The 56,679-nt window shown below is 65.9% G+C and carries 54 protein-coding genes (1 of these 54 only partly in view); 45 read left to right on the forward strand and 9 right to left on the reverse strand.

Annotated elements, in window-relative coordinates; all coding sequences use genetic code 11:
• The coding region (locus tag C1878_RS16765; RefSeq protein ID WP_206749706.1) for a hypothetical protein at positions 1-210 on the forward strand (210 nt) is incomplete at its 5' end.
• A gap of 478 nt (positions 211-688) precedes the next feature.
• On the opposite strand, the gene C1878_RS10590 is transcribed toward C1878_RS16765, so the two are convergent.
• A complete protein-coding gene (locus C1878_RS10590; protein WP_114601598.1) occupies positions 689-1,612 on the reverse strand; it encodes a CorA family divalent cation transporter in 924 nt (307 codons plus the stop codon).
• A gap of 210 nt (positions 1,613-1,822) precedes the next feature.
• Here C1878_RS10590 and C1878_RS10595 point away from each other — a divergent pair, with 210 nt between their 5' ends.
• The 3 genes from C1878_RS10595 (at position 1,823) to C1878_RS10605 (ending at position 5,778) form a co-directional block, all read left to right on the forward strand.
• Entirely contained in the window at positions 1,823-2,704 is an 882-nt protein-coding gene (locus C1878_RS10595; protein ID WP_114601599.1) for a sulfide/dihydroorotate dehydrogenase-like FAD/NAD-binding protein, read from the forward strand.
• Position 2,705: 1 nt separating this feature from the next.
• On the forward strand, positions 2,706-4,217 hold the full coding sequence (gltA, locus tag C1878_RS10600) for an NADPH-dependent glutamate synthase (RefSeq protein WP_114601600.1): 1,512 nt from the start codon (positions 2,706-2,708) through the stop codon (positions 4,215-4,217).
• Between the two features lie 232 nt (positions 4,218-4,449).
• Positions 4,450-5,778, forward strand: coding sequence for a folylpolyglutamate synthase/dihydrofolate synthase family protein (locus tag C1878_RS10605; protein ID WP_114601601.1), 1,329 nt, complete (start codon positions 4,450-4,452; stop codon positions 5,776-5,778).
• Positions 5,779-5,926: 148 nt separating this feature from the next.
• On the opposite strand, the gene C1878_RS10610 is transcribed toward C1878_RS10605, so the two are convergent.
• Positions 5,927-6,145 (reverse strand): acyl carrier protein, encoded by a 219-nt coding sequence (locus tag C1878_RS10610; protein ID WP_114601602.1) that lies wholly within the window; start codon positions 6,143-6,145, stop codon positions 5,927-5,929.
• A 112-nt stretch (positions 6,146-6,257) separates the two neighbouring features.
• Between C1878_RS10610 and C1878_RS10615 the strand changes: the two genes are divergently transcribed.
• Positions 6,258-6,950 (forward strand): SOS response-associated peptidase family protein, encoded by a 693-nt coding sequence (locus tag C1878_RS10615; RefSeq protein ID WP_114601603.1) that lies wholly within the window; start codon positions 6,258-6,260, stop codon positions 6,948-6,950.
• 72 nt (positions 6,951-7,022) lie between these two features.
• Here C1878_RS10615 and hpf read toward each other — a convergent pair whose 3' ends face one another.
• Positions 7,023-7,595, reverse strand: a complete 573-nt coding sequence (gene hpf / locus C1878_RS10620) for a ribosome hibernation-promoting factor, HPF/YfiA family (RefSeq protein WP_114601604.1) — start codon at positions 7,593-7,595, stop codon at positions 7,023-7,025.
• Positions 7,596-7,936: 341 nt separating this feature from the next.
• Between hpf and nhaA the strand changes: the two genes are divergently transcribed.
• The 5 genes from nhaA (at position 7,937) to pth (ending at position 15,421) form a co-directional block, all read left to right on the forward strand.
• Positions 7,937-9,736: a Na+/H+ antiporter NhaA gene (gene nhaA / locus C1878_RS10625; RefSeq protein WP_114601605.1), complete on the forward strand. Its 1,800-nt coding sequence runs from the start codon at positions 7,937-7,939 to the stop codon at positions 9,734-9,736.
• Positions 9,737-9,937: 201 nt separating this feature from the next.
• Positions 9,938-11,320 carry a bifunctional UDP-N-acetylglucosamine diphosphorylase/glucosamine-1-phosphate N-acetyltransferase GlmU gene (gene glmU / locus C1878_RS10630; protein ID WP_114601606.1) on the forward strand — a complete coding sequence of 461 codons (1,383 nt, stop codon included), beginning with the start codon at positions 9,938-9,940 and terminating at the stop codon, positions 11,318-11,320.
• Between the two features lie 108 nt (positions 11,321-11,428).
• Positions 11,429-13,378, forward strand: a complete 1,950-nt coding sequence (locus C1878_RS10635) for an NAD(P)/FAD-dependent oxidoreductase (protein WP_114601607.1) — start codon at positions 11,429-11,431, stop codon at positions 13,376-13,378.
• A gap of 200 nt (positions 13,379-13,578) precedes the next feature.
• Positions 13,579-14,544 carry a ribose-phosphate pyrophosphokinase gene (locus C1878_RS10640; RefSeq protein WP_114601742.1) on the forward strand — a complete coding sequence of 322 codons (966 nt, stop codon included), beginning with the start codon at positions 13,579-13,581 and terminating at the stop codon, positions 14,542-14,544.
• 319 nt (positions 14,545-14,863) lie between these two features.
• A complete protein-coding gene (pth, locus tag C1878_RS10645; protein WP_114601608.1) occupies positions 14,864-15,421 on the forward strand; it encodes an aminoacyl-tRNA hydrolase in 558 nt (185 codons plus the stop codon).
• A 288-nt stretch (positions 15,422-15,709) separates the two neighbouring features.
• Here pth and C1878_RS10650 read toward each other — a convergent pair whose 3' ends face one another.
• Together C1878_RS10650 and C1878_RS10655 are read right to left on the reverse strand one after the other, a co-directional pair.
• Positions 15,710-16,249 (reverse strand): hypothetical protein, encoded by a 540-nt coding sequence (locus C1878_RS10650; RefSeq protein WP_147272933.1) that lies wholly within the window; start codon positions 16,247-16,249, stop codon positions 15,710-15,712.
• A 34-nt stretch (positions 16,250-16,283) separates the two neighbouring features.
• Positions 16,284-16,589 carry a hypothetical protein gene (locus tag C1878_RS10655; protein ID WP_147272934.1) on the reverse strand — a complete coding sequence of 102 codons (306 nt, stop codon included), beginning with the start codon at positions 16,587-16,589 and terminating at the stop codon, positions 16,284-16,286.
• Positions 16,590-16,799: 210 nt separating this feature from the next.
• On the opposite strand from C1878_RS10655, the gene C1878_RS10660 reads away from it, so the two are divergent.
• From C1878_RS10660 to C1878_RS10675, 4 genes are all read left to right on the forward strand, one after another.
• Positions 16,800-18,179, forward strand: a complete 1,380-nt coding sequence (locus tag C1878_RS10660) for a DHA2 family efflux MFS transporter permease subunit (protein WP_114601611.1) — start codon at positions 16,800-16,802, stop codon at positions 18,177-18,179.
• Between the two features lie 168 nt (positions 18,180-18,347).
• The gene (locus C1878_RS10665; protein WP_114601612.1) at positions 18,348-18,776 is read left to right on the forward strand and encodes a PadR family transcriptional regulator; all 429 of its coding nucleotides are present in this window, start codon (positions 18,348-18,350) and stop codon (positions 18,774-18,776) included.
• 72 nt (positions 18,777-18,848) lie between these two features.
• Positions 18,849-19,229: a NifB/NifX family molybdenum-iron cluster-binding protein gene (locus tag C1878_RS10670; protein ID WP_114601613.1), complete on the forward strand. Its 381-nt coding sequence runs from the start codon at positions 18,849-18,851 to the stop codon at positions 19,227-19,229.
• Between the two features lie 254 nt (positions 19,230-19,483).
• Complete coding sequence (locus C1878_RS10675; protein ID WP_114601614.1) at positions 19,484-22,270, forward strand: tetratricopeptide repeat protein; 2,787 nt, start codon at positions 19,484-19,486, stop codon at positions 22,268-22,270.
• 62 nt (positions 22,271-22,332) lie between these two features.
• Here C1878_RS10675 and C1878_RS10680 read toward each other — a convergent pair whose 3' ends face one another.
• Positions 22,333-23,265, reverse strand: a complete 933-nt coding sequence (locus C1878_RS10680; protein WP_114601615.1) for a LysR family transcriptional regulator — start codon at positions 23,263-23,265, stop codon at positions 22,333-22,335.
• 422 nt (positions 23,266-23,687) lie between these two features.
• Between C1878_RS10680 and C1878_RS10690 the strand changes: the two genes are divergently transcribed.
• From C1878_RS10690 to C1878_RS10755, 14 genes are all read left to right on the forward strand, one after another.
• On the forward strand, positions 23,688-24,551 hold the full coding sequence (locus C1878_RS10690) for a respiratory nitrate reductase subunit gamma (protein ID WP_114601617.1): 864 nt from the start codon (positions 23,688-23,690) through the stop codon (positions 24,549-24,551).
• Between the two features lie 5 nt (positions 24,552-24,556).
• Entirely contained in the window at positions 24,557-26,176 is a 1,620-nt protein-coding gene (locus C1878_RS10695) for a (Fe-S)-binding protein (RefSeq protein WP_114601618.1), read from the forward strand.
• Positions 26,177-26,284: 108 nt separating this feature from the next.
• Positions 26,285-27,622, forward strand: a complete 1,338-nt coding sequence (gene hemA, locus C1878_RS10700; protein ID WP_114601619.1) for a glutamyl-tRNA reductase — start codon at positions 26,285-26,287, stop codon at positions 27,620-27,622.
• Entirely contained in the window at positions 27,619-28,548 is a 930-nt protein-coding gene (hemC, locus tag C1878_RS10705) for a hydroxymethylbilane synthase (protein WP_114601620.1), read from the forward strand. Before hemA ends, hemC begins: the two co-directional genes overlap by 4 nt.
• 1 nt (position 28,549) lies before the next feature.
• Entirely contained in the window at positions 28,550-30,082 is a 1,533-nt protein-coding gene (gene cobA / locus C1878_RS10710) for a uroporphyrinogen-III C-methyltransferase (RefSeq protein WP_114601621.1), read from the forward strand.
• Positions 30,079-31,050 (forward strand): porphobilinogen synthase, encoded by a 972-nt coding sequence (gene hemB / locus C1878_RS10715; RefSeq protein ID WP_114601622.1) that lies wholly within the window; start codon positions 30,079-30,081, stop codon positions 31,048-31,050. Before cobA ends, hemB begins: the two co-directional genes overlap by 4 nt.
• Before the next feature lie 57 nt (positions 31,051-31,107).
• On the forward strand, positions 31,108-32,394 hold the full coding sequence (hemL, locus tag C1878_RS10720; protein ID WP_114601623.1) for a glutamate-1-semialdehyde 2,1-aminomutase: 1,287 nt from the start codon (positions 31,108-31,110) through the stop codon (positions 32,392-32,394).
• 52 nt (positions 32,395-32,446) lie between these two features.
• Positions 32,447-32,635, forward strand: a complete 189-nt coding sequence (locus C1878_RS10725) for a 4Fe-4S binding protein (RefSeq protein WP_114601624.1) — start codon at positions 32,447-32,449, stop codon at positions 32,633-32,635.
• A gap of 34 nt (positions 32,636-32,669) precedes the next feature.
• Positions 32,670-33,860 carry a dissimilatory-type sulfite reductase subunit alpha gene (gene dsrA, locus C1878_RS10730; RefSeq protein WP_114601625.1) on the forward strand — a complete coding sequence of 397 codons (1,191 nt, stop codon included), beginning with the start codon at positions 32,670-32,672 and terminating at the stop codon, positions 33,858-33,860.
• Positions 33,861-33,983: 123 nt separating this feature from the next.
• On the forward strand, positions 33,984-35,039 hold the full coding sequence (gene dsrB / locus C1878_RS10735; protein WP_114601626.1) for a dissimilatory-type sulfite reductase subunit beta: 1,056 nt from the start codon (positions 33,984-33,986) through the stop codon (positions 35,037-35,039).
• 150 nt (positions 35,040-35,189) lie between these two features.
• Positions 35,190-36,551 carry a YeiH family protein gene (locus C1878_RS10740; RefSeq protein WP_114601627.1) on the forward strand — a complete coding sequence of 454 codons (1,362 nt, stop codon included), beginning with the start codon at positions 35,190-35,192 and terminating at the stop codon, positions 36,549-36,551.
• A 3-nt stretch (positions 36,552-36,554) separates the two neighbouring features.
• The gene (locus C1878_RS10745) at positions 36,555-36,929 is read left to right on the forward strand and encodes a hypothetical protein (protein ID WP_114601628.1); all 375 of its coding nucleotides are present in this window, start codon (positions 36,555-36,557) and stop codon (positions 36,927-36,929) included.
• A 180-nt stretch (positions 36,930-37,109) separates the two neighbouring features.
• A complete protein-coding gene (locus tag C1878_RS10750; protein WP_114601629.1) occupies positions 37,110-37,991 on the forward strand; it encodes a hypothetical protein in 882 nt (293 codons plus the stop codon).
• 96 nt (positions 37,992-38,087) lie between these two features.
• Positions 38,088-38,561, forward strand: coding sequence for a hypothetical protein (locus C1878_RS10755; RefSeq protein ID WP_114601630.1), 474 nt, complete (start codon positions 38,088-38,090; stop codon positions 38,559-38,561).
• Here C1878_RS10755 and C1878_RS10760 read toward each other — a convergent pair.
• Positions 38,558-39,214, reverse strand: coding sequence for a bifunctional precorrin-2 dehydrogenase/sirohydrochlorin ferrochelatase (locus C1878_RS10760; protein ID WP_158539789.1), 657 nt, complete (start codon positions 39,212-39,214; stop codon positions 38,558-38,560). The genes C1878_RS10755 and C1878_RS10760 overlap by 4 nt on opposite strands.
• Before the next feature lie 278 nt (positions 39,215-39,492).
• Here C1878_RS10760 and C1878_RS10765 point away from each other — a divergent pair, with 278 nt between their 5' ends.
• The 13 genes from C1878_RS10765 (at position 39,493) to aspS (ending at position 51,990) form a co-directional block, all read left to right on the forward strand.
• Positions 39,493-39,714, forward strand: a complete 222-nt coding sequence (locus C1878_RS10765; protein WP_114601632.1) for a hypothetical protein — start codon at positions 39,493-39,495, stop codon at positions 39,712-39,714.
• A gap of 62 nt (positions 39,715-39,776) precedes the next feature.
• Positions 39,777-40,298 carry an RsbRD N-terminal domain-containing protein gene (locus C1878_RS10770; protein ID WP_158539790.1) on the forward strand — a complete coding sequence of 174 codons (522 nt, stop codon included), beginning with the start codon at positions 39,777-39,779 and terminating at the stop codon, positions 40,296-40,298.
• On the forward strand, positions 40,295-41,284 hold the full coding sequence (dsrM, locus tag C1878_RS10775; RefSeq protein ID WP_114601634.1) for a sulfate reduction electron transfer complex DsrMKJOP subunit DsrM: 990 nt from the start codon (positions 40,295-40,297) through the stop codon (positions 41,282-41,284). The genes C1878_RS10770 and dsrM overlap by 4 nt, the downstream gene beginning before the upstream one ends.
• A gap of 5 nt (positions 41,285-41,289) precedes the next feature.
• The gene (dsrK, locus tag C1878_RS10780; protein WP_114601635.1) at positions 41,290-42,948 is read left to right on the forward strand and encodes a sulfate reduction electron transfer complex DsrMKJOP subunit DsrK; all 1,659 of its coding nucleotides are present in this window, start codon (positions 41,290-41,292) and stop codon (positions 42,946-42,948) included.
• The gene (dsrJ, locus tag C1878_RS10785; RefSeq protein ID WP_114601636.1) at positions 42,935-43,330 is read left to right on the forward strand and encodes a sulfate reduction electron transfer complex DsrMKJOP subunit DsrJ; all 396 of its coding nucleotides are present in this window, start codon (positions 42,935-42,937) and stop codon (positions 43,328-43,330) included. The genes dsrK and dsrJ overlap by 14 nt, the downstream gene beginning before the upstream one ends.
• A gap of 56 nt (positions 43,331-43,386) precedes the next feature.
• Positions 43,387-44,163, forward strand: a complete 777-nt coding sequence (dsrO, locus tag C1878_RS10790; protein ID WP_114601743.1) for a sulfate reduction electron transfer complex DsrMKJOP subunit DsrO — start codon at positions 43,387-43,389, stop codon at positions 44,161-44,163.
• Complete coding sequence (dsrP, locus tag C1878_RS10795) at positions 44,156-45,379, forward strand: sulfate reduction electron transfer complex DsrMKJOP subunit DsrP (protein ID WP_114601637.1); 1,224 nt, start codon at positions 44,156-44,158, stop codon at positions 45,377-45,379. Before dsrO ends, dsrP begins: the two co-directional genes overlap by 8 nt.
• 75 nt (positions 45,380-45,454) lie before the next feature.
• Complete coding sequence (locus C1878_RS10800; protein WP_080143727.1) at positions 45,455-45,769, forward strand: TusE/DsrC/DsvC family sulfur relay protein; 315 nt, start codon at positions 45,455-45,457, stop codon at positions 45,767-45,769.
• Positions 45,770-45,819: 50 nt separating this feature from the next.
• The gene (locus C1878_RS10805; protein WP_114601638.1) at positions 45,820-47,271 is read left to right on the forward strand and encodes a cobyrinate a,c-diamide synthase; all 1,452 of its coding nucleotides are present in this window, start codon (positions 45,820-45,822) and stop codon (positions 47,269-47,271) included.
• Between the two features lie 167 nt (positions 47,272-47,438).
• Positions 47,439-48,812 (forward strand): histidine--tRNA ligase, encoded by a 1,374-nt coding sequence (gene hisS / locus C1878_RS10810; protein WP_114601639.1) that lies wholly within the window; start codon positions 47,439-47,441, stop codon positions 48,810-48,812.
• Between the two features lie 427 nt (positions 48,813-49,239).
• On the forward strand, positions 49,240-49,629 hold the full coding sequence (locus C1878_RS10815; RefSeq protein WP_114601640.1) for an argininosuccinate lyase: 390 nt from the start codon (positions 49,240-49,242) through the stop codon (positions 49,627-49,629).
• A complete protein-coding gene (locus C1878_RS10820; RefSeq protein ID WP_114601641.1) occupies positions 49,626-50,036 on the forward strand; it encodes a type II toxin-antitoxin system VapC family toxin in 411 nt (136 codons plus the stop codon). The genes C1878_RS10815 and C1878_RS10820 overlap by 4 nt, the downstream gene beginning before the upstream one ends.
• A 175-nt stretch (positions 50,037-50,211) precedes the next feature.
• Complete coding sequence (aspS, locus tag C1878_RS10825; protein ID WP_114601642.1) at positions 50,212-51,990, forward strand: aspartate--tRNA ligase; 1,779 nt, start codon at positions 50,212-50,214, stop codon at positions 51,988-51,990.
• Positions 51,991-52,060: 70 nt separating this feature from the next.
• Here the strand turns inward: aspS and C1878_RS10830 are convergent, their stop codons facing one another.
• Positions 52,061-52,969, reverse strand: a complete 909-nt coding sequence (locus C1878_RS10830; RefSeq protein WP_158539791.1) for a LysR family transcriptional regulator — start codon at positions 52,967-52,969, stop codon at positions 52,061-52,063.
• Positions 52,970-53,097: 128 nt separating this feature from the next.
• On the opposite strand from C1878_RS10830, the gene C1878_RS17100 reads away from it, so the two are divergent.
• The 3 genes from C1878_RS17100 to C1878_RS10840 all read left to right on the forward strand — a co-directional run bounded on the left by C1878_RS17100 (position 53,098) and on the right by C1878_RS10840 (position 55,990).
• On the forward strand, positions 53,098-53,160 hold the full coding sequence (locus C1878_RS17100) for a hypothetical protein (RefSeq protein WP_369833776.1): 63 nt from the start codon (positions 53,098-53,100) through the stop codon (positions 53,158-53,160).
• 41 nt (positions 53,161-53,201) lie between these two features.
• A complete protein-coding gene (locus tag C1878_RS10835) occupies positions 53,202-54,761 on the forward strand; it encodes an amino acid permease (RefSeq protein ID WP_199519333.1) in 1,560 nt (519 codons plus the stop codon).
• A gap of 83 nt (positions 54,762-54,844) precedes the next feature.
• Positions 54,845-55,990 carry a M20 family metallopeptidase gene (locus C1878_RS10840; protein ID WP_114601645.1) on the forward strand — a complete coding sequence of 382 codons (1,146 nt, stop codon included), beginning with the start codon at positions 54,845-54,847 and terminating at the stop codon, positions 55,988-55,990.
• On the opposite strand, the gene C1878_RS16900 is transcribed toward C1878_RS10840, so the two are convergent.
• Positions 55,941-56,495: a hypothetical protein gene (locus tag C1878_RS16900; RefSeq protein WP_241963704.1), complete on the reverse strand. Its 555-nt coding sequence runs from the start codon at positions 56,493-56,495 to the stop codon at positions 55,941-55,943. The two genes, C1878_RS10840 and C1878_RS16900, sit on opposite strands and share 50 nt — an antisense overlap.
• Before the next feature lie 159 nt (positions 56,496-56,654).
• Here C1878_RS16900 and C1878_RS10850 point away from each other — a divergent pair, with 159 nt between their 5' ends.
• Positions 56,655-56,679, forward strand: partial view of an ABC transporter ATP-binding protein gene (locus C1878_RS10850; RefSeq protein ID WP_199519334.1) — the start only. The gene runs 866 nt beyond the window's last position; the window shows 25 of its 891 coding nt (coding positions 1-25); it begins with the start codon at positions 56,655-56,657; its stop codon lies off the right edge, out of view.

Below are 56,679 nucleotides of genomic sequence, written 5' to 3' on the forward strand. Positions count from 1 at the left end.
CCGATTCCCGACGATCTCGCGAGCAGGGAAAACGCGGATCAAGGCGTCGCCGAGCGTCCTCGCGAGGCCGCGCGGCGACGAACAACCGTCAAAAACGGCCGCGAAAGCCGGAATCCGCTGTCAAACCGGAATCGACACATGCCTGCTCGCCTCTGCGGAGCGCCAGGTCGCCATCAGGCGCCATGCAGGGGCGTGTCGATGGTGGTTTAACAGCGGAGAGCGGGCTTGGTACACGGAAATCACCGATCTCCCCCTGCGAGTGCCGTCGATCTCCGCCTTCCAGCAGCGAGCGCGGTGCTCGACCTGGGGAAACGTCGGCTTAGATTCTGGCCCGCGGGCCTTTCGGGCCGCTCTCGGGTTCTGGGAGGGGGACAACGGTGATTTTCGTGCAGGGTCGGGCACGGGTTTTGGGTTCGCCTGACTGTGCGTGGGCCTGCGCGTCTTCTCTGACATCCGTCTCTGAGATAAAGGCGAGGCAAAGTGACGGGGCCGATGTCTCATTCGCCCTCCCGGTTTTCGCGGCATCCTATGTGTTTCGCAGGGTCCCGCTAACGAAAGGTTTCTTTCGTTAGCGGGGCATTATTGCATGCTAATGAAAGAAATGGGAGGTTTTCTTTCGTTAGCATGCTACATCGAAAGAAAATAGACGATTTCTTTCGTTAGCTGATTCGCTTGCGGCGGCGCGCTCCTACAGCCACTTCTTGCGTTTGAAGATGACCAGTTCCACCGCCACGATGACCACGCAAAGCACGATCATGGCAGGGTAGCCCCATTCCCAATCCAGTCCGGGCATGTTCGCGAAGTTCATGCCGAACCAGCTGGTGATGAGCGTGAGCGGCGCGAAGAGCGTGGTGATGACTGTGAACCATTGCATGGTTTCGTTCTGCTGGATGTCGATCTGCGTCTGGTAGAGCTCGCGCAGCTGCAAACTGTACTCTTTGAGCGTTTGCGAGCGCTTGAGCAGGCGTTCCACGGTTTTCTCCAACGACTGAAACAGACGGCCCTCTTCGTGGCTGAGCAGCTTGTTCTCGTTGTCGCCCAGTGTTCCCGCCATGTCGACGAGCTGCTGGTAGAACGTGTCGATGCGCAGAAGCCTGCGACGGAAGCCCAGCATTTTGCGGTTCGCCACGTTGCCGCAGCGGTCGAGGATCTGCTCTTCCACGTCTTCCATGCGGTCTTCGACGTCGGCGAGAAACACCAGATCGTCCTTCACGAGGAGCCTCATGAACTCGAACAGGCAGTGTGCCACGGTGGGCCGCTTCACCACCTGCTGTTTCGCTATGACGTCGAGCAGCTTGACGCACGTGTCGCGTTCGTCGATGAAGATGAGGTGCCGCTTGTCCAGATAAAAGGCGAAGCAGAGCGGATCGCTGAGCACGTGGTGCTTGTCGGGCACGGCGAAGGATCCGATAAGGCTTTCGGGATACACGTCGAGGTACGTGTTCTCCACGGTGGAAAGGGTGCGTAGGGCGTCTTGCAGCTCGGCATCGCCCAGCCCGAGCGAGGCGAATTCTTGCGAGGAGATCACCTCGACCACCTGTTCGCCCGCCTCGACGGGCTCGTCCAGCGGGACAGCCGTCAAATGCGGGCGAAACAGGTACTTTTCCGCCATGCTCGCTCCCGTCCTTTGCGCTTCGCCTGTCCTTCGATTATAGACGTGCTCCGCAAGCAGGTGTTTTTCCTGCCCTTAACCGCTTGGAAACACGTTCGAAACATGGTGCGGGACGGCGTGTTGCTATAATGGCGGCCATACTTCCAGGAAGCGGCACCGTGCATCGTCCGGTGCTGCTTTCATCTCTCAGACGAGAAGGGCAGGAACGCCGTGTATCCCATAGAACGAGTGGAACCCCTCAATGCGGAAGTGACCCGCATGGTGGTGAGCGCGCCGGAGATCGCGCGCAAGATCAGGCCGGGCCAGTTCATCATGCTGCGCATCGACGAGGTGGGGGAGCGCATCCCGCTGACCATGAACGACTGCGATCCGGAGGCGGGCACCGTCACCATCGTGTTCCAGGCGGTGGGCGCCACCACCATGCGCTTGGCGCAGATGAAGCCGGGCGAGGCGTTGCTGGACTTCGCCGGCCCGCTGGGCAACCCCACCGAGCTGGAAGGGGCCAAGCGCGCATGCGTCATCGGCGGCGGCCTGGGCACGGCCATCGCGTACCCGCAGGCCAAATGGCTGTACGAGCACGGTGTCGAAGTCGACGTCATCACCGGCTTCCGCAACGTGGACCTGGTGCTGCTGGAAGACGAGATCGACGCGTGCTCCACGCGCCAGATCATCATGACCGACGACGGCTCGAACGGCAACAAGGGCCTGGTCACGCAAGCGCTGCAGCAGCGCATCGACGAGGGCGCGGACTACGACCTGGTGCTGGCCGTGGGCCCCGTCATCATGATGAAGTTCGTGGCGGCCACCACGAAGCCCTACGGCATCAAGACGCTCGTGAGCATGAACCCGCTCATGATAGACGGCACCGGCATGTGCGGCGGCTGCCGCGTGAAGGTGGGCGACGAGTACCTGCACGCGTGCGTGGACGGCCCCGACTTCGATGGCCATCTGGTGGACTACGACGACGCCATGCGGCGCGGCGTCATGTACCGCAGCTTCGAGAGCGCGGCGCGCGACGCGGCCGAAGGGCGCGACTGCAACGGCGGGGCGGACGGAACCGCGCCGGCCGACGGCGAGCGGAAGGGGGCGTAGCATGGCGACCAGCTACGAGGTGAACCGGCAAAAGGAAAAGACGCCCATGCCCGAGCTCGACCCGGTCGAGCGCGCGCGGACGTTCGAGGAGGTGGCTCTGGGATATGCGGCCGAGGACGCCGTCAACGAGGCGCGTCGCTGCATCCAGTGCCCGAAGGCACCCTGCGTGCATGGCTGCCCCGTGGGCGTGCCCATCCCCCAGTTCGTCGCGCAAGTGGCCGAGGGCGACTTCGGTGCGGCGTACGCGCTGGTGAAGGAGGCGAACGCGCTGCCCGCCATCTGCGGCCGCGTGTGCCCGCAGGAGTCGCAGTGCGAGGGCGTGTGCACGCGCGGCAAGAACGGCGAGCCGGTTGGCATCGGGCGCCTGGAGCGTTTCGTGGCCGACTGGGCGTTCGCGCATCCTGAAGAGGCCGCAGGGGCCGCGGCGGCGCTCGCGGGCCGTCGCGCCGACGAGGCGTCGGCTGCGGGCGAGACGCCGGCCGAAGCCGTCGCCGCCGACGAGCCCGACGAGATCGTGGTTCCCGACGTCGATTTGTCCGGCAAACGCGTGGCCGTGGTGGGGTCGGGCCCGGCGTCGCTCACGTGCGCGGGCGAGCTGGCGAAGCGCGGCTGCGACGTGACGGTGTTCGAGGCGCTTCACAAAGTGGGCGGCGTGCTGACCTACGGCATCCCCGAGTTCCGCCTGCCGAAGGACCTCGTGGCCCGCGAAGTGGCCGCGCTCGGCGAGAGCGGCGTTTCGTTCGAGGTGAACGCCCTGGTGGGCAAGCTGTACGACATCGACGAGCTTCTGGGCGAGCGCGGCTTCGACGCCGTGTTCGTGGGCACGGGCGCGGGCCTGCCCGGCTACCTGGGCATCGAAGGCGAGGGCCTGAACGGCGTCATGGTGGCCAGCGAGCTTCTGACCCGCGTGAACCTGATGAAAGCCTACCGGTTCCCCGAATACGATACGCCGGTGTACGCGGGCAAGCACTGCGTGGTGGTGGGCGGCGGCAACGTGGCCATGGACGCGGCGCGCACCGCCAAGCGCCTGGGCGCCGACGTGACCGTGGTGTACCGCCGCAGCCGCGACGAGATGCCCGCGCGCGCCGAGGAGATCCACCATGCCGAGCAGGAGGGCGTCAGGTTCCAGATGCTCACGAACCCGGTGCGCATCCTGGGCGACGACAACGGATGGGTGAGCGGCGTCGAGTGCGTGCGCATGGAGCTGGGCGAGCCCGACGCCAGCGGACGCCGGCGCCCCGTCGTCGTGGACGGCAGCGAGTTCGTCATCGACATCGACATGATGGTGATCGCCGTGGGCTCGAAGACGAACCCGCTCATCGCGCAGACCACGCCGGGGCTGGAAACGACGTCGCGCAACCTCATCGTGGCCGACGAGCGCACGTGCGCCACGTCGAAGCCGGGCGTGTTCGCCGGCGGCGACGCCGTCATCGGCGCGGCCACGGTCATTCTGGCGATGGGCGCCGGCAAACGTGCGGCATCGGGTATCGCGGAATACCTGTCGGTGGAATAAGGTCTGCCTGCGAGGCGCGCCGGGCGTTCGCGGGGTTCGGGAATTCGGCGCTCGGGCAGTCCTGGGGTCGCGCAAAAAACAGCCCGCTGGGCTGTTTGGCTCCTGCGGAATCTCGCGGCGAACCCCCGAACCCCGCGAACGCCCGGCGCTAGCCGTACTTGAATTCTCTACCGGCTTCCGATCGGGGGTAGGGCGGCACGTTTCACTTCTTGGAAGAGAGAAGGTGGGCTGTATGGCATTCGATCCTATCGCGTACATCAACGAGCCCCGGTGGCAGGAGTCTCGGCTGGGGCTCGACCGTATCCGCGAGTTGCTCGAGCGGATGGGACGGCCGCAGGATCGATTGAAATTCGTGCATGTGGCGGGCACGAACGGCAAGGGGTCGACGTGCGCGTTCCTCGCGTCCATCCTGCAGGCGGCCGGCTACCGCACGGGGCTTTTCACCAGCCCTTTCATCGAAGCGTTCGAGGAGCGCATCCGCGTGGACGGGTGCAACATCTCGACCGACGAGCTTATGGCCGCGACGCTGGCCGTGCGGGAGCATGCCGAGGCCATGGCGGCGCAAACCGGCGACCATCCCACCGAGTTCGAACTCATGACCGCCGTGGCGTTGGAGCATTTCGCGCGCTGCGCCTGCGACGTCGTCGTGCTGGAGGTGGGGCTGGGCGGGCGCCTGGATTCCACGAACGTCATCGATGCGCCCGAGGCGGCCGTCATCGCGCGCATCGGGCTGGACCACACGGCTTTGCTGGGCAACACGCTCGCCGCCATCGCGGGGGAGAAGGCCGGCATCGTGAAGGACGGCGCGCCCGTGGTGTCTTGGCCGCAGGACCCTCAGGCCATGGCCGTGGTCGAGGAGGCCGTGCAAGCCCACGGCGCGACGCTCGTCGTGCCGGACTTCTCCCAGTTGGAAGTGGACTCGGTGGAGACGGTCGACCGCGCCGGCGAATCCGCCACGCTCGTGCGCCCGTTCTCCTATCGGGGCCGCGCGTATCGCACGCGGCTGCTGGGCAGCTACCAGCCGGCGAACGCGGCGCTCGCCCTCGAGACGGCGGGCGTGCTGCGCGAGCGCGGATGGCGCATTTCCGAAGAGGCCGCGCGGGTCGGGATCGAACGGGCGCAGTGGCCCGGGAGGTTCGAGATCGTCGATGCCGGGGAGGGCCGTCCCACCGTCGTGGTGGACGGCGGGCATAACCCGCAGGGGGCCCGCGCGCTCGCGGACTCGCTCGACGACGTGTTCCCCGGCGTGAAGCCGGTGTTCATCGTGGGCGTGCTGGAGGACAAGGACTATCCGGCCATGCTCGAGGCCATCCTGCCGCACGGCAGCGGCTTCGTCGCCGTGGAGCCGGACAATCCGCGCGCGCTGTCGGCCGACAGGCTGGCGCGGGCGGTTCGCTGGACGGGGCAGGACATGATGGGCTGCTCGGCGCACATGCGCCCCCGCATCGCCCGCGACATGGCCGACGCCGTGGCGACCGCCCGGGAACTCGCCGGACCCGACGGGCTCGTGTGCGCCTTCGGCAGCCTGTACTCGGTGGCCGCGCTCAAGGCCGCGCTGTAGGAGGCTCGTGATAAAAGCCGCCGAGCCCGTGCCCTTGGCGACCGCCTCGTAGAGCAAGGGCGGATCCCTTGCCCTACGCAATCAATGAAGCGGCGCTTTTGGCGCAGCGCCTTTTCGCCGCCGTTGCCGGCGTGCTACGATGGCGGGGCTACAGGGAGTCGATGTAGGAGACGAGGTCGCCCACGGTGTTCAGGCCCTCGGGCTCGCCGAAGTCCACTTCGCAGGCCTCTTCGAGGTCGCAGATGAGCTCCACCATGTCGAGCGAGTCGATGCCGAGGGATTCGAACGTGGCCGCCTCGGTGACGGTGGCGGGATCGATGTCGAGATTCTCCTGCAGGATGTTCGTGATGGTGTCGATGGTGGCCATGGGCCTTCCTTTCTTCGGAAAACGTCGGCATCCATGGTAGCAGACGCGGGGGCGGGGCGCAGCCCCCGCAAAAGAAACGCGAGGCGCTCGGCGCGGGCGACGAGGAGGCGGTATGTGCGGACGGTTCACGATGATTCCGCGCGAGGTGGTGGAGCGCATCGTGCGCGAGGTGGAGGCCGGTCTGCCCATCGGCGAGGTGGCGGTGCCGGCGCAGCCCGAAAAGCCCGCTTCGCTGTTCCAGGCGAGCCTGTTCGACGCGCGGGAATGCGGATCGTCTCTCGCGCCCGCTCCGCACCCCGCTGCGGGCGTCGACGCGTTCCCCGGATCCCGCGTGTCCGTGGTGGTGCCCGGCGGCGAGCCGGGGCATCTTGCCGTTGTCGATTTGAACTGGGGGTACCCGGTTGCCTGGTCGAAGCGCCCGGTATTCAACACGCGCGTCGACACCGCCACCGGCCCGCGCGGCGACATGTGGCGCGAGTCGCTTGCGCATCGTCGCTGCGCAGTTCCGACGCTGGGCTTCTACGAGCCCCACAGGACCGTCCGCGCCGTAAGCCCCAAAACGGGCCGCGAGATAAAGGTCCAGTGCGCGTTCACCCTGCCGGAGGGCCCGGTCACGTTCCTCGGCGGCATCTACGAGGACGACCACTTCTCGATCATGACCTGCGATCCGAACCGCTGGGTGGTCGACGTGCACGACCGCATGCCCCTCGTGCTGCGTCCCGCGGAACTGGGTGCTTGGCTGGGGCCTTGCTACGCGGAGATGTTCGACCGTCGCGACGTGGAGCTCGCCTGTCGCCTGACGTGAAGCGTGAAGCGCGAAACAGGGAAGCGGCCCCGAGAGGCCGCTTCCTGGAACGTGCGGGTTTTTGCGGGGCGCTTACTCTTCGCGCTGCTTGAGCAGGCCGTAGCCGCCGTCGTCGCGGCGGTACAGCACGTTCACCATGCTGGTGTCGCGATCGGTGTAGGCGAAGAAGTCGTGGCCCAGGAGGTCGATCTTCACCAGGGCCTCTTCCTCGGTCAGGGGCTCGAACTCGATCTCCTTCACGCGCACGACCTCGTCGTCGGCCGTGAGCTCCTCCATGAGCTGGTCCAGGTCCTTGGCCGGCACGGGCTCCGTGCGAATGGTCTCGTCCACGGCGCGCAGCTTGCGGTCGATGACCTTCGTCTTGTACTTGCGCAGCTGGCGCACCACCTTGGCGGCGGCCACGTCGATGGCGGCGTACATGTCCTCTTCGCATTCCTCCACGCGGATGATGTGGCCCTTCGTGCGCAACGTTACCTCGCAGCAGGCGGGGCGGGGGTTCGCGGGGTTCTTCTCAACGTACAGAACGACCTCGGCAACCAGCGGGTCGATGTCCATGACCTTCATGGAGTTGCCGATCTTCTCCTCGGCGTATTGACGCAGTGCATCGGTTACGGGCATTTTGCGTCCGGCTACGGTAATGCTCATAGCACTCACCTCTTACCTCGTGGCGAATAAAAAACAGCCTGGCTTTAGAATCCCGTACCTGGTCATGCGGGCGGAAACCGATATGCCGCTCATGCAAGACCCAAGCCGACTCCTAACGCCTAAGCTGATGGGTACAGCATAGCGCAAAACGCCCCGTTTCGGCAGGGTATTTTCAAGGCGTTGGGAAAACGCCGCCCAGAGGAAGGGCTGGACGGGACCCCGACGAGAGGGGGATGCGACATGTTGTGAAATCGGGTTGTAGACAGGTAACGATTGGTCGGACGACGAGGGGGTATAGGGGATAATACGACTCTCAAGCATCTAAGACAGATAGGGCGACCATGTCATCCACACCGGCCAAAGAGCAAAAGCTGTTCATCAACGAGGTGCAGGGCCACCAGGCCCGGTACCGCAAGCTCATCCAGTTCACGCACTCCTCGACGAAGGCCGCAGGCGCCATGCTCGTGGCGGCCGTCGTGGCGCTCATCGTGGCGAACACGGGGGCGTACGAGGCGTTTTTGGAGTTCTGGCACACGGAGGTGGGCGTGTTCTTCGGCGACGGGTTCGCCGGCATGTCGCTCGGGCACGTCATCAACGACATCTTCATGGCCATCTTCTTCCTGCTGGTGGGCCTGGAAGTGAAGTACGAGCTCACGGTGGGCGAGCTCACGAACATCCGCCAAGCGCTGCTGCCCATCGTGGCGGCTGTGGGCGGCGTGCTGGCGCCCATCGGCATCTACCTGGTGTTCAACGCCGCGAACCCGGAGACGGCGCACGGTTGGGGCGTGCCCACGGCCACCGACATCGCGTTCGCCCTGGGTATCTTGGCGCTGCTGGGCAACCGCGTGCCCAACGGCGTGCGCGTGTTCCTGAGCACGCTCGCCGTGGCCGACGACATCATCGCCATCCTGGTCATCGCCATCTTCTACGGGCACAGCCCGTCGGTGCCGTGGCTGGCCGCCGCGGCCGTGGTGTTGCTCGTTCTCGTGCTCATGAACCGCAACCACATCTACTCGCTCATCCCGTATCTGCTGGTGGGAGCCGTGCTGTGGTACTGCGTGTACATGTCGGGCGTGCACGCCACCATTGCCGGCGTGCTGCTGGCGTTCACCATCCCATCGGGATCGCGCGTGAACATCAAGAGCTTCCTCACCTGGTCGGGCGACAAGGTGCGCGAGGCGCGCGCCGCATTCGAGCCGGAAATGCCCGTCATCGCGCAGGGCAACTACATCGAGACGGTGCAGGACCTGAGCCGCGTGGCGCGCCAGGTGGTGCCGCCGGCCACGCGCCTGGAGCACCGCCTGTACCCGTGGGTGTACTTCGGCATTCTGCCGCTGTTCGCGCTCACGAACGCCGACGTGAGCTTCTTGGGCGCTGACGTGGGCGCCATGCTTTCCAGCCCGGTGCTCTACGGCGTGCTGCTGGGCCTTTTGGTGGGCAAGCCGCTGGGCATCGTGCTGTTCAGCTTCGCCGTGGTGAAGACGAAGCTGGCATCGCTGCCCGAGAACGTGAACTGGGGCCATATGCTGGGCGCGAGCATCCTGGGCGGCGTGGGCTTCACCATGGCCATCTTCGTGGCGAACCTGGCGTTCCCCGACGAGGGCCTGGTCGCAACGGCGAAGCTGGGCATTCTGGCGGCGTCGCTCCTGGCCGGCGTGCTGGGCTTCCTGCTGCTGTTCTTGCAGGCGAAGGCCGCGCACAAGCGCGGTGTGGCGTACCTGTCGGCCAGCGGCGACGACATCGCGCGCCAGACGGCGGGCGACGAGGCGGCGCGGGAGTCCGAGGAGCTGTTGCGCGGCATAGAAGACCCGGTCGTCAAGGAGGAGCTCGAAGCTGCGAAGAAGCGCGGCGGCGTGTTCGAGATCGCCGTGGACCTGGGTCCCACCGGCCTTCTGGGCGGCGGATCGATAGGGGACGTGCGCGAGGCCGTGCGCAACGAGGTGGTGCGCGTCCTGCGCGAAGAGGGCAACGAAGAGCTTCTTGAAAAGGTGCAGGAGGACTTCGCCGGGGACTCCGACCGCACGCCGCTTGCGAGCGTGGAGGAAACGCTGCTGCGCGAGCGCGGGGAGGACGCGCTTAAAGACGCGCTCGCGCGCGAGGACGAGGACGTCACGGGTATGAGCGGCGAGGATAAGAAGTAGCTGCGTGCACGGCGGATGACGGCCTCGGGCAGGCGAGTTTCCGCACTGTCCGAGGCTGTTGGCGAAGAGCTTGATTCGCCGACCGCGCTTCACGCGGCCCCGCGTCGCGTCCGCATGGCTTCTGCGTGAGATTCGACCGCGGTTCGCAAGGCGTGCGCTATACTTCATGATCGGAAATCGTCGAGCGATCGAAGGGGAACCATGGAAGCTGCCGCCATCGTCCTTGCCGCGGGTGCCGGAACCCGCATGAAGTCGAAGAAGCCCAAAGTGGTGCACGAGGTGCTGGGCAAGCCGCTCGTACGCTGGGTGGTGGACGCGGCGCATGCCGCCGGCATCGAGCGCATCGCGACCGTCGTGGGGCACGAGCGCGAACAGGTGGAGCCGCTCGTGGAGGCCGACACCGACGTGGTGGTGCAGCCCGAGCGGCGCGGCACGGCCGACGCCGTGGCCGTGTGCGCGGACACGCTGGCCGACTTCGACGGCTCGCTCGTGGTGCTGTCGGGCGACTGCCCGCTCATCACGCCCGACACCGTCCGCCGCTTGGTGGACATGCGCGAGCAGGCCGACGCGGCCGTGGTCGTGCTCACCATGGAGTTGGAGAACCCTTACGGTTACGGGCGCATCGTGCGCGACCGGGTGGGTGCTGTGGAGCGCATCGTCGAGCAGAAGGACGCCAACAGCGCCGAGGCATCCATCTGCGAGTGCAACTCCGGCTTCTACTGCTTCGACGCCCGCGCGCTGTTCGACGCGCTGGGGCAGGTGGACGACGACAACGCCCAAGGCGAGTTCTACCTCACCGACGTGCTGGCCATCTGTCGCGCGGCCGGTCGCCCCGTGCTGGCGCTGCCCACCGACGACCCCACGGAGTGCCTGGGCGTGAACTCGCGCATGCAGCTGGCCGAGGCCACGAAGTTCGCGCAGCGCCGCATCAACCGGGCGCACATGGCCGCCGGCGTGACCATGACCGATCCCGACCAGGTGTGGATCGGCCCCGACGTGGTGCTCGAGCAGGATGTGGAGCTGCTGCCGCAGACGTTCCTCATGGGCTCGACGCGCGTGGGCGAGGACAGCGTGGTGGGCCCGAACTCGCGTTTGACCGACACCGTGGTGGGGCGCGGCTGCACGGTGGACGAGACCGTGGCCGTGGAGGCGCAAATAGACGACGGGGCCACGGCCGGCCCGCGCGCCTACCTGCGTCCCGCCGCGCACCTGTGCGAGGGTGCGAAGGCCGGCACGCATGTGGAGATCAAGAAGTCCACGGTGGGCAAGGGCTCGAAGGTGCCGCACCTCTCCTACATCGGCGACGCGACCATCGGCGAGGACGTGAACATAGGCGCCGGCTCCATCACCTGCAACTACGACGGCAAGAAGAAGCATCCCACCACCATCGGCGACGGCGCGTTCGTGGGCAGCGACACCATGATGGTGGCTCCGGTGAACATAGGCGCGGGCGCTATCATCGGCGCGGGATCGTGCATCGCGAAGGACGTGGCGCCCGACGCGCTGGCCCTCACGCGCCCCGAGCAGTGCGAGATTCCCGGCTGGGCCGCCAAGAAGCGCGAACAGCAGGGACGGTTGTCCTAATTGGGGACAGTCCCCAATTAGGACATTTCGAGGATGGCGAGGGGGCAGGCGGGAAAAAGACAGGTCGGGTGCGGCCGGGGCCGCGCCCTGCGAGAAGGGGCAAGGGCCATGAAGCGAGACTATCCGCATCTGTGCGAACCGCTGACGGTGGGAAGGGTGACGCTGCGCAACCGCATGTGCTCGGCGCCCCTGGGGGCCACCGACATCACGGCCGAGGGCAGCCCCGGCCCGCGCACGCAGGGCTTCTACGAGCTGCGCGCGAAGGGCGGCGCGGCGGTGGTCACCGTGAGCGAGCTGGTGGTGCATCCCGAGACGGACGGGTCGCAGATGCTGCGCCTGAGCCTGAAGACCCCGGGCCAGCTGGCGGCGTTCTCCTTCCTGGCCGACGCCATCAAACGCCACGGATCGGTGCCCAGCATCGAACTGTCCCACTCGGGCCAGTACGCGGGCACGTACATGGTGGACAAGAAGGGCAAGCAAGGGCTCTGCCAATACGGCCCGAGCGACGCGGTGCGCCCCGACGGCCTGCCCGTCAAGGCCCTCTCGCAGGAGCAGATAGCCGATATCGTGGCGGCCTACGCGCAGGCGGCGGCGCTTGCGAAGCGGGCCGGCTTCGAGATGGTCATGGTGCACGCCGGCCACGGTTGGCTCGTCAACCAGTTCCTCTCGCCCTACTTCAACAAGCGCGACGACGAGTACGGCGGCCCGCTCGAGAACCGCGTGCGGTTCGCGCGCGAGGTGCTGACGGCCGTGCGCGAGGCCGTGGGCCCGGGTTTCCCCATCGAGCTGCGCATGAGCGGCGCCGAGCTGTTCGACGGCGGTTACGACGTGGACGAGGGCGGCCGCATCGCACACGCGCTCGAGGACCTGGTGGACATAATCCACGTTTCGGCGGGCTCGTACCAGTTCGGGTTCTCCGTCACGCACCCTTCCATGTTCCGCGAGCACGGCTGCAACGTCTACCTGGCCGAGCAGATCAAGAAGCACGTGGGCGTGCCGGTGGCGACGATCGGCGGCCTTTCCGACCCGCGGCAGATGGAGGACATCCTGGCTTCGGGCAAGGCCGACCTGGTGGTGATGGGCCGCGCGCTGCTGGCCGACCCCGACATCCCCAACAAGGTGATGGCGAACCGCGGCCAGGACGTGGTCAAGTGCCTGCGCTGCTTCGTGTGCATGGCGGAGCGCGCGGTCACGCAGACGCGCCGATGCGCCATAAACCCCCGCATCGGCCGCGAGATCGAGGGCATGGACGTCGTCCCCGCGGCGAAGCCCAAAAACGTGCTCGTGGTGGGCGGCGGCATCGCGGGCATGACGGCCGCGGCGACGGCCGCCGAGCGCGGGCACAACGTGGTGCTGTGCGAGAAGGAGGCCGAGTTGGGCGGCATCCTGCGCACCGAGCAGGCGCTGCCGTTCAAGCGCGATATGTACGAGCTGGGGCGGAGCTACGCCCGGCGTTGCGAGCAACTGGGCGTCGAGGTGCGCTTGAACACGCCCGTCGACGCGGCGCTGGCCGACGAGATCGGCGCCGACGCGGCCATCGTGGCCGTAGGGTCGGAGCCCCTCGCCCTGCCCATGCCCTGCGAGGACGGCGCGCGCGTGCTTTCCATCGACGACCTCTACCTGGACGGTGCGGAGGCGGGCGACGAGGTCGTCGTCATCGGCGGCGGCCTGACGGGCAGCGAATGCGCGCTGCTCATGAGCCAGCGGGGGAAGAAGGTGCACGTCGTGGAGATGCGCGACGGTTTGGCCGTGGACGCGAACGTGCGGCACCGTCCCATCCTGCTCGCCGAGGTGGAAGGCGCTGGCATCGACGTCGTGCTGAACGCCCGCGGCAAGGAGGTGCGCCGCGACGGCGTGATGGTGACCTTGGCGGACGGGTCGGAGCAGCTGGTTCCCGGCGACACGGTGGTGTGCGCCATCGGCCAGCGCTCGCGCAGCGCCGCGGTCGACGCGCTGCGCGACTGCGCGCCGTCCGTGCGCGTCGTGGGCGACGCGCGGCGCCCCGCGAACATCTGCACCGCCGTGTACGAGGCGTACCACGCGGCTTTGGACGTGTAGCAACGAGCGGCCGCGCCGAAGCCGTTCCCAATGCGAAGGCGCTTCCGCCGCCGTTTCTTTGCGCGGTCGCATGCGGTCAATATGCGAAGAAGGCTCGGATTTACCCGTGCGGCCCGTCGGCCTACGGATACAATAGGAACGACCGCGCACGCGGTGTGGGGTGCGTAGATGGAAGCGACGTTGAAGGAGCGCGCATGACGATGACGGAAGTGCAGAAGAGCATGGCCTTGTTCTCGGGGTCGGTCAACCCCGAGCTTGCCGACGAGATCGCGAGGGATCTGAACGCGTCGCTCGGCAACGTCAAGCTCGAGAAGTTCGCCAACGGCGAGATATACGCGCGCTACCAGGAGAGCGTTCGCGGCGCCGACGTGTTCCTCATCCAGTCGGTGTGCGCGGGCGAGGGTTACGACGTGAACGACGCGCTCATGGAGCTGCTCATCATGGTGGATGCCGCCAAACGCGCCTCGGCCCGGTCCGTGTCGGCGGTGGTCGCCCATTACGGCTATGCGCGCCAGGACCGCAAGGCCGCCCCGCGCGAGCCCATCACCGCCAAGCTCGTGGCCGACCTCTTGGCGGCGGCGGGTGTGGACAACGTCATCACCATCGACCTGCACCAGGACGCCATCCAGGGTTTCTTCGACCTGCCGGTGAACCACATGACGGCCATGCCCATCTTCGTGGACTACTTCAAGAGCAAGGGCTTCGACAACGAGAAGCTGTGCGTCGTGTCGCCCGACGTGGGCCGCGCCAAGGCGGCGAAGAAGTTCTCCACCATGCTGGACTGCGACATCGCCATCATGCACAAGGATCGCCCGAAGCACAACCAGGCCGAGATCACGGCGCTTATCGGCGAGGTCACGGGCAAGGTGTGCATCCTGAACGACGACATGATCGACACGGCCGGCTCGCTGGTGGCGGCCGCGTCCACGCTCAAGGCCAAGGGCGCCGCGGAAGTGTACGCTTGTGCCACGCACGGCCTGTTCAGCGGCCCGGCGTACGAGCGCATCGCGAACTCGTGCATCGAGGAGGTCGTGGTCACGAACACCGTGCCCGTGCCGCTGGAGCGCCAGACCGGCAAGGTGAAGGTGCTGTCCGTGGGCCCGCTGTTCGCCAAGACCATCACCAACGTGTACGACAACGGTTCCGTGGCCAGTCTGTTCGAGTAGGCAAGCTCTGCCGGCGCTTTCCTGGTCGCCGCTTTTGCCCCGCGGGTTGGCTTCGCGTTGCGGGTTGACGCCGTGCTGCAGGTTGACGTAGGGGCGCTCTCCAGAGCGCCCGTTCCGGCGAAGCCGGAAAACCAACCGGAACCCGCGTTCTCGCGCTGCGCGCGAGCGGGCGCTCTGAGAGCGCCCCTGCGGACAACCGGTTCCGGCCGACTTCGCCGGGTAGGTTCTCAGCCTTTGACCTGCGGGCTGGCGTGACGGTGCTCTTGGCGCGGTCTCCGCACGGGTGCTGTCATCGATTTTCGTTCGAAGGAAGCAACGTATGTTTTTGATCGTGGGCCTGGGGAATCCGGGCGAGGAGTACGAGCACACCCGGCACAACGCCGGGTTCGACGCGGTGGACGCCATCGCCGGCGAGGTGGGCGCGCGCTACTGGAAGACGGAGTGCGGCTCGCTCACGGCTAAGGGGGCGTACCGCGACTTCGACCTGGTGCTGGCGAAGCCCCAAAGCTACATGAACACTTCGGGCGGCCCGGTGAAGCAGCTCATGAACGCCTACGGCGTGGACCCGGAGCACCTCATCGTCATCCACGACGAGCTGGACATCGACCCCGGCACCGTACGCGTGAAGTTCGGCGGCGGGCACGCGGGCCACAACGGCCTGCGTTCCATCTGCGACAAGCTGGGCACGCGCGACTGGAACCGCGTGCGCGTGGGCATCGGCCGCCCGCCGGGACGCATGCCGGTGGTGGACTGGGTTCTTTCCCTGCCGAAGAAAGAAGCAGCCGACGACTTCGCCTACGCCGTCGACCGCGGCGCGCAGGCCGCGCTGTCGCTGGTGACGGCGGGCCTGGAAAAGACGCAGCAAGCGTTCAATTGAGAGGCGCGCCCGTGGCGGCGTTGGCTGGCTCGGGGCCCCTTCGGCACAGTAATCGCCGATTCCCTGCGCTTGAAGCCGCTTTCGGGGCCCTTCGGCGCGTAATCGCTTGTTTGCCAAATGCGTTTGCGCAGGTCGTGGAAATCCAAGGAGAACAAAGTTTCGACAACAAGGTTTGGCGCTGCAGAGTATCGGTGATTATTGTGCCAATGAAGCGCCGATGGGAAAAATCCAGCGACCGTGGCAGCAAGGCTCGCTGCCCTTGAGGCTATGCCTCGAGAGAGGGGCGCGTTAGCTTTCGTCCTTCCGCACGATCCTGATGCGGGGATTTCGCTCGAGCAGCTCTTCGTAGAGTAGCTCCTTGTTTGCCACGGCAACAACCTCGTCGAACAGTCTGCCGTGGATGCGCACGGGGTCGGGGGCGGTGGGCTTCCATACGTAGCCGGCGGACGCCGGGATCTTCTCCGACACGCTCAAGATGCCGATGCAGTCGATGCTTGCCCGATGGACTCCCAAAACTATGGACAGGCGGTGATCGTCGAGTTGGACGTAGTGGCTGAAGAACATAGGCACGGCAAGAATGTTGGCGATCCCCAAAGCCAGCATGCAGAAAGCCATGAGCGCCACCACGCCCACCTGTTCGGAGCCAAGGCCGTTCGCGAGGGAGGGATCGAGCAAAGCGCTTGCAGCCATGGCGACGATCAGCGCGTCTGCGAAGACCACCAACACGGCAAGCGACCAGTGCACCCTGATGGGAATCCTCAGAACCGGGTTGCCCGCGGAATCTGCGGGTGCTGTTTTTCCTGATGGATTTGGTTGCTTTTCGGTCATGCTGCCCCAGCTTCCCCGCGAGATGATACCGCCCTCACCGCATCAGCCCCCACTCTACGAGGACGAAGATCGACAGGAACAGCAGCAGGATGCCGACGGCGCGCGCTTGGCGCTTGTCGTCTCCCATACGGAGTTCCAACTCGCTCGGATCAGGCCGAAAGTTGAGCAAACTCTTCCCCGTGACGATCATGTAGGCGGAAAAGCCCCACATGGCAAGCAAGGCAAGGCCGCACGTAACGTCGGCGATCAGCCGTCCGATGTTGTCGGGAGCGGAGAACCCCGCCAGCCCGAACGCACCGGCGACGTACGCGCCCTGCGCCACGGCCATGATCGCGAGCACGACGGCAACCTTATTTAGTAATACTAAGTATATCATCGAAAAGCCGCTTGCAACAGGGGTTATCGTGCAAACGCCGAACTTCGGCTTGTCGTTGCTTCGCCTTCCGGCGGCCAATAAACGCCGGTTGTCATTCGGATGGTGCCCACGCGCGGCGATTTTCCCTTTATACTGAGGATTTGCGTGACAAGGGCGCGCGCGGACGAAGGGGGCATGGTGCGAGAGTTGATCAAGGGCGAGCGGGCGCGCGTGTACGCGCTGTTCGTCATCGTGATGCTGGCTTCCGCCTTCGGCAACCTCTCGCAAACGGCCGTCAACGCCATGATGCCCGAGATCATGGGGGAGTTCGACCTCGACGTGAGCCTGGGGCAGTGGCTCACCACCAGCTACATGCTGGTGTTGGGCATAGCGGTTCCAGCCGCCACGTACCTCTCGAAGCGGTTCTCCGTGCGCCAACATGTTTTCATCGCCTTGGCGTTTTTCCTGGTGGGCGCTTTGGCCGACTGTCTGGCCTCGAACTTCGCCGTGCTGCTGACCGGCCGCATCTGCCAAGCCGTCTCCACGGGGCTTTTGCTGCCGCTCATGCAGACCATCGCCATGACGCGCTTCCCCGAAGGGCGCCGGGCCACCGCCATGGGCGTGGCCGGCATCGCCATGGGCTTTGCGCCGAACATCGGGCCCACCATCGGCGGCGCCATGAGCTTCTCGCTCGGTTGGCGCAGCTTCTTCGTTCTGTTGCTGGTTGCGGTGGCGTTGCTGGCCGCAGCCACGGCGCTGCTTGTGCGGGGCGGCGCGGGAGACCGCTCCGAGCGGTTCGACACGCTGTCGTTCACGATGTCGGCGCTGGGATTCGGCGGCTTGCTGCTGGGGTTCTCGGAGGCGAGCAGCTTCTCGATAACCAGCCCGTTCGTATGGGGCCCGCTCGTCGCCGGTGCGGCGTTCCTCGTGTTGTTCGTGCGGCGGCAGAAGCGTGTCGACGACCCGCTTATAGACATGGGTATCTTCGCCTCGAAGCAGTACACCGTCGGATTCGTGGTGCTGTGCCTGCTGCACGCCTCGTTCATGGGCGTGACGCTTATCATCCCGCTGTACGTCGAGGGGCTGTGCGGGGGCACGGCGCTCGACGCGGGCATCGTGCTTCTGCCCGGCACCATCGCCGCGCTGTTCCTGAACCCGCTGGCCGGCGTGCTCACCGACCGGTTCGGCATCCGTCCGGTCACGCTCGCGTCGGGCTTGCTGCTCGCCGTAGGCTCGGTGCTCATGGTGTTCATCGACGAGGGGACCCCGCTCGCCGTGACCACGCTCTGCCAAGCCGTGCGGGCGTTCGGCGTGTCGGGCCTCATGGGGCCGCTCATCTCGTGGAGCCTGGCGGGCCTTCCGGGGCGCATCGTCGCGGACGGCAGCTCGTTCTCCATCGCAGGGCGCCAGGCGTGCGCGTCGCTCGGCACGTCGTCGATGGTGCTGCTCATGGCCGTTGCGGGAACCTCGTCGGCGATCGCGTCCTCTCCGGCACTGCCGTACCAGATGGCCTTCGCCTTCTCGGCCGCGTTCGCCGTGGCCACCTTCGCCTTCATCGTGGCGAAGGTGCGCTAGCGACGTTCCTCGAATCCGCGTTTCGACACGCTCGACGTTTATCTTTCCAATATATGTTGACAGCATAGATGTTCTAGGAGTATATATGTTGTTATCATATAGGTGCGAACGACATGCTCGCCGTCCGGTTCGCATCGGACGATTGCGGGAGACGAGGAGGCGATGCCTATGCCGCAAGGCGATTGCGGAGGAGCCGGGGCTCGACAGCCGTGCTGCCGTCGGCGCGGCGGGGGCGGCGGCGCGCTGGTGGAGCCGGCTGCGCTGGCGGCGTTGCTGTACGCCGGGGGCTACGGCTACGACATGCGCCGCACCATCTTGGACATGACCGACGGCGAGGTCGACGTCGACGTGGGCGGCCTGTACCGGTCGCTTCGACGTTTGGAAGACGAAGGCGCCGTGGTGTCGCGCTGGTGCGAGGACGCCGCCGGCCCGCGCCGCAGGGAGTACGAGCTCACCGAGCAGGGTATGGAGTTGGCCGAGCAGTGGCTCGACGCGCTGCGGGCGCGCCGTCGGCTTGACGAGCTGCTGGTGAACCTGCTGGAAGGCGGGCTGGGCTCCGCCGGGCGCGGGAACGCGCGCGCGGAAGCCGACCGATAAGGGATAGGTTCGAGGCCGACGAGGCCTCGAAAGACGAGCGGGGCCGCTGAGCCCCGGCAGGAAAGGATCATCATGGGAGAAACGTTGAAACTCGCGGTGCCGACGATGGGCACCGCCGACCTGGCTTCGGAGCGCTCGGGCCACTTCGGCCACTGCGACTGCTTCACCGTCGTCGACATCGTGGACGGCGAGATCGCGGGAACGTCGGCCATCGCCAACCCGCCGCACGAAGAGGGCGGCTGCCTGCGCCCCGTGGGGCTGCTGGCCGACGCCGGCGTGGACGCCATCGTGGCCGCCGGCATGGGCATGCGTCCGCTCATGGGCTTCAACGATGCGGGCATCACGGTGTACTTCGAGAACCAGACGCCGAACGTGGGCGACGCGGCCCGGCTCGTGGCTGCCGGAAACGTGCCGATCATGGGTGCCGAGAACGCCTGCAACCATCATCACTGAGTATTCTTCGAACAGGGTCGCCTTCGAAGGGGCCTTCTGCGGAGCAGCATCCCGAAGCGCGGCGTCGTGCGCGTTTCGGGATGCTTTTTCATGCGTGGGGTCATTCGGCGTTTTCCTCGCAAGGCCGACGCGTCATGCTATGCTGCTCGTTAGCGTTCCGACAGCCTCTCGGTTTCGGGACCGGTCCCTGCCGGGAAGCGCCCTGACGCTTTCCCGACAGGAATCCTTTGCGGTTCGATCGGAAGGAAAGGCGCGTGAGGCAGGCGGAGAAACAGGGCGGAACGTACACGATCGCGGCGGGGTCGTCGCTTTGGGGGGCCTCGCGCCGCGTGCTGCCCGACGCCGTGGTGCCGATTGCCCCTGTTCCTGCAGGCTCGCCTGCCCCGACTTACGGCTGGGTGACCGGAGCCTGCGCTTCGCCGAGCAAAGGGGACCGCTACATCGTCGAATTCTCAGGCAAGCGGGACTTCCGCATTCTCGCCTACGTCGATCGCTTCGGCCGCGTGTTTTCCGTCGATCACCCCATCGTCTCGCCTCCCGCCCGCAAACCCGACCTTGATTTCGCGCGGTTCGCCGAACAAGAGGCGACGGGCGAGGAGCGCGGTTGCGTCGAGGTGCGATCGGGCGAAGGGGAAGGGCGCCAGGTGGCGCAATACACGCGACGGCGCGACCGTTACACGTTCTCGGACACGTGGTTCGATTTTGGGCCGTACGGGGCCGACTTGTCCTACGACGACGCCTTGGCGCGCGCCTACCTCGCTTTCGTGCATCGTCCCGCGTTGGGAGGGGCCGAGGTTCCGACGCGCGGCATCGGGTTCGTCCACGAGCATCTGAGGGGCGCGAAGCTGCTGCCCGGCCTGCGCGCCATCGTCGACGACGTGCGACGCGCCGAGGCCGACCCCGTGGTGAGGCCGCCCGCGCTCGCGTGGAATCTCGTCCGCTGGCTGGAGGATGCCGGCCTTGACGACCTGACCGCGCCGGCCGTGTCCGACGACGCGCTGCGCCTGGTGAAAACCGTGCGCTATGCCAACTTGTACTACGTTGCCCTGGAAGACGAGGAAGCCCCCGTGAGCCGGCACACCGTATGGGCGTTGGAGGCTGCGCTCAACCGCTTCTCGCTGGTGGAGGAGGCTTTCGGCGATCGGGCGCCCTTCGCGACGGATGCGGATTGCGCGCGCTGGGACGCCTATCTGATAGAAACGGCGGGAGCCCGGCCGCTCGCCGCCGAACGCGTCGCCGGCGCCCCCGTGGGCGCGGACGGGGGCGAATGGGAAGTGCGTTGCCGCATAAGCTCCGTGTTGGAGCGGTTGAGGCTGCCGGTGCGCGTCGAGTCGCGGTTGCAGGCGAATGTGGCGGAGGGCCTTGCCGCGTTCATGCTGACGGTGCCGGACGCCGCGCTCATGCCGTTGCGGCACTGGGTCGACGCGCCGTCGGGGTCGGGTTGGGTCGATGCGACCGAGGCGGAGCGCGACGCGCAGGCGCGCCGTTACGCCATGCACTTCGGCCTCGCGCTCGCCGCGGCGGCGTTCGAAGCGTCGCCCTCCGTCCAGCGCGTCGACGTGGCCGCCCGCCCCCTCGACGATTCGACGGTGGGAGAGGAGGCGGACGGTGCCGGCCAGGGCGGCGAATTCCCTTCCGACCACGAGGGGACGGCGTTCTACCAAGTGGCGTTTTCCCGTCAAGCCTACGAGGGGCAAGGGCGGTTCCTCAGCGCTTTGGAGGGCGACCCCTCCGCGTTGTTCGCGCTGTGCGGGGCGGTGTGGGATCTGCCGGCCGCCGATCCTTTCGCGCTCGTGGCGGCCCTGCCCTCGACCGTGCGCCGTCGAGAGCTGCCCGAAATGGCGGACGAGGCGCTCCCGGAGGCGGTGCGGCCCGTTCTGGGAGCCGACGACGCGCGCGAGCTGCGCATCGTGACCGAAGCGCGTCGCCGCCGCATCGGGGAGGGTCTGGCCGATCGCGTCGCCTGCTCTTCGAGCGCCACCGAGGCCATCCGCGCCGTGCGCGAGGAACAGGATGCGGCCGAAGCGCGAGGCGACGGCTTGACGGTCTCGGCGTGCACGCGGCTCATGGCGGCGCTGGCCGAGGGAGAGCTGGACACCGAGGACCAGAACGCCGTGGTGGTGCGCTTCCTGGGCGAGGACCGTTGCCTGGCCGCGCTCGGCCGCGCCCGCGCGCTCGCGCAGCGCGACCCCGAGGAGGCCGTTGCCGTGCTCATGGACGCCGTTGCCGAGACGGCCGCGCTCGACGGGTACGTGGACGGCGTCGCGACGGTGTACCGTTCGTTCGACTCGTATGCGGCGCGCGTGCTGTACGGCCGCGCCCTGCGCGACGCTCGGCTCGGTCGGGCCGACGCGGTGCCAACCGACGCGGACGCGCCCGTTTTGCCGGCCGTGCCCACCCTCGCGGCGCGGGCGGCCGCCGACGCGGAGAAGCGGGTCGAGCTCGCGCCCGACTCGTTCTACCTCTGCCACCTGGAGATAGTCACGTTGCTGGAGCGTTCGTTCGAACGCGTGGACGACGCGTTGCGCTACGGCCAACGCGCCATAGAGCTGGCGCCCTCCACGGCCGGCGGCTACCGGCAGCTCGGGCGCGCCTACATGCTGGTGGGCGATATGGACAACGCCGCCGCCGTGCTCGACGCCTGCCTGCGCGTGGCCGTCCAGCCGGCCGACGTGGCCGTGGCCTACTACCAGCTGGCCTACGCGCTGTGGAAGGCGGGCAGGCCCCGCGCGGGCGCGGCATGCTACCTCAAGTCCGTCATGACCTCGCCCGTGGTGGCGCTGCAGGCCATGGCCGAGCTGAAGGAGCTCGCCGACGAGCACGGCATCGGGCCCATCGAACGCGAAGCCGTGGACGACGAGCTGCGTGGGGCCGGCATCGTGGTGGCGCCCGTCGACGAGGTTTTCGAAGCGTTGGACGCGGGCGCGGCCGCCGCCGTCGACGCCGGGCTGTTCCCGGTCGCGCGCAACCTGCTGTCGCTGCGCCTGCACTACCGCCCCGACGACGCCCTGGTCAACGTATTGAAGTCGCTGGAAGACTAGGGGCTCCGGCGGCCTGCTGTTCCGCGGGAGTCACTTGACCCTGCAGCCTGCCACCGCCTCCGTCAGGAAGCGGTGGGCGTCGGGAATATCTCTTGCAGTTTCCTTCCGTCGCGCAGGAGGCCGACGAAGGACTGCTCGTCTTCGGTGAGGTGCCCCTTGGTGTGCGTGAGGATGCTGAGCGGGCGCGTGAACGAGCAGTCCTTCACGCGCAAGGTGACCAGTTGGTTGAGCAGGCACTCCTCCTGCACGGTCAAGGCGGAGATGATGGCTATGCCCATGCCGCACTTGACCGCCTGCTTGATGGCCTGCGTGCTGCCCAGTTCCAGCCGGATGCTCAGGTCCAGGTAGTTGAAGCTGTTCCGCGCGAAGGCCAGCTCCATGACCTTGCGCGTCCCCGATCCCTGCTCGCGGGTGATCAGCCTCTCGGTGGTGAGCTCTTCGAAGCTGATGGTGCCGCGCTCGCTCCAGGGATGGTCGACGGGAACCACCACGACCAGCTCGTCGTGCCAAAACGTCTCGACGGTGAAGTTGGGATCGTTGGGCACGGGGCCTTCGATGAGGGCCACGTTCAACCGGCGGTCCATGACCTCTTGGGCCAGCACCTCGGTGTCGGCGATCCGGGCATCTATGTCGGAGTCGGTCTCGCTTCTGCAGTACTCCCGCACCAGGTAGGGCAAAAGGTACTCGCCGATGGTGAACGTGGCCCCTATATGGATGCCGCCGTGATGGCAGGTCGAGGCGTAGGAGACGGCCTCGCGAGCCTCCATCATCAGTTGAATGATCTCCTCCACGTAGCGGTAGAGGATCTTCCCGTTCTCGGTGAGCGTCACGCCGCGGTTCGTTCGGTCCAAGAGCTGAACCCCGTAGTCTCGCTCGAGGTTCTGGATCTGGATGCTCACGCTGGGCTGACTCATGTGCAGACGCTGAGAAGTCCTGGTGATGTTGCCCGTCGAGGCAACGTCTTTGAATACCAGAAATTCCTCTAGTGAACTCATGCCGACCCCCTCTGACATCCAGGCCGATACAGGTCTCCCCTTGACGATGTGCTTCAATTCCCCAAGTAAATTATAAGTACTGAGGTAGGAATGCCACCATAAGAATACATGAGGGCGATATAGGATATCTTGATCCCAGTTTGCACCGCGTTCTGCGCTGGTCGCCCACCCCTGACGTCGGCAGTGCAAAGCAGGATCGTCCGCTCGAGGATTTGCAGGTAAAACAGCGAAAACGCAAGATGGGGGTACCCGGACCCGAAACCCCCTGCAACCATGATACACCAAGACATAGCCTCTTTTTATGCCGCGATTGCAAATCAGAATTTTACACCCCGATGACGGTGCTTTAGTTTTAAAGAAGCGCCGGAGCGGTAACGCTGAGGGGGTGTTGTTCCGGAGCAAGGACGTAAGGAGGCTTTTCCGTGTCTGCTGAAACGCTCGTGTCCGTGTTCATCATCATCGCCATGTTCGGTTTCTTCGCGTTGTCTTTGAGGAAAGCTTGGAAATTCGCGCACATGCAGATCCACGCGCGCCTCGACCTCTATCCCGTGCCCAAGGAAGGGGCGGGAAGGGCCGCCTACGGCGGCTCGTACATGGAGGAGCCCGAGTGGTGGACCAAGCCGCGCAAGATCGACAGGGTCAGCGAGACCGTCGACATCATGAAGGAAATGCTCTTCATCAAGAAGCTGTTCGTGCACCAGCGCACGCTTTGGTGGGCGTCGTACTCCATGCACCTGGGCATCTACGTCATGCTGGGCTGGTCGGTGCTGCTGCTGATCAGCGTTGCCTGGCACCCGGCCTGGTACGTTGCGGCGGTTTTCGCCATCGGCGTCGTCGGGTTCGTGCTGGCCACGGTCGGCTGCCTGCTGCTGCTCGTGCGCCGCGTGTCCGACCGCGTGCTGGCGAAGTACACGACGCCGCTCGAGTACTTCAACATCGTGCTGCTGCTCGTCGTGCTGCTCACCGGAGCGTACTCGTGGCTGTTCGTCGCGTCGCCCTTCACCGTGGCCGCGCAGGTGTTCACGCTCAGCGCCGCGAACCTGCCCGTTATCGTGCTCGTGCACTTCGTGCTGCTGGGCATCATGTTCCTGTACATCCCGCTTTCCAAGATGAGCCACTACGTGGGCAAGTTCTTCTGCTTTCACAAGGTGCTGTGGGACAACGATCCCAACCTGAAGGGCAGTGCGGTGGAGCGCCGGTTCGAGGATGCGGCGGAACAGCCGGTGACGTCGCCCTGGTCGGCCACGAAGCCGCAGAGCCCATCGTCTGAAACGTCGAAAGGATAGGCCTCATGGCTATCGAAAACAAGATGGTGAGGACCACCGACATCTCGCGGAAAAAGGACCTCCTGAGCACGTTGGACGACCTGGCGCCCCTGCCCGCGCCTTACGACAAGAACGGGCTCGAGCCCGCGTTCAAGGAGCCGAAGCCCGAGTGGGCCGAGACGAACTGCTGCTCGCTCGACGGCTTCTGCGCCATCGACACCATGAAGCGCCCCGCCACCAAGGAAGAGGAAGACGAGCTGAAGGCCAAGTTCCTCAAAGGCCTTGAGAAGCTGTTCCTCGACGCCAACAACAAGTACCTCCAGCCCCTGAGCCTGACGATGGAGTACTGCGCGAAGTGCAACACGTGCTCGGAGGCGTGCCACGTGTTCCAGGCGACGGACGGCGACGAGATATACCGCCCCATCTTCCGCGTGGACATCCTGCGCAAGCTGTACAAGAAGTACTTCACGCCGTCCGGCAAGCTGCTGGGCTCCTTCACCGGTGCGGACATCGACCTGGACTGGGAGACCATCGCGCGCCTAGGCGAGCTCTCCTACCGCTGCAACCTGTGCCGCCGCTGCGCGCAGGTGTGCCCCATGGGGCTCGACAACGGCATGATGGCTCGCGAGATCCGCAAGATATTCAGCATGGAGATGGGCTTGGCGCCCACGCCCGTGCACACGAAGGGCACGCAGCTGCAGCTCAAGGTGGGCTCGACCACGGGCCTGACGAAGCCCGCCTTCATCGACGCGCTTGAGTTCATCGAAGAGGACATCGAGGAGCGCACCGGGCGCAAGATCAAGTTCCCTCTGGACAAGAAGGGCGCCGACGTGCTGCTCGTGCACAACGCGGGCGAGTTCTTGGCCTGGCCCGAGAACCCCGCGGCCTTCGCCATCCTGCTGGACGAGGCCGGCGTCGACTGGACGCTCAGCACCGACATGATGGGCTTCGACAGCGTGAACTACGGCATCTGGTACGACGACGTGCAGGCCAAGAACGTGGCCATGGCGCAGTTCGAGGTGGCCAAGAAGCTGGGCGCGAAGCGCATCGTCATCGGCGAGTGCGGGCATGCCCACAAGGCGGCCGTCGTGGGCGCCGACCGCATGGCCGACAGCGACCAGCGCGGCGTGCCCGTGGAGAGCTTCCTGCCCATGATGGCCGAGTTCGTGAAAACCGGGCGGCTGAAGTTCGACCCGTCGAAGAACGACTTCCCCGTGACGCTGCACGACCCGTGCAACATGGTGCGGCAGATGGGCATCGTGAAGCCCCAGCGCGACATCCTGCACAAGATAGCGCCGCAGTTCCGCGAGATGACGCCCCACGGGGTGGACAACTACTGCTGCGGCGGCGGCAGCGGGTTCGCCATCATGAACTCGTACAACTTCGGCGACTTCCGCAACAAGGTGAGCGCGCGCATAAAGTTCGCGCAGATCCTGAACGCGTTCGAAGACGAGATAGAGAACCCCGACATTGTGAAGTACGTCTGCGCGCCGTGCTCCAACTGCAAGGGCACGATACGCGACCTCCTTCAGACGTACAAGGCCACTGCGCGCTACAACGTGCAGTACGGCGGCATCGTCGAGCTCATGGTCAACGGCTTGGCGAGCATGGACCGGCCCTACTTCGAGTTCCTGGAAGCGGAGTAGGCGCTTGCCCGGGGCCGTGCGATGCATGCGGCCCCGGGGTTGACCGGGTTTTGCGCGCGCCTGTTGTGGGGACGGGCCGCAGGGGGGGGATGAGACGGGAGCGGGATTATGCATACCATCGTCGTGGGGCTGAGCATCAAACGGGCTCCCATCGAGATTCTGGAACAGCTGAGCGTGCACCATTCGCAGAACGCCCTGTGCGTGCAGGACGTGAAGGCCGCTGCGGGCCTCTCCGGCGCCGTGGTGCTGAGCACCTGCAACCGCCTGGAGTTCTACGGCGTGTGCGAGAACGCCGACGAGGGCGTCGCGCGGGTGCGCGACTTCATCCTGGGCCAGGACAAGGTGTCCGACGCGGCCCAGGCCCGGCGGTTCGGGGATTTGCTGTACGCCCATACGGACGGCCGTGCCGTGCGGCACCTGTTCGAGGTCGTGTGCGGCCTGGACTCGCTCATCGTGGGCGAGACGGAGGTGGCGGGGCAGGTTTCCCGCGCCTACCGGGCATCCTGCAAGGCGGGGGCCAACGACAAGATGATCAACGTGTGGTTCCAGCGCGCGCTGTCGCTGGGCAAGAAGGTGCGCTCCGAAACGCGCATCAGCCGCTACTCCACCTCCATCGGGCGCATCGCCGTCGAACTGGCCGTGCGCGAGCTGGGCGGCATCGCCGACAAGCGGGTGCTCATCCTGGGCGCGGGCGAGATGAGCGAGCTGACCATGAAGTACCTCGTGGCGCAGGACGTGTCGGTGGCCATGGTGTCGAACCGCTCGCTCGAAAAGGCGCAGCGGCTGGCCGGCCAGTACGGCTTCGGCGCCTGCTCGCTCGACGAGATGGACGCTTGCTTGGAGCAGGCCGACGTGGTGTTCTCGGCGACGGCCGCGAAGGGCTGCCTGGTCGACCGGGCGCGCCTGGCCGCCGTCATGGCGCGGCGCCCCGCCCGCCCGCTCTTGTGCATCGACATGGGGCTGCCGCGCGACATCGACCCGGAAGTGCGCAGCATCCCGAACGTGAGCTGCTACGACATCAACGAGCTGCGCGACGTGGCCAACCGCCATCAGAACGAGCGTTTGCGCGCGGCCAAGAACGCCGCGCAGCTCATCGACGAGGCGGCGGCGGACTTCGAGCGCTGGCAGCGATCGCTGGAGTACATCCCCACGATCGACGCGCTGTACCGCCAGGCCGAGCAGATCAAGGCCGAGAAGCTGGAGCGGGCCATGAGCAAGCTCTCGGGCCTCACGCCCAGCCAGAAGAACGTCGTGCAGTGCCTGGCCACGTCCATCACCCACCAGCTCATGCACGAGCCCGTGGCGTCGCTGAACGCCATGGCGGGTTCGGAGAAGAGCCGTGCGTACGCCGCCATGCTGGAGGAGCTGTTCCACCTGCAGCCCGAGGGGGAGCCCGCTCGCGCGGAAGCGGGAGCCGAAGGGAAGCGGACGGGAGGCGCGGAATGAAACGCCTGGTCATAGGTACGAGAAAAAGCGAACTGGCGCTGTGGCAGTCCGAGTGGGTGCGCGCGCGCCTTATCGAGGCCCATCCCGGCTTGGAGGTGGAGCTGGCCGAGACGGACACGGCGGGCGACCGCGACCTCGCGACTCCGCTGCCGCTCGTGGACGGCAAGGGCGTGTTCACGGCCGAGATCGAGAACGGGCTGCGCGACGGGAGCATCGATTTGGCGGTGCACAGCCTGAAGGACCTGCCCACCGTGCTGCCGGACGGTTTCGAGATAGGGGCGTACTGCATGCGGCACGACCCGCGCGACGCGTTTCTGGGAAAGGACGGCCTCACGTTGGCCGACCTGCCCGAGGGCGCGCGCATCGGCACGTCGAGCCTGCGCCGGGCCGCCCAGGTGCACCGCGTGCGCCCCGACGTGGAATGCGCGAACATTCGCGGCAACCTGGCCACCCGCTGGCGCAAGCTGCAGGAGGACGAGGGCATGGCCGGCATCATCCTGGCCGTGGCCGGGGTGGCGCGTCTGGGCTGGCGCGACCGGATCACCGAGTACCTGGCGCCCGACACGGTCATGCCGGCCGCAGGCCAGGGCGTCATCGCGGTGGAGGTGGCCTCGGGCCGCGACGACGTCGCCGCGCTCGTGCAGGCTGTCAACCACGCGGAGTCCGAGCGCGCGGCGCGCGCCGAGCGCAGCTTCCTGGCCGCGCTCGAAGGCGGCTGCCAGACGCCCATCGGGGCGCTGGCCGTGTGCACCGGCGACGTGGTCAGGCTCGCGGGCATGGTGTGCAGCCTGGACGGCAGCCGCATGGTGCGCGTGGAGCGGACGGGCGCGGATCCCGAGAGCGTGGGCCGCGACGCCGCCGAAGACGCCTTCGCGCAGGGCGCGGCGGACATCCTGCCCGCAAACGCCGACCGAGCGGGGGTGTGACATGCCGCATTCGAACGGAGAGCTGCAGGTCTACCTCGTGGGCGCCGGACCCGGCGACCCCGGGCTGCTCACGCTCAAGGGCCGCACGGCCATCGAACGCGCCGACGTGCTGGTGTACGACCGTTTGGTGTCGCCGCGCCTGCTCGACTACGCTCGGCCGGAGTGCGAGCTCGTGTACGTGGGCAAGACCCCCGACCACCACACGCTGCCCCAGCACGAGATCAACGCGCTGCTGGTGGAGAAGGCCCTTGCGGGCAACGCGGTCGTGCGCTTGAAGGGCGGCGACCCGTTCGTGTTCGGCCGCGGTGGCGAAGAGGCCGAGGCGCTGCGCGAGCACGGCATCTCCTACGACGTCGTGCCCGGCGTGACGTCGGCCGTGGCCGCTCCCGCCTACGCGGGCATACCGGTGACGCACCGCGACGCGGCCTCGTCCTTCACGGTCATCACGGGCCACGAGCACGCCGACAAGGGCGAGTCGTTCATCCCTTGGGAACACGTGGCCCGTCTGAAGGGCACGCTCGTGTTCCTCATGGGCATGGACAACCTGCCGCGCATCGCCGCCAACCTCGTTGAACACGGCATGGACCCCGCCACCCCCGCGGCCGTCGTGCGCTACGGCACCTGGCCGATGCAGCGCACGGTGTGCGCCACGCTGGAGAGCATCGAGGAGCGCGTGCGCGCCGAGGGCATCGAGAACCCGGCCGTCATCGTGGTGGGGCAGGTCGCCGCCCTGCGCGAGCGCCTGGCGTGGGTCGAGCGCAAGCCGCTGTTCGGCAAGACCGTCGTGGTCACGCGCGCCCGCCACCAGGCGTCGGCCCTCTCGGCCGCGCTCGAGGAGCGAGGAGCGCAGGTGCTGGAGTTCCCGGCCATCGAAACGGTTCCCCCGACCGATCCGCGCCCGTTGGGCGAGGCGGTGGCCGGCATCGAGGCGTACCAGTGGGTCGTGTTCACGAGCGCGAACGGCGTGGACGCCTTCTTCGCCGAGGCCGCATCCCTTCGTCTCGACGCGCGCTGCCTGGCGCGCGCCGAGGTGGCGGCCATCGGCTCGGGAACCCAGGCCGCGCTCGCCCGCCACGGCATCGCGCAGGTGCACGTGGCGCGGGAGTTCTGCGCCGAAGGCCTTGTGGAGCTTCTGGCCGACAAGGTGGGTTCGCGCGACCGCGTGCTCATCGCGCGCGCCGAGGACGCCCGCGACGTGCTGCCCCGCGAGCTCGCGAAGCTCGGCGCGACGGTGAACGACGTGGCGGCTTACCGCACGCGCGCGGTGGCCCAGGGCGCGGATGCGCTCGTGGACGCCCTGCGCGCGGGCGACGTGGACGCCGTCACGTTCACCAGCTCGTCCACAGTGACGAACCTGCTGTCCTGCCTGGGCGATCCCGCGCTGCTCGAAGGGGTGGACCTGTACTCCATCGGCCCTGTGACCACGGGCACGCTGCGCGCGGCCGGGTTGGAGCCCCGGGCCCAGGCGTCCGAATACACCATCGCGGGCCTCGTGGCCGCTCTGGTCGACACGCAAGGAGGAGAACCTCGATGAAGATGCGCAAGCGCCCCCGCCGCCTGCGGGAAACCGCCGGTTTGCGGGCCATGGTCCGCGAGAACCACGTGCGCGTGGACGATTTGATCTACCCGCTGTTCGTGTGCAGCGGCACGGAGAAGCAGGAGCCCGTGCCCTCCATGCCGGGCGTGTTCCATTATTCCCTCGACCGTTTAGGGACGGTGCTCGACGAGGTGGCGGGCAAGGGCATTCCCGCCATCCTCCTGTTCGGGCTGCCCGCTGGCAAGGACGCCCGCGGCATGCAGGCCTATGCCGACGACGGCATCGTGCAGCAGGCCGCGGCCCTTGCCAAGAAGCGGCACCCCGAGCTCACGGTTATCACCGACGTGTGCCTGTGCGAGTACACCGACCACGGCCATTGCGGCGTGGTGGAGGGCGAGCGCGTGCTCAACGACGAGACGGTGGAGCTGCTGGCCGCCACGGCGGTGTCCCACGCCCGGGCCGGAGCCGACATCGTGGCCCCGTCCGACATGATGGACGGCCGCGTGGGCGCTATCCGCGACGCGCTCGACGAGAACGGCTTCACACACGTGGCCGTCATGTCCTACGCGGCGAAGTTCGCCTCGGCCTTCTACGGGCCATTCCGCGAGGCGGCCGACTCGGCGCCGCAGTTCGGCGACCGCAAGACCTACCAGATGGACCCGGCGAACGGCGACGAGGCCCTGCGCGAGGTCATGCTCGACGTGGAGGAGGGCGCCGACCTCGTCATCGTGAAGCCCGCGATGGCCTACGGCGACGTGCTGTACCGCACGAAGCGGGCCTGCGGCCTGCCCGTGGCCGCGTACTGCGTGAGCGGCGAGTACGCCATGGTCAAGGCCGCCGCCGCGCAGGGGTGGATCGACGAGCGCCGCGTGGTCATGGAGGCGCTGCTGGGCTGCAAACGCGCCGGCGCCGACCTGCTCATCACGTACCACGCCCTCGCCGTTGCCGACTGGCTGCGCGACTAGAACCGACCGACCGCCGGCGCGACCCGCCGGCTTGGGGAAACAGGAGGTGTACCGAGCATGCTCGATACGACGAGAAGCGAGGAAGCGTACCGGCTCGCCTGTCAGGTGATTCCGGGCGGGGTGGACTCGCCCGTGCGCGCGGCGCGCGCGGTGGGCCGCAACCCGGTGTTCCTGGCGCGCGGCGAGGGCTCGCACGTCTGGGACGTCGACGGGAACGACTACGTCGACTACGTGGGATCGTGGGGCCCGCTCATCTGCGGGCACGCGCACCCCGATGTGGTGGAGGCCCTGTGCCGCGCCGCCCGGCTGGGCTCGACGTTCGGCGCCCCCACCGAGGCTGAGACGTCCCTGGCCGAGAAGATCCGTCGGGCCTACGACGCCGTGGAGATGGTGCGGTTCGTGAACTCGGGCACCGAAGCCACCATGAGCGCGCTGCGCCTGGCGCGCGGCGCCACCGGACGCGACTACATCGTGAAGTTCGAGGGCTGCTACCACGGCCATTCCGACGGTTTGCTGGTGAAGGCCGGCAGCGGCGCGCTCACCAACGGGCGGCCCAGCTCGAGCGGCGTGCCCGCGTCCGTGGCGGAGAAGACGCTCGTGGCGCAGTACAACGACAGCGCCAGCGTGGCCGCGCTGTTCGAGGAGCACCGCGAGCGCATCGCCGCCGTCATCGTGGAGCCGGTCGCGGGCAACATGGGCGTGGTCCCGCCGGACCCCGGCTTCCTTCTGGACTTGCGCGCCCTCACGCTCGAGCAGGGGAGCGTGCTCATCTTCGACGAGGTCATGACGGGCTTCCGCGTCGACTACAGCGGCGCCTCGCGCTATTACGGCGTGCTGCCGGACCTCGTGTGCCTGGGGAAGGTCATCGGCGGCGGTTTGCCGCTCGCGGCCTTCGGCGGACGTGCCGACCTCATGGAGGGGCTGGCCCCGCAGGGGCCGGTGTACCAGGCGGGGACCCTTTCGGGCAACCCGCTGGCGGTGGCCGGCGGCCTGGCGACGCTCAAGCTGCTGCAGGAGCCCGGCACCTACGAGCGCCTGTTCGAAACCACCGCCGCTCTGACGGAGGGGTTGCAGGACATCGCGCGCCGTGTCGGCGTGCCCCTCTGCGTCAACCGGGTGGGGGCCATGTTCTCGGCCTTCTTCACGGACGAGCCGGTGACGGACTACCGAAGCGCCTGCAACGCGGACGCCGAGAAGTTCGCCCGATACTACCGGGCCATGCTCGAGGCCGGGGTGTACCTGGCTCCGAGCCAGTTCGAGGCGACGTTCGTCTCGACGGCCCACAGCGAGCAGGATATCGCGTTCACGCTGGAGCAAGCCGAGCGCGCCATGCGCGCCCTGTAGGCACGTGCGTGCGGTTCCATAGCGAGTTCAAGACGGGAAGGGGGTGATTGGTATGTATATGGTTTCTCTTGACGAGGAGGCGTGCACGGGGTGCAACTCATGCGCCGACGGCTGTCCCGCGGGTATTTTGAGTTTCGACGGGGAGAAAGCCTCCATAAAAGGCGACCCGTGCGACTGCATGGGCTGCGAGGCCTGCGTGACGGTGTGCCCGTCTGGTGCTATCACCGTGATGGAACTGTAGCGCCAACCAACCCCCCGGAAAACAGGAGGATATTATGGCAGAAAAGAGAGAAACCCCCCAGCTCGACGAGCTGGAGAAGGGTCCTTGGCCAAGCTTCGTGACCCAGATCAAGCGCGCGGGCGAGAAAAACGCCATGGCCGACGACCTGCTGGGGCTGCTCGAGAAGTCCTACGAGGACAAGGTGGGCCACTGGAAGCACGGCGGCATCGTGGGCGTGAAGGGCTACGGCGGCGGCGTCATCGGACGCTACACCGACATGCCCGAGGAGTTCCCGAACATCGGAGAGTTCCACACGGTGCGCGTGGCCCAGCCGAGCGGCTGGTTCTACACCACCGACATGCTGCGCGAGATCTGCGACGTGTGGGAAGAGCGCGGCAGCGGCCTCACGAACATGCACGGCTCCACCGGCGACATCATCTTGCTGGGCACGCACACCGATCAGCTGCAGCCCATTTTCGACGACATCAGCGACAGGGGCTTCGATTTGGGCGGCTCCGGCTCCGACCTGCGCTCGCCCAGCTGCTGCGTGGGCCCCGGCCGCTGCGAGCACGCCTGCTACGACACGCTGGACATGTGCTACGACCTGACGAACGAGTACCAGGACGAGATCCATCGCCCCATGTGGCCGTACAAGTTCAAGTTCAAGATGTCGGGCTGCGCGAACGACTGCGTGGCGGCCCAGGCACGCGCCGACTGCTCCATCATCGGCACGTGGCGCGACTCCATCATCATCGACCAAGACGAGGTGAAGAAGTACGCCGAGGCCGGCCTGGACATCCAAATGGACGTGTGCCACCGTTGCCCGACGCACTGCCTGACCTACGACAAGGACACCCAGGAGCTCACGGTGAACGCCGAGGAGTGCTCGCGTTGCATGCACTGCGTCAACGTCATGGGCAAGGCCATCAAGCAGGGCAAGGAGAAGGGCGCCACCATCATGATCGGCGCGAAGTCGACCATCGTGAAGTCGGCGTTCATGTCGTGGGTCATCGTTCCCTTCATGAAGATGGAGCCGCCCTACACCGAGTTCAAGGAGATGATGGACCGCATCTGGGATTGGTGGGACGAGAACGGCAAGACGCGCGAGCGCATCGGCGAGCTCATCTACCGCCTGGGCATGGGCGAGTTCCTGCGTGCGACGGGCATCCCCGCCGTTCCCCAGATGGTGTACCGTCCGCGCGCCAACCCCTACGTGTTCTGGCAGAAGGACGAGATAGAGGAATAGCGCGCCGCACCATCGCGCTCGGCCGCGCATCGGCCCGCAGCGTCTCGGGCCCCGTGCCCGCCCCGCGCCCGCCGCGATGCGCGTGAACCATATTGTTCCCGTTGAAAGATGAGGTGAGTTTACATGCCCAAGATCGACAATGGACCTCCGGACTACCGCAAGAACCTGCCGCCCATAATCGAGCAGAACTACGGCAAGTGGGACTACCACGAGTCGCCCCGACCCGGCGTTCTGAAGCACGTGGGGCCGGCCGGCGCGTTGTACAGCGTCCGCTGCGCCTCTCCCCGCCTGGTGTGCGTCGACTTCATTCGCGACGTGTGCGCGTTGGCCGACAAGTACTGCGACGGCTACCTGCGCTTCACCAGCCGCAACAACATCGAGTTCCTCGTGTCCGACGAGCAGAACGTCGACCCGCTCATCGAGGAGTGCGAGGCTCAGGGCATGCCCGTGGGCGGCACCGGCGCGTCCATCAGCAACGTCGTGCACACGCAGGGCTGGGTGCACTGCCACACGCCCGCGACCGACGCGTCCGGCATCACCAAGGCGGTCATGGACGACCTGTTCGAGTACTTCAAGCGCGACGACCTGCCCAACAAGCTGCGCATCGCCATGGCCTGCTGCCTGAACATGTGCGGCGCCGCCCACGTGAGCGACATCGCGCTCGTCGGCATCCACCGCACCGTGCCGCGCATGGACCACGACGCCATCCGCAAGGGCACCGAGATCCCCAGCCTCGTGGCAAGCTGCCCCACGGCGGCCATCCGCCCCGACCCCAAGAACAAGAGCGTGACCATCGTGGAGGAGCGCTGCATGTACTGCGGCAACTGCTACACCATGTCGCCCGGCATGCACATCATGGACGCCAAGAACGACGGCGTGGCCATTCTCGTGGGCGGCAAGGTCTCCAACGCCCGCACGGCCCCCAGCTTCTCGCGCATGGTCATCCCGTTCTTGCCGAACAACCCGCCGCGTTGGCCCGAGGTGACCGACGCCGTGCGCCACATCGTCGACCTCTGGATCGAGAACGCCCGCAGGGGAGAGCGTTTGGGCGAGTGGATCGAGCGCATCGGCTGGGAGCGCTTCTTCAGCATGTCGGGAATCCCGTTCACCGACAAGCACATCGACGACTACATCTTCTCGCGCGAGACGTTCAGAACGTCGGCTGCCTTCAAGTACTAGCGTTTAGGCTCTCAATCCGCGTCGGCAGGATTGGTGGAACCTGTCGGCGTGGATTGATCAGCGATAACTGATGACGTCACTTATCGCTGGTCGAGTATCTGAGGGACGGGCAGCGATGCCGCTGCCCGAACAGAGAAAAGGGGAAAACATATGTCAACTAACAACACCAAGACCAACGGAGGCGGACTCAAAAGCCTCTACCTGAAGGAAGACTGGTGGGCCGTATGGATCGGCCTCGGCATCGTTGTCGTCGCCCTGGTCCTGTGGGCTGCCGGGCAGTCCGACATTTTGGGCGTGCTCAACGTGAAGTTCGCGGGCTACAGCGACTTCTCGGGCCTGCTGCCGTGCGTGACCGGAATCTTCCCGAACGCGATCATCCTGTACGTCGTGCTGGCCATCATCTTTTCGATCGTCATGGGCATCATGGGCAAGAACGTCCCCAAGTTCCTCGGGGGCTTCACGCTTCTGTACGTGATGGCCATCTTGGTTCAGATCCTCTCCGCCTGGAGCCTTGCCAAGACGCTCAGCCTCGAAGCTCCGGTCATGGCCCTGATCGTGGGCATCATCATCGGCAACTTCGTCAAGATCCCGGATTGGTTCGAAGCCGGCATGCGCACCGAGTTCTACGTGAAGACCGGCATCGTCCTCATGGGCGCCACGCTTCCCTTCACGCTGATTCTCCAGTCCGGCCCGGTTGCCCTCATGCAGGCCACGGTTATCGCCGTGTCCACCTTCCTGGTGATCTACTTCTGCGCCACGCGCCTGTTCAAGCTTGAGAAGCCGTTCGCGGCGACCCTGGCCACCGGCGGTTCCATCTGCGGCGTTTCCGCCTCCATCGCCATCGGCAGCGCCGTCAACGCCAAGAAGGAGCATGTGTCCGTTTCGATCTCCATGGTCGTCATCTGGGCTACGGTTATGGTGTTCCTGCTTCCCGTCATCTGCCGTGCCCTGGGCCTGTCCGACGGCGCCTCCGGCGCTTGGATCGGCACGTCCGAGTTCGCGGATGCCGCCGGCATGGCCGCAGCCGCCCAGTTCGGCGATGGCGCCATCACCACGTTCACCCTCATGAAGGTCGTCGGCCGCGATATCTTCGTCGGCGTGTGGGCCTTCATTCTGGCCATCATCTCCGTCACCATGTGGGAAAAGGGCGAAAGCGCCGACGGAACCCGTCAGAAGCCGTCCGCCGGCGTTATCTGGGAGCGTTTCCCGAAGTTCGTCGTGGGCTTCTTCATCGCTTCCATCCTCATCACCGTCGTGACGCTGTCGGTGGCTCCCGATATCGCGGCCACCATGGACAAGCAGGTTCTCAGCCCGATCAAGGGCCTGCGCGGCTGGGCGTTCATCCTGTGCTTCCTCTGCATCGGCCTGACCACGCGCTTCAAGGCCCTTGCCGCCACCGGCTGGAAGCCCTTCGCGGCCTTCACCTGCGGCGTGGTTGTTAACGTGGCGCTCGGGTTCCTGTTCTCCACGATGATCCTGAACAACTACTGGACGACCGTCGGACTTGGGTAAACCATGGAAGAACCAACCGTAGTCAAGCATACCTGCATCCAAAGCGCCTGTTTCTTCCTTCCGTTTTTCGAAGCGGGCGAATGGCGTCGGAGGGCGAAATCGCCTTGGAAGACCGTCAAGAAGATCGAGACGACCCCGGATGCGATTCGCGAGCTCGCGGTGTACACGCACCGATGCATGTCGCATAGCGCGGCCGTCATGGAGTTCCTTCTGAGCATTCATGACGATTGGGAGATCACCGTCAAGAAAGACGGTGTGTGGATGGAAACGGAAACGATGATTTACGAGGACATCCTTCCCAAGCTCGAAGAAGCGGGCATCAGCGAGAACGACTACGCGCTCTACAGCGAGTACACGCGCAAATGGGGAATGATCTAAACCCCACAGGTTCATGTTGGGAAACGCAGGCGGTCTCATGCAAACGAGGCTGCCTGCGGTTTTTCAAGGCGGAGGGAGGGCCGCCAAGAGCAGCATCGTCAAAGCGGCCCTGCGCGCCTTCGCCGAAGCGGGGACGCGCAGGGCCGCGGTGTCACGAGGTTTGTTGGGAGAGGAAGCAAGATGAGAGCTTACGAGCGTATTGGGGAGATCTTGGGCGACGTGGCCGACGAGGAGTCGCGCGCGTGGGTGCGCCGGAACTATACGATCAGGGTGCGCGTGGCCGGAGTCGCCGCCTTCGCGTTCTTCATTATGATCATGGGGATGTCGGGCACCCCGTGGTTCGCTATCAGCACCCTTGTCCTTTTGCCGCTCACGATCGTCGCGGTGTTTTTCGGGGTGTTCATGCGCGGCTCGGTGAACAGGAGCCTCACGCGTCTGATCGACCAGGACTGCGATCCGCTTCTGTGCGGTCGTCGGACGCTCGCTCTTCTCGAGAAGGACAAGAAGAACGCGGATCCGCGCAGCGGGCTGTTCAGCTACGCCTACGCCCTGCGGTGGCAGGGGAAGTGGAGCGAGGCGGCCAAGCTCGTGCGCGACTTGGAGGACGATCCCGACCCTCAAAGCGCGTTCATCTACCACAACCTGATGGCGTACTGCGCGTTCGACAAGCGCGATCTCAAGGGCCTTACGGCCGAGGTCAAGGCTTTGAAGGAGCTTTCCGGCGAGGGATTGCCGAAGGACGCGCCCGCGCACATAGCCGAGCACGTTGCCCTGCGCGACATGCTGGCCAAGGAGATCAACGGAAAGGCGTCCAAGGCGGCGGCCGACTATATCGAGGTTGCCGACGGCGCCAAAGCCCTTCCCGCGCATCGCGTGCTGTTCTCGCTGAAGGCGGCGGACTGCCTGGCCGATCCCGCCGAGCGGCGTGCGCGCCTCGTCTACGCGGCGGAGAACGGCAATTCCACCTGGTGCGCCGCGGAAGCGAAGAAGCGGCTCGAAAAGGAAGACCGGAAGAAGCTCGCGGGCGCATCGACGGGTGCGACCCTCCCCTTGCCATCCTGAGCATGCAACAGTCCGCTGGACTGTCGAATGCTCAGGATGGCATCGGAACGTGCATGCGGCTGCACAAAGCCTTTTCCACAGGAGGGAGGAGCTGATTTGGAAGAGATCACGAAAAGCGGCGTCCGGGCGCTCGTCGAGGCGGGCGACGAACGGGCCCTCTTGGCGCTGTTCGACAAGGACCCGAGCAGAGTGAGGCGCTTTTTGACGCGGCTCACCCGTGCTGCCGACGACCCCTGCCATGCCCGCGCCATCGGAAGCTTCCAAACGCTCTCGCAAGAGCGGTCGGAGCGCATGCCCGAGTTCTTCTTAGAGATCGTGCGCCGCTGCCTGTGGGAGATGAACGAGGAGGGAGGCAACGTGGCCTGGTCGGCGCCGGAGGTCGCCGGCGCGGTGATCGCGGGCTCGCCGGCACGATACGGGCGCTTCTTCTCGTACCTGTTCTACGCGGCCGTCGACGAGCCCACGTTCCAGCCCTCTTTGCTCGCGGCGTTCGAGCGGGTGTCTGCCGCGGACCCCTCGTTGACGCGGGGCTTCGAGGAGCAGGTGCGGGTCCTGCGCGAGGCGCTTTAGGAGCGTGCCGCGCTTCGGCTCAGCTCGTCCAAGATGCCGTCGAGCAGCTCGTCCGCGGCGTGCAGCTTGCCGACGTCGATGAGGCGCTGCACGCAGCCGTCCGTGGCGCGCTGCCAGAACCGGTAGCGGTCGGCCTCGTCGGGCAGCGCCGCTATGACGCGCGGCCGCCAGGCGCACAGCAGGTCGAGGTAGGCTTCGAAGCTGGCGGGAATGCGCTCCTCCAGGTCGTTGCGCAGCCGACGCGCGGTCAGAGGGCTCGCTCCCTCCGTCGACACGGCTATGGACAGCCTGCCGCGGCGCAGCACCGAGGGAAGGAAGAACGTGCAGAGCTCCGGTCGGTCGGCCACGTTGATCATCAGGTGCCGGCCCGATGCGTCGCGATACGCCTGCGCGTTCACGGACTCGTCGTCGGTGGCCACGAACACGATGTCGGCGCCGTGGAGGTCGGCCGCGTCGTAGGCCTTGGGGCGCCAGGTGCAGCGTCCGCCGTCCACCAGCTCGCGCAGGGCGGCCGTGAGCGCGGGCGCGACGATGGTGACGGCCACGTCGTAGGGCAGCAGCCCTTCGACCTTCCTGGTGGCTACGGCGCCGCCGCCCACCACGAGCACCGACTGGCCTTCGAGAACGAGTGAAACGGGATACGTTCGAGGCATCGCAACCCCCTGCTCTGCGTTGTTGGACGGGAAGCTACCGTGTGCGCCCATTGTACCATCGGGCGGGTCCCGCGGGCGCGCGGATGCGATGCCGCATGTGTCAAAAAGCACATCCCATCAGGCATTATTCTCCGTCATCGGCTTTCGTAATGCTTTGATGAAAACCTTTTATTTTACAGGTTGAAACAAGGGTGATTTACTGGTAGTCACGTGCAATGGGCAACCGGTCCATCCGGAGGAGGCCCTTACGTTCACGCACCATCGAGGAAGAGGCAATTATGCAAAAAGGTGCCGCAGATCCTGCCATCAAGCAAAAAGTTCTCGATTACCTTGACACGGTTGAGAAGGCGAAGAGCAAGGAGATAGCCAAGGCCATCTCCGAGGACAAGTCCGCCGTCGACCTGGCCGTCAAGGAGCTCTCCTTCGAAGACAAGGTGGAGTACCTCTACATCACCACCACGTTCATCGCCCTCAAAGGCAAGGTCGCACCGCCCGAATAAACCGCTCGCCATGCGGGGAGCATGCTATCGGACGCAAGCGAAGCAGGGGGAGATGAATGCCGATGAACGCGATCTATGGGGAAATAGAGGCCAGACGAGGCTCGATCCTCAAAGCATGGAGGGCGGGCCTTGACGGCGCGTCCGGGGAGGCGCGCCCTTCGTCCACGACGAAAGCCAACCCCTTCACCGCCTCGGTGACCTATCTGGTGAACGAGGGCACGAGCGACGTCGTCACGTGGCTCGTCGATCAGAGGGGCTCCGAGGAGATTCCCGAAAGCCTGATGGACCTTTGCCGCTTGAAAGCCGTGCAAGAGGCGAGCCCGTCGCTTGCGTTCGGCTTCATCTTCGACTTGAAGCGGGCCATCCGCTCGGCCCTGACCGCTTCCGTCAAGGAGCGGGAGGGCGCCGAACTCGGGCAGGTGGACGACCGCATCGACGAGCTGGCACTGCTCGCCTTCGATCGCTATTCGGAGTTCAGAGAGAAGATATACCTGATCAGGGTGGCCGAGATGCAGCGAGGCGAAGGCCTTGCGCAGCGGAGGCAAACGGGAAACCGCGTCGCGCGCGAAAGAGAAGCCGTATGAAGATAGCGATTCCCCTGGCGCTCACGGCGCTGCTCGCCGCGCTGGCGTGGGCGGGCACGGAGTATTTGGGCCTGCAGGTCCTCTTCGGCATCGTCGTTCCCTACGTTGCCGTCGCCTGTTTCGTCATCGGCTTCGTCTTCCGCTTGGTCAATTGGGGAAGGTCGGCCGTGCCGTTCCGCATCCCCACCACCTGCGGGCAGCAGAAGTCGCTGCCGTGGATCAAGCAGAACAAGATCGAGAACCCGTCGTCGTTCGCGGGCGTCGTGGGGCGGATGCTCCTCGAGGTGCTGGTGTTCCGTTCGCTGTTCCGCAACACGAAAACCGAGAAGCGCGGCGACAAGCTGGGCGTGGGCTCGGCCAAGTGGCTCTGGCTGGGCGCCCTGGTGTTCCATTGGTCGTTTTTGCTCATCATCGTGCGGCACCTGCGCTTCTTTCTGGATCCCGTGCCCGCGTTCCTCGCGGGTATCGACGGCGCGGACGCCTTTTTGCAGGTGGGCCTGCCCCTGCTCTACATCACCGACCTCACCATCGTGGCGGCGCTCACGTTCCTGTTCATCCGCCGCGTGGTGGTTCCGCGCGTGCGCTATCTCTCCCTGCCCAACGACTTCTTCCCCCTGTTCCTGATTATCGGCGTGGTGCTGGCCGGCGTGGCCATGCGCTACGTGTTCAGGATCGACCTGGTGGGCGTGAAGGAGATGACCATGGGGCTGGTGACGCTGCACCCGGCCATCGTCGACGGCGTCGGGGCGATCTTCTACGTCCACCTGTTCTTGGCCAGTGCGCTCATCGCGTACTTCCCGTTCAGCAAGCTCATGCACGCCGGCGGGATCGTGCTGTCGCCCACGCGCAACGCGGCCAACGATTCCCGTATGGTGCGCCACGTCAACCCGTGGAATCCCGACGTGAAGGTGCACACGTACGCCGAGTACGAGGACGAGTACAAAGACAAGATGGCGAAGGCCGGCTTGCCGCTGGATGCGGAGTGAGGGACATGGCTAACCAAGTGATACCAGAAAACGAGCTGCTCGACTTCACCTACGACCTTCCCAAGACCGACTGGATGCACACGCCGGTCGAGTTCAAGCCGGGCATGTACTGCCACGGGGCGAAGGAGAAGACCGTCGAGGCGGTGGGCATGCCGAACGGGCACGCGTGGTCGCCCGCCGACGAGGACTGGCACCTGCCCGAGGGCTGGAAGGAAACCGTCCTCAACGGCATGCAGAGCCTCATGGGGAAGTACCGCTCGTTCAAGCTGTTCATGGACGTGTGCGTGCGCTGCGGCGCCTGCGCCGACAAGTGCCACTTCTACATGGCGTCGGGCGATCCCAAGAACATGCCGGTGGTGAGGGCCGAGCTTTTGCGCTCGGTGTACCGCCGCTATTTCACGCTGTCGGGCAAGATGTTCGGCGAGCTGGTGGGCGCCCGCGACCTCACCGAGGACGTCATCAAGGAATGGTACTACTACTTCTTCCAGTGCACCGAATGCCGGCGCTGCTCGGTGTTCTGCCCCTACGGCATCGACCAGGCCGAGATCACCATGATGGGCCGCGAATTGCTGAACCTGCTGGGCCTGAACACCGAATGGATAGCCGGGCCGGTGGCCAACTGCTACAACAAGGGCAACCACGTGGGCCTCGAGCCGCAGACCATCATGAGCAACGTCGAGTTCATGATGGAGGATCTGGAGGAGATAACCGGCAAGACCTACCGGCCCTCGTTCAACCGCAAGGGCGCGGAGATCCTGTTCGTGGTGCCCTCGGGCGATCTGTACGCCGAGCCGGGCACCCACACGTTCATGGGCTACATCATGCTGCTCGAGGAGCTGGGGCTGGACTACACGCTGAGCACCTACGCGTCCGAGGGCGGCAACTTCGGCTTCTTCACGGCCAACGACATGGCCAAGCGCCTGAACGCCAAGATGTACGCCGAGGCCAAGCGCTTGGGCGTGAAGTGGATGCTGGGCGGCGAGTGCGGGCACATGTGGCGCTTGGTGAACCAGTACATGGACACTTGGAACGGGCCGGCCGACTTTTTGGAGGTTCCCGTCTCGCCCGTCACGGGCACGCGGTTCGAAAACGCCTCGGCCACGAAGATGGTGCATATCACCGAGTTCACGGCCGATCTGCTGTACCACGACAAGATCAAGGTCGACCCGAGCCGCAACGACCATTTGGTGGTGACGTACCACGATTCCTGCAACACCGCCCGCGCCATGGGCCTTCTGGAGGAGCCGCGCTACATCATCAACAAGGTGTGCAACAACTTCCACGAGATGGCCGAGGAGACCATCCGCGAGAAAACGCTGTGCTGCGGCAGCGGGGCCGGTTTGAACGCCGGCGAGAACATGGAGCTGCGCATGCGGGGAGGTTTCCCCCGCGCGCAAGCGGTGCGCCAGGTGCGCGACGCGTACGGGGTGAACACGCTGGCGAACATCTGCGCCATCGACCGCGCCGCCTTCCCGGCCCTCATGGACTACTGGGTTCCCGGCACGCGGGTCACCGGGGTGCACGAGCTGGTGGGCAACGCGCTCGTGCTCGAGGGGGAGGGCGAGCGAACGCTCGACCTGCGCCTGCAGGAGCTGCCGCGCAAGCCCAAGCCCGCAAGCGCGGACGCTGCGAGCGGGGAAGGGGCCGACCATGTACAAGGGTAAGCGCATCGTCGCCTTCGCCGTGGTGTTCTGCGCGGTGGTGCTCATGCCGTTCTGGGCGAACGCCTTCGGCGCGTCGGCTTCGTCGGGCCCCGAGGTGAGCACCGACACGCCCGCCATCAACCAGATGGACGAAAAGCAGTGCGTGGCGGAGACGGAGTACATGAAGGGCTCCCACATGCAGCTGCTCGACCAGTGGCGCACCGACGTGGTGCGCAACGGCTCGCGCGAGTACACGAGCGATTCTGGCCAGGTGTACGAGAAGAGCCTCGACGGCACCTGCCTCGGCTGCCATTCGAACAAAGAAGAGTTCTGCGACGCCTGCCACGACTACGCGGGGGTCGACCTGTACTGCTGGGATTGCCACGACGGCTCCGCGTCGTGAACGGGAGACACGGCGCATGCGTTCGGCGAGGCGATGAGAGGAGCCGGGTTTTGGCCATGAAAAGGCGAGATTTTCTGATGATGGGAGCGGCGCTCGGCGCCGCCGGCCTGGGCGCTCTGAGCGGGTGCAGCCCGACCGAAGGCGCATCCGGTCGGGCCGGGGGCGGCGTCGAGGGGCGGCACTGGGGGTTCGTGGTGGACGTGGAGAAGTTCAACCGCGTCGCCGACATGGACAAGATACGCTCCGTGTGCGCGAAGGCCTACAACATTCCCTCGATCGACGACCCCAAAGAAGAGATCAAGTGGATCTGGGAGGAGCCCTTCGAGGACAGCTTCGCCGAGATGGACGAAGCCTACCTCGCCGACGCTGTCAAGGACTCCGACGTGCCGGTGCTCTGCAACCACTGCGAGGAGCCGCCGTGCGTGCGCGTGTGCCCGACGCAGGCCACGTTCAAGCGCAAGGACGGCATCGTGGAGATGGACTACCACCGCTGCATCGGCTGCCGGTTCTGCATGGCGGCCTGCCCTTACGGAGCGCGCAGCCTGAACTTCAGCGACCCCGTGAAGCACCTGGACCACGTCAACCCCGATTTCCCCACCCGCACCAGGGGCGTGGTGGAGAAGTGCACCCTGTGCTCCGACAGGATCGACCGGGGGGAGATGCCGCTGTGCGCGGAGGCTTCCAACGGCTCCATCCTGTTCGGCGACCTGAACGACCCGGACTCGGACGTGCGGCGCGCGCTGGCGCAATCGTTCTCCATCAGGAGGCGGGCGTCGCTCGGCACCGGCCCGAGCGTCTACTACGTGCTCAAGGGGGTTGAGGAGCATGCTTGAGAAAGCCCTGCACGGCTCCAAAGGCTACTACGCCTGGATCGCCGTTCTGCTGCTGGCCATCGCGGTGGGCGTGGGAGCCTACGCCAACCAGCTCATGAACGGCCTCACGCTCACCGGCATGAGCCGCGACGTGTCGTGGGGCCTCTACATCGCCCAGTTCGTGTTCCTGGTGGGCGTGGCGGCTTCGGGCGTCATGGTGGCCATACCGCACTACCTGCACCACTACAAGGAGTACGGCAAGATCGTCATCATAGGCGAGTTCATGGCGGTGGCGGCGGTGCTCACGGCGGTGCTGTTCGTCGTGGTCGATCTGGGCCAGCCCATGCGCGTGCTGAACGTGATACTGTTCCCCACGCCGAACTCCATGCTGTTCTGGGACATGTGCGTGCTCTCGTCGTACCTGATCGTGAACCTGGTTATCGGGTGGACGGTGCTGGGCGCGGAGAAGAAGGGCTTTCCGCCGCCCCGATGGACGCACGTGCTCAGCATCGTCGCCATCCCGCTCGCCGTGGGCATCCACACGGTCACGGCGTTTCTGTTCTCGGGTTTGGCGGGCCACGACTACTGGCTCACGGCCATCATGGCGGCGCGCTTCCTGGCCTCGGCGTTCGCCGCGGGACCGGCGTTGCTCATCGTGCTGTGCCTCATCCTGAAGAAGACCGCCGGGTTCGACGTGCCGCGCAAGGCCCTGGACTCGCTGGCGAAGACGGTGTGCTATGCCATGATCGCGAACGTGTTCTTCTTCCTGCTGGAGGTGTTCACGGCGTTCTACAGCAACGTTCCCGGCCACAAGGCGCCGCTGGAGTACCTGTTCGTCGGGTTGGACGGACACGGGCAGCTCGTCCCCTTCATGTGGGTGGCCACGGCGCTGGCGGCCATCGGCATCTTCCTGTTGCTGGTGCCCAAGTTCCGGCGCAACTACAAGACGCTCGTGCCGGCGCTCATGGCGGTGTTCTTCGCCTGCATGATCGACAAGGGGATGGGCCTGGTGCTGGGCGGCTTCGTGCCCAACACGTTCGAGCAGGTGGTGGAGTACACGCCCAACATCAACGAGGTGCTGGTCATTCTGGGCGTGTACGGCATCGGCTTCCTCGTGCTGACCGTGCTGTGCAAGGTGGCCGTGGGCGTTCGGGCCAAGGAGATCGCGCCGGCCCACGAACAGGGGGCCGAGGGTGACGCGGCGGCCGCCGCTTGCGAGGAGCCGGCCGCGTCGTGAACGATGCATCGTCGCCGGCAATCCGGCGGCTGGGCATAAAGAACGAAGACGTAAAGATCGACAAGGAGGATCGAAATGGCTGATTTGGTGGTTGGAGACCGCACGCTCGCCCTCGACGAGGACGGTTTTCTCGAAGATGCGAGCCTGTGGGACGAGGAGGTCGCGGAGGCGCTTGCCAAGACCGAGGAAGTGGAGTTGACGCCCGAGCATTGGGAGATTATCAACTACCTGCGCAATTACTATGCCGAGTTCGGCGTGGCGCCCATGGTGCGCAAGATGCTGAGGGACACCGGCAAGTCGAACGCCGAGATCTACGAGCTGTTCCCCAGCGGCCCGGGCAAGGGAGCCTGCAAGATCGCCGGCCTGCTCAAGCCGACCGGCTGCGTGTAGGCATCGTGGGCGGCGCGTGCGATAGGGGCGCGCTCCACGGCGGAAGCGCCATGCATGAAAGGGAGGGGGCGCCGCTTGCGGCGATCCCCCGAGTGATGATCGCAGCGCCCCACGGCAGAAGCGGCAAGACCGTTCTGACGCTGGGGCTGCTGCGCGCTTTGCGCCAACAAGGCGTGGACGTGCGGCCCTTCAAGAAAGGGTGCGACTTCATCGACCCCGGCTGGCACGCGCTTGCGGCCGGAGCGACGAGCCGCAACCTTGACCGCTACTTCATGGAGCCCGACCAGGTTCGCGACGTGATGGTCGAGAGCTCCGTCGGCGCCGATATGTGCGTGGTCGAGGCGGCCATGGGGCTCTACGACGGGCTCGACGTGGAGGGAAGCTGCTCGTCGGCCGAGATCGCGAAGCTGACGGCGACCCCGGTGATCCTGGTGGTCGACGTGACCCGCATGACCAGGACCGCCGCCGCCCTGGTCATGGGGTGCTGCGCGTTCGACCCGGACGTGCGGATCGCCGGCGTCATTCTGAACAAGGTGCGCGGGCAGCGGCAGCGGGAGCTGGTGACCCAGGCCATAGAGCGGTACTGCGACGTTCCCGTGGTGGGGTCGGTGCCGCAGGACGTGGGGATGGACGTGCCCGATCGGCACCTGGGGCTGGTGACGGGCGCCGAAACGCGCGGGCGGGAAGAGCTGCTCGACGGCATCGCCGAGGTCGTCGCGCGCCATGTGGACCTGGACGCCGTTCGGTTCATAGCCCGCTGTGCCGGGCCGATGCCGGGTGCCGCGGAATCGGCGCGCGCGGCGGCGGGGCCGACGTCCGAGACGGACCGTCCGGGCGGCCAAGCCGTCATCGCCGTCATGCGGGACGAGGCGTTCTCGTTCTACTACCCCGAGAACCTGATCGCGCTCGAGCGCGCGGGAGCGCGCTTGGCGTTCGTGAGCGGCCTTGCGGACGCGGCCCTGCCGCCCGACGTGGACGGCCTGTACCTGGGGGGAGGGTTTCCCGAGGAGCATGCCGCGCGCCTTCAGGACAACGCGAGCATGCGGGCGAGCGTGCGCGAGCATGCCGAGCGAGGGCTGCCGATCTTCGCGGAGTGCGGCGGTTTGATGTATCTTGGGCGTTGCCTGAGCTTTCGCGGAGCGACCTACGACATGGTGGGCGCGTTGGGGTTCGACACGGTCATGCGCGAGAAGCAGCAAGCCCACGGCTACGCGCTCGCCGCCGTGCGGGAGTCAGGCTCATGGCTTCCGGTCGGAACGGTGCTCAAAGGTCACGAGCACCATCATTCGCAGGTGGTCGACCTCGACCCAACGCTGCCGCTCGCCTGCGAGATGCAGCGCGGCCGCGGCGTGACCGACGGGCGCGACGGCCTGTGCCGCAAGGGCATCGTCGCCGGGTACCTGCACGTCAACGCCATCGCGTCGCCCGCTTGGGCACCGAGTTTCGTGCAGGCGGCCGCACGGTACCGCGCGCTGCGCGAGGGGTCTCGCGCCGAACGCTAGCCTGGCGACTCGCCGCCGCTGTCGGCTGGCAAGCCGTCCTTCCCGCAGGATCGGTTTTCGGAGCTTCGGCGCACGCCGGGGCTCCTTTTCGCCCGTCTGCGCCGAATGCGCTGGGGATACGCTACAATAGCGGGCAATCGAAACGCACGAGACGAAAAGGAACCATCATGGCGCTGCAAGCTCCCGAGGGAACGAAAGACCTGCTGCCGGAAGAGGCGAAGTTCTGGACGCATTTCAAGGCCGTGGCCACCGACGTGTTCGGCCGTTACGGCTACGAGCCCATCGAGACGCCCGTGTTCGAGCAGACGGACCTGTTCGTGCGCGGCATAGGCGAGGCCACCGACGTGGTGTCCAAGGAGATGTTCACCGCCATTTCAGGCGAGAATCTGAAGAAGCTGCGCGAGGGCGGAACCGTGAAGGCGAAGAGCCGCCTGTCGCTGCGCCCCGAGGGCACGGCCGGCGTCGTGCGCGCCGTGGTGCAGCACGATATGGTGCCTCAGGGCGCCGCTCCCGTGAAGCTGGTGTACGCGGGCCCGATGTTCCGCGCCGAACGTCCGCAGAAGGGCCGTCAGCGCCAGTTCAACCAGGTGGGCATCGAATGCCTGGGCGCCGAGGAGCCCAGCGTGGACGCCGAGGGCATCATCATGCTCATGCGCTTCTTCGCAACCATCGGCATTCCCGTGGAATCCACTGCGCTGCTGGTGAACTCCATGGGCTGCGACGCGTGCCGCCCGGCCTACCGCGACGCCGTGAAGGCCTACATGGACGCGCATGCCGACGAGCTGTGCGACGAGTGCAAACGCCGCGCCGAGATCAACCCGCTGCGCGCGTTCGACTGCAAGAATCCCGGATGCGCCGCCGTCATGGAGCACGCGCCGAAGATCACCGACCACCTGTGCGACGATTGCCGCGACCACTACGACGCCGTGAAGACGTACCTGGGCGGCGCGGGGCTCGCATACGCGGAGGATCCGAAGCTCGTGCGCGGGCTCGACTACTACACGCGCACCGTGTTCGAGGTGCAGGTGACCGAGGGCATGGGCAGTCAGAACGCCATCGGCGGCGGCGGGCGCTACGATAAGCTGGCCGAGGAGGTTGGCGGCCGCCCCACGCCCGGGTTCGGTTTCGCGCTGGGATACGAACGCTGCGTGCTGGCGTTGGAGGCCGCGGGCTGCGACTTCCCCGCGCCGCAGGGTTGCGACTTCTTCGTGGCGTGCGTGGACGATTCGGTGCGCAGCGAGGCGTTCTCCATCATGCAGGCGTTTCGCGACGCCGGCCTCACCGGCGACATGGACCACCAGGGCCGCAGCTTGAAGAGCCAGTTCAAGCTCGCCGGCAAGATGGGCGCCGCCCTAGTCGCCGTGCTGGGGCCCGACGAGCTTGCCAACGGCACGGTCACCATACGCAACATGCGGGCGCACCGCGAGCGCGAGGTGGAGATCGCGGCTCTCAAGGGCTTCCTCTCCTGTTTCGGCGGCGAACCTTACGGCGCGCCGATTCCGAACATCGACGACGTGTTCGGTCGGCTGGAAGTGGAATAGCGGGAGCCGGTCGCGAGAGTAAAGAAACGATGTGAAACCGTCGCGCTCCGATTGCGCACGGAGGCGCAGGGCGGTACACTGCAAAGCGACAGCAGCGCCCGCGATGCCGGGTGGTGCGGGTCACTTACTCACCCGGGGGGGTTTGGTCGCGTCCCCGGGTCTTTCTTCGTCCTCTCTCACCATTCGCCTCATCCGGTCGAGCGCTTTGATCACGACCAATAAGAGCCAAGTCGCAACCTGAATAATCGTAGCCAATGCCGCGCATTCAAATACGTCCATAAAGGCACCTTCCTTCCGTCGGGCACCACCCGGCAGGCAAACGCCGCCGCCATGAGCGATGGTATCAACGATCGTCCTGGTCGGCTTGCGGCAGCAAGCGAAAACATGTACAATGCATGCAACGAACATGCTCGCAAAGGAGGCTGCCATGCCGGCATTGCAAGTGAGGGAATTCCCCGACGATCTGTACGAGCAGCTGAAAGCGTACGCCGCCAGCCAGCATCGAAGCATCGCCCAGCAAACCATCGTGGCCGTGGAGCAGATGCTCGAAGCAGCCAACGCAAGCCATTACTGGGACGGGCGGGAGCTGCATCGCGTGACGAGCGGCCCCCGCTGCCTTGACTTCGACACCGAGGCGAAGCGCGCGGCGCGCATCGAGAAGCGCAAGGAGCTGTTCGCGCGGATGGACGAGATCGTGTGGAAGGGCGCGAAGCCCACGGGCGACGAGATCGTAGCCATGGTGCAGGAAGGCCGCGAGGAGCGTGATCGCATGTTCGGCGAGTTGATGCCGCTTGCTGCGGGAGGCGATGGACGATGATCGTCCTCGATTGCAACGCCGCCCTCGCCATGTCCGCAAGAAGCGAAGAGGGTAAGGCCTTTTCGATATTGACGCTTGAGGGCGAGCGCATCATCGCGCCCGATATCATCTACGCTGAATTGACTCACGCGCTGGTGAAACAAGTCAGAGGCGGGTATGTGGACTCGAACGACGCCGTGGCTCTCGGCACTGCGGCGCTTGACCTCGTGGACGAAGTTGTTTCCGGCCGTGATTTGTGGATAGAGGCGATGACGGAGTCTATGCGACTGGGCCACTCTTCGTATGACATGCTCTACTTCGTGTTGGCGCGTCGGGAGGGTTCCACGTTGTTCACCCTCGATCGCAAGCTGCAGAAGCTCTGTTTGGACAACGGGGTGAACTGCGTGTTCACCGACACCGGGTTCTAGCAGCCTGCAAAGATGCGCGCTTCCGGCGGCCGGCAGGCGGCGCATTTTGCATGGAGTGGCGGCCGCGTTTCGACCGACGCGCCCTTCTTGCAGTACAATGACCAAGTTTGAGCAATTCCGCCGCAAAGGCGCGGCGGGTACCGATAGCAGCGTCAAGGAGCAAGGAACCACCATTATGACGGACTTCATGAACGAATACTGCATGCACACCGCCACGTGCGGCGAGCTGCGCAAAGGCGACGTGGGCCGCGAGGTCGTGCTGACGGGCTGGGCGTGGCACAACCGCGACCACGGCGGTCTCATCTTCATCGACCTGCGCGACCGCGCGGGCTACACGCAGGTGGTCGTCGACCCCGACTGCGTGAGCGCCGACGACTTCGCGAAGGCCGAGCACCTGGGCCGCGAGTACGTGCTGAAGATCGCGGGCACGGTGCGCGAGCGCGGCGCGGATGCCGTGAACCCCAATATGGCCACGGGCGAGATCGAGGTGCTGGCGAAGTCCGTCGAGGTCCTGAACACGAGCGTCACCCCGCCGTTCTCCATCGAGGACGGCATCGAGACGGACGAGATCACGCGCATGAAGTGGCGCTACCTGGATATCCGCCGCCCCGAGATGTTCGAGGCCCTGCACCTGCGCCACAAGGTGGCCCAGGCCATGCGCGGCGCGCTGAACGAGCGCGGCTTCCTGGAAGTGGAGACGCCGATCCTGGCGAACTCCACGCCCGAGGGCGCGCGCGACTACATCGTACCCAGCCGTCCTAACCCCGGCAAGTTCTATGCGCTGCCGCAAAGCCCCCAGCAGTTCAAGCAGATGCTGATGGTGGGCGGCGTCGAGCGCTACTACCAGATCGCGCGCTGCTTCCGCGACGAGGACCTGCGCGCCGACCGCCAGCCCGAGTTCACGCAGGTGGACATCGAGATGGGCTTCGTGCAGGGCGAGGACGTGATGAACCTCATGGAGGACGTCATGGCCGAGACGCTCGCGGCCGTGGGCGTGGAGCACGCCTTCCCGCTTGAGCGCATGCAGTACCGCGAGTCCATGGACCGCTTCGGCAACGACCGTCCCGACACGCGCTTCGGCATGGAGCTGGTGGACATCACCGACATCGTGAAGAACACGGGCTTCAAAGTGTTCTCGAGCGTGGCGCAGTCCGGCGGCGTGGTGAAGGCCATCAACGCGAAGGGCGCGGGCGACTGGAGCCGCGGCGACGTGGAGAAGCTTGCCGACATCGCGGCCGAGAACGGTGCGAAGGGCATGGCCTGGATCGCGTTCACGACCGACGGCAAGGAGAAGAGCCCCATCATCAAGTTCTTCAGCGACGAGGAGTTCGCCGCGCTGAAGGAGGCCATGGACGTGGAGCCGGGCGACCTGCTGCTGTTCGCCGCCGACACCTACGAGGTGGCGAGCGCCGTGCTGAGCGCGCTGCGCCTGCACATGGCCGACGCGCTGAACGTGCCGCGCGAGGGCCATCAGCTGCTGTGGGTGGTGAACTTCCCCATGTTCAAGTACGACGAGGACGAGAAGAAGTACGCCGCCGAGCACCATCCGTTCACCCATGTTCTGGACGAGGACGTCGACAAGATCGAAAGCGACCCGCTGGCGTGCGGCAGCTACAGCTACGACCTGGTCATGGACGGCTTCGAAGTGGGCGGCGGCACCATCCGTATCCACAACGCCGACGAACAGCGCGCCGTGCTGCGCACGTGCGGCTTGACGGACGAGGAGATCGACGTGAAGTTCGGCCACCTCATCCACGCGTTGGAGCTGGGCGCTCCGCCCCACGGCGGCATCGCGCTGGGCCTCGACCGCCTGGTCATGCTGCTGGGCGGCAAGGCTTCCATCCGCGACGTCATCGCCTTCCCGAAGACGAGTTCCGCGAGCGACCCCATGACGGGCGCCCCGAGCGCCGTGACGGGCCGCCAGCTCAAGGAAGTGAACCTGCGCACGCTGTAAGGTTCCGCTGCGGATCGGTGATTCAGGAGAACGAGCAGATCGGGAGCCCTTCGATATCGGAGGGCTTCTTTTATCGGAGGGTCCGGTGCGGCACGTTCCCGGCCGCGGGCCGATTCTCCTTCGTTGCTTTATAGGGACGGAATAGGTTGAAGAAGGCTTTGTGAAGGGGGTTCTCTTGGTTCGCCTTGTGAGCGAACGCCTTCACGGGCACGTGCGACGAAAACGTGTGCAGCACGACGACCTGACCGGCCTCGATTTCCTTTTGAACGCGGCCGGTGCCTATCATGCCCATGAACCCGTAGTTGAGCACGCCCTCTTTGACCGCTTCGTCGCTGTCGCAGTGCACCATGTTGGGAAACGCGACCCCCTGTTGCAAGAAGCCGTAGTTGATGTAGTTGGCCCGCTTGTCCAACAGGACGGGATACCTCATAAGGCAGCGCTCGAAGTCGGACGAGTCTTTGGCAAGCTTGCGCGACACGCATAGGACGAGGTCTTCATAGCCGACGATGCGTTCGGTCAGATCGCGTACGCCCTGCTTGCCCACGGCGATGCTGAAGTCAAGCTCGTGGCTCTGCACGAGCCGGTACGCATCGTCGTTGCTTACGCCGTGCATCTCGATCGTCACCTCGGGATGCCGGCTCGCGAACGACTTGACCACGGGCAGGATGAACTCGCAACAGTATTGGTCCATGCCGCCGACGCGCAGCAGCGCGCCAACGCTTTTGAGCGACGCCACTTCTTGGTTGAGCTGGAACATCTCGTTAAGCACGGCCTTGCTGCGTCGGTAGAGTATGGCTCCCGCCTCCGAAAGCACCTTCTTGCCGTTTTGCCGTTCGAACAGCGGCGCGCCCAGTTCGTCTTCAAGGGCTTGCAGGTGCTTGGTGGCCGTCGGCTGCGTGTAGTTCAGCTTGCGGGCGGCACGCGTGACGCCCCCTTCTTCGACTACGGTTTGAAACGTTTCCAGGTGTTTGAACTCCATCGATATCCTTTCGTCTCCCCGTTCGGCCGTTGCGCCCCGGTGCGATTCGCGTTCCGTTTCACTATACCCGATATTCCACAATGGAATATTTTTCGCTTTCCAGCTTCGTATGATTGTTTCGTCGAAGGGTGCTGACCACGCGTGGCGCTTCGGCGGTGCGGTGCGGCGCTTGCCATGCAAGACGAGGATAGCGGTACTGCCGGAACCATAGGAACGCTTTGTAAGGAGACGCATGATGGAACACTCAGCAACAGCAACCGCGGGCGTGCGCGAACGGATCGCGCCGGGATCCGCCGATGCGGCCAAGCCGACCGGCACGGCCGACGGCAGCCTGTCGAAGGCAGAGACGAAAGACAAGGCCGTCGCCGCGGCGCCCGAGAAGAAGCTGGGACTGCTCGCCCTGGTTGCTCTGGGCGTGGGCTCCATGATAGGCAGCGGCGTGTTCAACAGCCCCACTGACCTCATCGGCGTGGCGAATCCCCAAGCCATTCTCATAGCGTGGGGCATCGGCGGCGTCGGCGTCATCTGCCTGGCGCTGGTGTTCCGCCTGCTCGCCGACAAGAGGCCCGAACTCACGGGCGGCATCGCCTCGTACGCGAAGGCCGGGTTCGGCGATATGCCGGGCTTCCTGTCGGCGTTCGGGTACTGGGTGAGCGGCCTGTTCGGCAACGTGGCGTTCTTCACGCTTATCATGAAGACCCTCAACAGCCTGCTTCCCGCCAACATGCAGCTGAGTCCCATAGCCACCTTCGCGCTGGCTTCGGTCATTTTGTGGTCGGTGGTCTGGCTTCAGACGAAGGGCGCCGGCAAGGTGGGCTTCGTCAACCTCATCGTGACCATCGCCAAGCTCACGCCGCTGGCCCTGGTCATCATTGCGGGCGTGTTCGTATGGAACCCTGATATCTTCAACGTGACGAATTGGACCACCGTGCTGGCCAGCGCCGCTGCGCCCACCGCGTCCGTCACCCTGATGTCCCAGATCAACGGCGCTATGGGCGTCATCCTCTGGTGCTTCATCGGCGTCGAGGCCTCCACCGTGCTGGCCGAGCGCGCCGAGTCGCAGCGCGTCGTGGGCAAGGCCACCGTCATCGCCATCGTCATCACGCTCATCGTGTACGCCGGCATCTCGTTCGTGTCCATGGGCACCGTTCCCGCCGCCACGCTGGCGAATTCGGCCACCCCGCTCGCCGACGTGCTGGGCGCCACCGTCATCGGCAGCGCGGGCTCCGTCATCGTCAAGGTGGGCATCCTGGTGTCCATTCTGGGCGCCCTCATCAGCTGGGTCATGATCGCCGCGCAGCTGCCGCACGCTGCGGCCAAGGAAGGCCTCATGCCGCGCATCTTCACCAAGACCAACGCCGTGGGCGCACCCGTGGCGTCCTTGATCATCACCAACCTCATCGCCCAGGTGGGGCTGTGCGTGCTGCTGTCCTCTGCGCTGCAGACGGTGTACAACATGGTTTTGCTGCTGGCCACCACCTGCATCATGGTGCCCTACCTGTTCTCCGCCCTGTACGCCATGCGCGTCACGCACCAGAGCAAGCTCGGCGTGAAGAACGCGATCGTCTGCGGCGTGGCCATCGTGTACGTGACCTACTGCTTCATCTCCGTGGGCCTCATCTACCTGGCCGCGTCGTTCATCCTGTACGCCGTGGGCATGTTCGTGTTCTACAAGACGAAGCGCGACAACCACAGCGATATCAGCAAGCGCGAATGGATCGCGATGATCGTCATCTTCCTGATCGGCGTGGTCATGGCAACGCTTCTGGTCACCGGCGTGATAGCCATCTAGGGCACCGTGTGCGCGCCCTGCGCCGGATCGCCCGTTCGCGGCGATCCGGCATCCCAACCCCCCGAAAAGCTAGGAGCATCCTCATGGACCAGAAGAATTTAGAGAGTGCCGTGCGCCTGCGCCACGAGCTGCACGCGCATCCGGAGCTGTCCTATCAAGAAACGTGGACCAAGCGGCATCTCATGGACTTCCTGCGCGAGAACACGGCGAACCTCGACATCGTCGACGGCGGCCGCTACTTCTACGCGGCGTACCGCACCGGTGCCGATCGTCCCACCATCGCCTTTCGCGCCGACTTCGACGCACTGCCCATGGCCGAGACCATCGACTTGCCGTGGGGTTCCCGGTTCGAAGGTGTCGCCCACAAGTGCGGCCACGACGGTCACGCCGCAGCGTTGGCGGGATTCGCCCTGGAAGTGGACCAGCTTGGGGCCGAAAACAACATCGTGTTCCTGTTCCAGCATGCGGAGGAAACCGGCCAGGGTGCCCGGGAGGCGGTGCAGGCGCTGCGCGACGAACGGGTGGACGAGGTGTACGGCTGGCACAACATGTCGGGCATCGACCTGGGCACCGTGTACGTGAAGGGCGGCACGACGCAGTTCGCCTCCAAAGGCATGACCATCCGCCTGACGGGGTCGCCCGCGCATGCCAGCCAGCCCGAAGACGGCGTGAACCCCTCGTTCGCCATCGCGAAGCTGATCGACGCCATTCCCGAGTTGGTATCGCCCGAGCACAACGAGGGATTGGTCTTGTGCACCATCGTCCAGGTGGACGCGGGATCGCAGAACTTCGGCATCGCGGCTTCCGAGGGCGTGCTGCGCCTGACCATCCGCGCGGAAAAAGAGGCCGAGATGGACCGCCTGCAGAAAGCCTTGGAGGACGATGCGCGGAAGATGGCCGCCGAGCAGGGCATGCAGGCGGAGTTCTCCTTCAGCGACGAGTTCCCCGAAACCGTGAACGACGCGACGCGCGCGGACAAGGTCCGTCGGGCGTGCGAGGAGCGCGGCATCCCCGTGAAGCCGCTGCCCGCGCCCTACCGTGCGTCGGAGGACTTCGGCTACTACCTCAAGGAGGTTCCGGGGGCGTACTTCTACATAGGCAACGGGCCCGACCATCCTTCGGTGCACACCTACGAGTACGATTTCCGCGACGAGAACATCGAGGTGGGAGTCGAGGCGTTCAAGGCGCTCGCCATGCCCCTGCGCGTGCGGACGGCAAGCTGCCTGTGAACGCCTCGAAATGAGGTTCCCCGAACCCGCGCGAGGCGGTTGGCACGCGCGGGTGGAACCGGCTGCGCACCGGCGCATCTTCGGGAACCTCGTGGCCATCCGGGCGAGGCGGATGGGAGCTTTGCCCGGATGGATGACGTATCGTTGCGACCTGCCGCCCCGTCACGCCGCCCAGGGGCTCGCGATGCCGGCCCAGGTGGTCGAACTTGCTCTTGTCGGTGTCGGCCATGCCCTGGCCGGGGTCGTGGCGCTTGCCGAACTGCGGATCGGCGGGGTCGGTCCAGATGCGCTCGGCCACGGGCACCCACTCCTCGATGGAGTTCGTGCACTTGGCGCACAGGTCCCGCGCGCTCTCCTTGGCCTGCAGGTCGGTGGAGTGCGCGCCGGCGGCCTCCACCATGTTCGCCAGCGCGTCCTGGTTCTCCAAGATGGGGCAGGGGCGCAGGCTCCTGCTATTTTGCGAGACGACGGTAGATCCAACTTTGAAAACCGTTCGCTTTCGCATGCGCGATGATGGGCTTGTGCTGGTCGTGTGCTGCTTTCCCGTTCGCCGCCTTTGTGGTTATAGCGGAGTTATTGTCGACTTAGCTGCTAAGCATATATCCTCAAAGAAGAAAAGCGGTTGAAAACACGGGGCGACCATCATTGCGAGCGGGTGACTACCATGGCTCATATGCTTCGATTGCACG

Source organism: Gordonibacter sp. 28C (assembly GCF_003339845.1).
In the GTDB taxonomy this organism is placed as follows: domain Bacteria; phylum Actinomycetota; class Coriobacteriia; order Coriobacteriales; family Eggerthellaceae; genus Gordonibacter.

Coding starts and splice junctions, on each gene's coding strand:
- C1878_RS10670 (WP_114601613.1), top strand. CDS start 18,849: ATGGGAGAAACGTTGAAACTCGCGGTGCCGACGATGGGCACCGCCGAC.
- C1878_RS10640 (WP_114601742.1), top strand. CDS start 13,579: ATGACGGAAGTGCAGAAGAGCATGGCCTTGTTCTCGGGGTCGGTCAAC.
- C1878_RS10805 (WP_114601638.1), top strand. CDS start 45,820: ATGCATGAAAGGGAGGGGGCGCCGCTTGCGGCGATCCCCCGAGTGATG.
- hemB (WP_114601622.1), top strand. CDS start 30,079: ATGAAGATGCGCAAGCGCCCCCGCCGCCTGCGGGAAACCGCCGGTTTG.
- dsrP (WP_114601637.1), top strand. CDS start 44,156: ATGCTTGAGAAAGCCCTGCACGGCTCCAAAGGCTACTACGCCTGGATC.
- C1878_RS16900 (WP_241963704.1), bottom strand. CDS start 56,495: ATGCGAAAGCGAACGGTTTTCAAAGTTGGATCTACCGTCGTCTCGCAA.
- C1878_RS10660 (WP_114601611.1), top strand. CDS start 16,800: ATGGTGCGAGAGTTGATCAAGGGCGAGCGGGCGCGCGTGTACGCGCTG.
- nhaA (WP_114601605.1), top strand. CDS start 7,937: ATGTCATCCACACCGGCCAAAGAGCAAAAGCTGTTCATCAACGAGGTG.
- dsrA (WP_114601625.1), top strand. CDS start 32,670: ATGGCAGAAAAGAGAGAAACCCCCCAGCTCGACGAGCTGGAGAAGGGT.
- dsrJ (WP_114601636.1), top strand. CDS start 42,935: ATGTACAAGGGTAAGCGCATCGTCGCCTTCGCCGTGGTGTTCTGCGCG.
- hemA (WP_114601619.1), top strand. CDS start 26,285: ATGCATACCATCGTCGTGGGGCTGAGCATCAAACGGGCTCCCATCGAG.
- C1878_RS10820 (WP_114601641.1), top strand. CDS start 49,626: ATGATCGTCCTCGATTGCAACGCCGCCCTCGCCATGTCCGCAAGAAGC.
- C1878_RS10695 (WP_114601618.1), top strand. CDS start 24,557: ATGGCTATCGAAAACAAGATGGTGAGGACCACCGACATCTCGCGGAAA.
- C1878_RS10605 (WP_114601601.1), top strand. CDS start 4,450: ATGGCATTCGATCCTATCGCGTACATCAACGAGCCCCGGTGGCAGGAG.
- C1878_RS10650 (WP_147272933.1), bottom strand. CDS start 16,249: ATGACCGAAAAGCAACCAAATCCATCAGGAAAAACAGCACCCGCAGAT.
- C1878_RS10615 (WP_114601603.1), top strand. CDS start 6,258: ATGTGCGGACGGTTCACGATGATTCCGCGCGAGGTGGTGGAGCGCATC.
- gltA (WP_114601600.1), top strand. CDS start 2,706: ATGGCGACCAGCTACGAGGTGAACCGGCAAAAGGAAAAGACGCCCATG.
- C1878_RS10770 (WP_158539790.1), top strand. CDS start 39,777: ATGAACGCGATCTATGGGGAAATAGAGGCCAGACGAGGCTCGATCCTC.
- C1878_RS10610 (WP_114601602.1), bottom strand. CDS start 6,145: ATGGCCACCATCGACACCATCACGAACATCCTGCAGGAGAATCTCGAC.
- glmU (WP_114601606.1), top strand. CDS start 9,938: ATGGAAGCTGCCGCCATCGTCCTTGCCGCGGGTGCCGGAACCCGCATG.
- dsrO (WP_114601743.1), top strand. CDS start 43,387: ATGAAAAGGCGAGATTTTCTGATGATGGGAGCGGCGCTCGGCGCCGCC.
- C1878_RS10635 (WP_114601607.1), top strand. CDS start 11,429: ATGAAGCGAGACTATCCGCATCTGTGCGAACCGCTGACGGTGGGAAGG.
- hpf (WP_114601604.1), bottom strand. CDS start 7,595: ATGAGCATTACCGTAGCCGGACGCAAAATGCCCGTAACCGATGCACTG.
- pth (WP_114601608.1), top strand. CDS start 14,864: ATGTTTTTGATCGTGGGCCTGGGGAATCCGGGCGAGGAGTACGAGCAC.
- dsrM (WP_114601634.1), top strand. CDS start 40,295: ATGAAGATAGCGATTCCCCTGGCGCTCACGGCGCTGCTCGCCGCGCTG.
- C1878_RS10740 (WP_114601627.1), top strand. CDS start 35,190: ATGTCAACTAACAACACCAAGACCAACGGAGGCGGACTCAAAAGCCTC.
- C1878_RS10750 (WP_114601629.1), top strand. CDS start 37,110: ATGAGAGCTTACGAGCGTATTGGGGAGATCTTGGGCGACGTGGCCGAC.
- C1878_RS10815 (WP_114601640.1), top strand. CDS start 49,240: ATGCCGGCATTGCAAGTGAGGGAATTCCCCGACGATCTGTACGAGCAG.
- hemL (WP_114601623.1), top strand. CDS start 31,108: ATGCTCGATACGACGAGAAGCGAGGAAGCGTACCGGCTCGCCTGTCAG.
- C1878_RS10745 (WP_114601628.1), top strand. CDS start 36,555: ATGGAAGAACCAACCGTAGTCAAGCATACCTGCATCCAAAGCGCCTGT.
- C1878_RS10725 (WP_114601624.1), top strand. CDS start 32,447: ATGTATATGGTTTCTCTTGACGAGGAGGCGTGCACGGGGTGCAACTCA.
- C1878_RS10835 (WP_199519333.1), top strand. CDS start 53,202: ATGATGGAACACTCAGCAACAGCAACCGCGGGCGTGCGCGAACGGATC.
- C1878_RS10665 (WP_114601612.1), top strand. CDS start 18,348: ATGCCGCAAGGCGATTGCGGAGGAGCCGGGGCTCGACAGCCGTGCTGC.
- C1878_RS10590 (WP_114601598.1), bottom strand. CDS start 1,612: ATGGCGGAAAAGTACCTGTTTCGCCCGCATTTGACGGCTGTCCCGCTG.
- C1878_RS10760 (WP_158539789.1), bottom strand. CDS start 39,214: ATGCCTCGAACGTATCCCGTTTCACTCGTTCTCGAAGGCCAGTCGGTG.
- dsrK (WP_114601635.1), top strand. CDS start 41,290: ATGGCTAACCAAGTGATACCAGAAAACGAGCTGCTCGACTTCACCTAC.
- C1878_RS10800 (WP_080143727.1), top strand. CDS start 45,455: ATGGCTGATTTGGTGGTTGGAGACCGCACGCTCGCCCTCGACGAGGAC.
- C1878_RS10840 (WP_114601645.1), top strand. CDS start 54,845: ATGGACCAGAAGAATTTAGAGAGTGCCGTGCGCCTGCGCCACGAGCTG.
- hemC (WP_114601620.1), top strand. CDS start 27,619: ATGAAACGCCTGGTCATAGGTACGAGAAAAAGCGAACTGGCGCTGTGG.
- C1878_RS10680 (WP_114601615.1), bottom strand. CDS start 23,265: ATGAGTTCACTAGAGGAATTTCTGGTATTCAAAGACGTTGCCTCGACG.
- C1878_RS10830 (WP_158539791.1), bottom strand. CDS start 52,969: ATGGAGTTCAAACACCTGGAAACGTTTCAAACCGTAGTCGAAGAAGGG.
- C1878_RS10765 (WP_114601632.1), top strand. CDS start 39,493: ATGCAAAAAGGTGCCGCAGATCCTGCCATCAAGCAAAAAGTTCTCGAT.
- cobA (WP_114601621.1), top strand. CDS start 28,550: ATGCCGCATTCGAACGGAGAGCTGCAGGTCTACCTCGTGGGCGCCGGA.
- hisS (WP_114601639.1), top strand. CDS start 47,439: ATGGCGCTGCAAGCTCCCGAGGGAACGAAAGACCTGCTGCCGGAAGAG.
- dsrB (WP_114601626.1), top strand. CDS start 33,984: ATGCCCAAGATCGACAATGGACCTCCGGACTACCGCAAGAACCTGCCG.
- aspS (WP_114601642.1), top strand. CDS start 50,212: ATGACGGACTTCATGAACGAATACTGCATGCACACCGCCACGTGCGGC.